Origin of the sequence: Virgibacillus sp. L01 (genome assembly GCF_052246775.1) — a bacterium.
In the GTDB taxonomy this organism is placed as follows: domain Bacteria; phylum Bacillota; class Bacilli; order Bacillales; family Amphibacillaceae; genus Lentibacillus.
In genome coordinates, this window is the sequence record NZ_JBQQCP010000009.1 from 1 (window position 1) to 55,686 (window position 55,686).

Here is a 55,686-nt window from a genome sequence, read left to right on the forward strand (position 1 = left end):
TTAATCCAATTAATACAAAACCTTCCAATCAAAATATAACGGAAGCTTATTTGGCATGTTTATTTTAAGTATAGCATGAAAAACTTAGGTTTTTTAGTGAAAAATGTTGACAACTATTAGCTGGTTTAATTGAACAAGCACCCTACCTTTTTGGCAGGGTGCAATATCATTCACTTAATATATTCTCGTTGCATAAGAAGGTAAATTTCTAACATCTTTAAGGTATTTAGTCATGTTTTTATTATCATCAATTGGATATGTGAATTTAAAATGTACAGCGACATCTTGAGATAAGATTCTAAACAAGTCACAAGTAATAAATATTGATTCCCACATATTTGTATAATCAGAATTAGAATACGTTTCTTTGTACATCTTCCAATATGATTCTGGAAGGTATTCCTTAAAATACTTCCCCAAATTTCCAAGGGAAACTTGAAAGTCTTGTTGTATCCCAATCCACCAAGTAACCATTTTATCCAAGGAATCTCTCGTCGTATATTCAAACATAAGTTTTGCATATGGGAGTTCATCACGCCAAATGGCTTTTGCAACGTTTTGCAAACACCACCAGAAATTGTTTGCATAACTATCGTATTCACCTTTGGATGGCTTTTTCACATGGTAATCAATATCGGTAGGGCAAGGTATTGCTCGCAAAAGATTATCTTTGTCCATTAAGGGAAGAGCAAGCTTATCTTTTCCATACTGCTCATACATGACTTCCTTTGTTTGAATACGAAGGTCTATACGATTTCCATCTGTAAAAAGCAATAAAAACCCATAAGACTTGGTGAAATCGAAATCAATTTCCCTACCAAAATCATTTTTGTCAGGTTCTTGCATCATTATTAAACTTCCAAACTCGTTAATCCATGTCTTATCTTCTATAAAAGACGCTGTTTCTGTCACAACATAAACAATATCATAATCCTGAAAAATATCTTTGGGTACATTAGGGTTTGTTCTTGAACCATTCATATAAACTGCTCGAATACGCTCATCTGCCTTTGCGAAATTTATTATTAGGTCCATCATTTCTTGTTCATTCCTCATTTATTTCCCTCCTAAAATAGTTAGTTTTTGAATGAAAAATTACAACGGAGGGGCTCGAGGATGATATAAACCTAATCTAATAATAAAAGTTTATAATTTATTTAAGGTTTTTTTCATCTAATCTCCCTTCCCTGTTTAGATTTATCCTGTACTTAAATTAGTTCAATATTTGTTCGCGAATTCCTTTTTTATAGAAACTGCATATAAAAAAATTTAACTAAAACGGCATTTTTCTTCTTCAATATTACTGCTGCTATAGTTGAACAAGGTGTGTTGGTAATAATCATATAACCTTACCAATAATTTTCTCTACCCATATTGGATTTTCTTCAATATCTAATTTATCACAAAGAGAACTATGAACTTTTCTAAACTCATGAACTATACTTTTCATGACATTTGTAATTTCGTTTTTATTTCTTCCGCATTCCCAGCTTTCAAGGAGAGTTTTCTGCCAGTTCTCCAACTTGCTTCTGTTTCCTTCATATTTAGCCCAGTCACCAAAAGCATTTGGTTGAACTCCTGCATTCATATACCATGCTGTTGCCATCGATAACCGTAAGTTATCGATACAATTCAAAGCATAATAATACTCATTTCTCATAACTCTTCTATATGCTTCATGTAAATGCGCAAAAGACTTCGTTCTCCACAACTCAAATTCAACAAACGATGGTTCATAGGTTAGAGTCATTGACCTTTTTAGAATTCCAGCTATAATTTCATCCTTATCTTTAATAATTTTTATATTTTGCAGCCAAACTGAGGGACGAATATCATCAGGCTTATAATAAAATGTATCTACTTTAATGAAACACTCATAATAAACAACAGTATAAATCGAAAAAGGGTTCATGTCCTCAAAATAGAGAACATTTCCCCATCTTTGAGGACGCTTTTTTTTGTTTGAAATGTATTCCTCAATTTTTTCAGGTTTTACAACTACTCTAAGGTCAATATCTGAATACAAATCCGTATTCTCATTTCCAATGGAACCACCATAAAAAAGTGCTAAAACATTATCATCGTTTAGAAAATCATTTTCGATTGATTTCATAAGTTTTTTTTGATAATTAGGTAATTCTAAGTCTCTTTCTTCATGATTAATTACAAGTCCCACACATTATAAACCACTCCCTATTTGTTCATATACAGATACTATTTCTATAAAAACAGTCGTTTATCCTTCTTCAACTATCCTGCTGCGTTACTTTAAGTACATTAATTCACGTACTTATTCCAACATAAAATTCCAATGATTCTTCAAATAAGAATAGGATCGCCATAATCGACGATCCCTTGTTACACTATTGCACCATTTAGTTGAATAAGAAATGAGAAGTAAAAATAATATTATTGTCAGTCCGATGTAAGGCTCCCCTTTAAGTAATCTACCTATTTTTCACATAGCTATTTTTAGTTTCAATAAGATACTGAAATAAGTATAGGAAAAATGCCTTGTAGAAGAAATAGAAGAAAAATTGAATTCTAGTTAACCAAACTGTTCTAAACAGCTTAACATTCTTACATAGTGTTGTAAGCGGACCTGCAAAAATAGCATTCACTAGAACATTAAGAAGTACAAATCTCGCCACATTTCCATATCCCCATTTTAATATCCACATTGAACTCACCATAAAAGGACCTATATGAAAAGGAAATTCATTAAAGAAATAGGAACGAGGCTTATTATAAAATGACCACCATCTTCGTTTTTTCCCAATTTGTACATCTATAGCCCCCATTAAAAGTACGAGAAGAGAAGCTGGAAAATACCTTTTAAAATTTTGTACTCCTAACAATGGTAATGAAACCCACGGAAGTAAAACCATTATTATGTTTATTATACGTTGAGTATTTTTTAACATGACCGCTCACCTTTTTTTATTATAAGTAGCATTTTCATGTTATATATTGTGCACGCAATTTTTTAAACTATACTCCTTCAACAAACATAGTGAAAACGATTAGACAAGGTAACACCTCAATCTGTAATTTGTTTATTACCTTATTTTTTTTAAACAATGACGCTTCTTTTACTATTCTGCAAGTTAGTGCAATATTAAACAATCGCACCCGTTAGTGGAATAAACACCTATTTATAGCCTTTAATTCCGTTTTCAAAAGCGGTATTATCTTTATTCTCAATCCCGTGAAGTGCTTCTTGTAATGCGAATGTACTTTTGTAAAACTTCACACGTTCAGAAATTGCATTTCCGTCAGGATACATGTTAATACACAAATTAAAAAAATTCTCACCATAACTGGACAATATTCCAGCAAAGTCATATGCTGGGTCTCCTAAACTCGAACCACCAAAATCTATTACCCCTGAAATCCTACTTGTTTCCGTATTCCATAAGATATTTGATGCTCCAAAATCCCCGTGTATAAGTGTAGTTTTCAAATCTAACGCTCTTCCGTTTAGAAACGTTTTAAAGGATTGAGTTATTTCCTTTTGACTTTCTTTTCTGATATAAGGAAACAATTTATTTTGTATTTTATCAAATAGTTCAGACATTTCTTCTCGTGGATTGTTATCTTCTAGTTTCAAAACACCCTTTGCTTTTTCTTCTGAAATAGAGTGAATTTCTATAAGAAAATCGACGAGTTGTAATGCCAGCCTTTTTATCAATTCATCACTCTTAATCTTTTCTAAACTATCTAACCATAAAGGAACCCTTCTATTAGACTGTAACCAGTAAAGACTTTTCCTGGCACTAATTCTTCAAAAGAGCGATATATTGGTTCTGGAATTGGAATTGAAACAATATTTTTGATTTGTTCCAAAATTTCCGTCTCTCTTTTTAATTGTAATATTCCTTTTTGGTATTTCGGAAATCTAAATACTAAAGAGTTGTTTATTATTAACACATCGTTATTTTGTCCAATTTCATTAGGGTAAAAGTCTTCTATGAAAAGGTTTGGATAAACCTGTTTAATTCTTTCAATATGCTTGTTACTCATTAGTGAAACTCCCTTTTCAGTCTATTTCTATTTTTTTCTAACTCAAAATTCTTATTAAACAATACTGCGGCTTTAGTGGAACAAGAAGTGCACTTCCTTATTCAAGATAAGCACCCGTTCGTTTTGTTTAAGTGTAATTCTTTACAAGATTTATGAAGTTAGGTAAATTCGACTCTTATTATTTGGGAACTTGATTTATATTAGTTGAAGGAATGAAAGGTACCTCTAAACATTTAAGATAAGTATTTCTAATTTTTAACTTAAAAATAAAACACATTAAGCATACCATGGAATAAACTTGCTGGGATTACACTATTGGATTTTTCTCGAAGCCAATTAATAACAAAGGAAAGAAGAAACAATTGTCCACAATATAATATTGTGTTAATAATTATATCGTCCGAATACTTATATAAAATAGCTACTGGAATGTGCCAAGTTGACCAAATAAGAGCTGTAACAATGTAAGCCTTAAGTCTGCTTAAAGGAATCAATTCGTTCCATAAAAAACCACGCCATGAGACTTCTTCTAATAATGATGATAGTGTTGAGATAGTTAAACCTATCAGTAGCATTTTAGAAAACTGTTCGATTGTCCAGTTAAAGTTAAATGATATAAATATAGGGATAATTATTGCAATGATATACCACTTGAATTGTCCGATTGATAAACCGAGTGTTGGAATTATTTTTTTCTTGTAAATTACTTTTTGTATTATAACAACAGTAAGGAAAGGTATTGCCATGGCATACCCTAAGTATTTATTTGGATTAATTGTAAAAGTAATTATAATATGCAAAGTCAAAGTTAAACTAAATGTTATCCCAATAAATAGTATTACTTTTCTAATATCGAATTTCATTTAGCACCACCTTTCTTATACATCTACAATATCTTTTTCACCTAAACTGCGGAGTTTAAGTGTGATTCTTCACAAAGTCTGTATATATTTTAACATAAATATTCATAATATTTTGCAAGGTAAAGGAAATGCTGATTTACATACGAATTTGGAGGTCAAAATGTGAACTTACACTAGCTATGTTACCAATAAAAAACGACCATCAAATTAGCGTACAAATTGATGGTCGTGAAACGGAATCCCCTATAACCTTGCCACACTTAAGGTTATCAATCTTCCTTACTAGGTTTAAAGAACTTTACGAGGGACATAGCTTCCTTGGCAGTAATTTCTTGCGTTACTACTTCATAGGTATATTCATTTGAAGTTCCAACAAAATGAGCACTTTGAGGCCGGTCAAGTTCATACACTGTCCAGTCAATATCGTTCGTTGTAAATTTTTCGGTTCTCTTTCCTTTATTAGTATCAAATGCTCCTGAGGAACGAGTAACAGAATCATTATGGTAGGCACGTACATACAATAATCTGGTTCCTGAACCTTCCACATTTTCACCCTTCTTATAACTATAGGTCAGATAAGCTTGGTTAAAAGACTTATACCTTTCATAACTTGCAGAGTATAATTCAAAATCCGGACCCGTAAATTCATAGAGAAAATTAATATCCTCCCGGAGAGTTTGGAGCACTTGATCTACATCTTCCTTATAATAGTCAGCATGCTCGATTACCTCAATTTCTTTTTCTCTCGAATCTTCATAATGAGGATCTGGGATTTCCTTCTTAGTCAGACCAGTTAAGTTTGGAATGAATTCTTTAGAATTAACTGAAACGTTTATTTCTAATTTTTCCGGATGTAAATAAGATGTAAGATTTCCATTTGAATCATACTCCTCATATTTAACTAAAATACCAGTATCTTTATCAACCCAAAACCGGAATGTTTCAACGTTCTTCATTCTTGCAACTTTTTCTTTAACTTCACCAGACAAAACAATGGTATTATGCCCAAGCATTGGTGCATTTTGTTTTTCAATATCCCATTGTTCATGATCTCCTAAATATTGTACTGCCTTATGAAATGGAAAAAGTGATATTCCTGCTGTCCCGGTTGGCGGTGCTTCCCAATCATAAAGATTTAAAAGTTTGTCATAAACTTTATTAGAGTCAATTGATAATGCCTCTTCTACTGACACTTTTTTTTGAAGTTCTTTAGGATCGAATTCACTTTCTCGGTAACTTTTTCTCATAAGGTCAATATTCCATACTTGATTATCATTGTGAACTGCCTTTTCATTTTGTACAAGCTCACCATCCAGTGAATGATTCTTAAATGAAACATAGCCACCCACTTTATTTTCCATACTTAACTTATACTTAACATTTACAGTCGACCCTGTTCCATCGTTGTATATATTTTGTACTTCAAACTCACCCGCTGCAGTCTTAAAGTGCATAGGTGTATTTAACATTTTGGATAATACTTCTCCCTTGTTCATATCATCAAAATACTCTTCTTTATTCGGAGGAGTATACATGCTCCCTTCCTTGGTATCCAAATTCTTATTCGAATTAAAAGGAGATTGTATTGTGTTTTCGGGAATAGATTGATCGTCACTAAAACCGCCTAGTTTACTGAAGCTAAACAATCCTAAACCCAAAAGAAGTACACAACTTACAGATACACTCAAGATATATTTTAGTCTGAATTGTAAGTTAGATTTCTTCCTATTTGAAGTCCTAACGGATTTCCTTACTGCTTCCTTACTTTTCTCACCAAATTCTATATCTTTTAGAATTGTTCTATTCATCTTTTCATTTAAATTATTGAACATGTCTTCCATTAGCTGTACTCCCTTCTAGCCTTCGCTTTAATAAAAGGCGGGCCCTATGCAGTCTAGATTTAATCGTAGACAGCTTCAGATTTAGCAAATTGGAGATTTCATTATATGTAAATTCTTCATAATAATATAATATGATTACTTCCCTGTATTTAATTGGTAAGGAAACTATTTGCTCTGAAATTATTCTATTATTTTCGAAATCTAATAGCCTGGACTCTGGTGTTTCTGTAGTTTTAGTTCTAGTAGATAAGAAATCAGAAAATATCAGATTTCGAAAAGACCAGTTTCTCAGCTTATCTTTACAAAGATTGACAGTAATACTATAAATCCAGGTCTTATAAGAAGATTCATGTCTGAACTCATCCAACTTTTGATAACACTTAATGAAAGCTTCTTGGGCAATATCTTCAGCTAATTGTTTCTCCTTGATATAAGTAAATGCTAGTCGAGTTATACTTTGACCATATTCATTCATTAAAAACTCCAGTAATTCATCTTTGCTTTGTTCATACTGATTCCCCATAGGTACTTCCCTTCCTCAGATAATATCCTTTAACTATTTAGACGACACTATGGAAGTTTGGTTGTAAAAATATTGTAAACACATATCCCAATTGAAAAAGTGCATTACTCTATAAGTTAAATGCACTTTTAAGAATTATTTATTCACTTATTCTCCTTGCGACTGGTTTATCTTCAGCCTTAACAACACTACTATTTAAGATTATAAAAGCTTTGACATGTAGTATTCGTCAACAAAATTACCATCGATAAATAAAGAGTGTTTTTTTGTCCCTTCCGTTGTAAAGCCCATTTTTCGATACAGTGACAAACCTGATTCGTTTTTTGTTACTACTGTAAGTTCCAAGCGATGAACATTGTTACGGTGTGCCCATCGATCCAACTCTTCAAATAGCTTTGAACCTACTCCCTGTCCCCTGTATTCCTTTAGTATTCCAATAACAATATAAGCGGAATGTTTATTCCTTCTCGCCTTGCCGCCAAAAGCCATTAAAAAGCCAACTATTTCGTGGCCTGTTTCCGCAACAAGTATAGTAGAGTTTCCCTCTTTTTCAATACTTTCTATCATCTTTCGCTGTTGTACTGGCTGACTATTTCTCTCACCAGCCTCCCACAGCATATATTCTGAATTTCCCTCAACTTGCTCCATAAGATGTGAAAGCTTTTCTGCATCTGAAGGTTTAATTTCTCTGACTATCACTGCGTATCTCTCCCGTAATGTTTAATATACTTCGACTGTTTTTAGTCTTTACTAATATTCATCTTACCATCACGGTAATGAGCATATTTATCCTCTTCAGATAAATCTACAAAAAGACCGTTCTCCGTAACTTGAATAAGTTCTTTCACCTTTTTTTCATCACCTTTAATCTCAATTGTTAAAACGCTTTCCACCAGTGGAGGGCCTCCATCGTCGGTTCGGACATCCTGAATCTCAAAATCATTTAGTTGATATCCTTTTTCTTCTAAATAACTGATTTTTTCCGAGAATCTCTCCTTGGCTTCTGATTCACTTAACGTTGTCTCCTGATCGTAATGCTCATCAAAAATAAGTAACTGATTAAAAGCCTTATCGTATTCTTCATTAACTAAAGCAGTGTAATAGTTTTCCACACTATTTTTAGCATCGCTGGAAGCACAGCCAGCCACAATAATACTTAAACCCAGCAATATGAGTATAAATATATTTTTCATTTTTTCCCTCCTAGAATTAAAGGCTATTTAGTCCTGAAAGTAAATGGCCAAATTTATTAAAATTATTTTAACATAAACCACATTAAGTATTTTATTTTTTAGAGTAGTTTGAATGGCATTCTTCATGCTAAGAAATTTGATCAAATTACATTAATCTCTTTTGTAAGAAATATTGATCAAAACCTCTTGGATGATCTTCAATGACACCAAAAATTTCATACCCGTTTTTCTGATAAAACGCAGGAGCCTGAAAGCTAAATGTATCGAGGTATATCAATCTGCAATCATTCTCTTTCGCATACATCTCTAATTTATTCAGCAAAATACTTCCATATCCCTCTTTCCTATAACCTTCATCAACCCACAGGAAATTAATTATTATATGATTCCAAAACATATTTCCGGTAATGCCACCCTTTAAATTTCCATTATCATCTTTCAGTGTAAAACCAATGTTCTCATTAGGCGTTTTAAGATGGTCTGGCAGCTGCTCCATGTTGTGTTCTATTACTTTCTTTTTTATTAATTCGCTAGTTTCTTTTGTCCATTGATTAATTATTTCCATAGTAGATCCCCCATAGCTCCCGGCAATTTGTCATATTTTACAATGCTACTACAAAATGACATTTTATAGTAGTTTCTGAAACCCGGTCGGACATATTAAATCTTGATAACATACCAGACTGATGCCACTTTTTCACCTTAAGAATCGATAGTAGTTATGAATAATGAAGTTATTCATAACCAACCCAATTACCCGGCTCAATTCCCTTAAACATAACTCTGTGAAAATATCGCTTCTCTATGAAAAACGAATATATAGTTAAGGCTTTGGGCATAATGCCGACTATAATGAAAAAAATATGGAGGTGTTATATATGAAGAAACTAGTATTATTTTTGCTTATTTCAGCTATGGTACTGACTGCTTGTGGCAATGAAGATGAAAACTCACAGGAAAACACTAACCAACCCAATGAAGATGTTGAAAGCCAAGAAGCAATGAGTACGATGAATGACATGGTTAAAAGAATGGAAGAGCTTGACTATACTTCAATTGACTTTGACGTCATATATGATGATAAAGAATTTGAAGGTGAAATTGAGAAAGATGATAATTTAGTGGAGTCCGAGTTTTATGATCCATTTAACAGTGTGAATGAACGCGGGCCTGCTGCTTTTGATGCCATGTTTCCAATTGTAAAAGACTTGAAACTGGGTCAGGACATGACAGATGAAGAGGCTGTTGCAATATCTATTGAAGCGTTTAGCATACCTGACAATTTCTTAAAAGCCGAATTACAAGTAACCTTTAAAGATGGAACAGAGAAAACTTTTGAAGTAAAAATGAATGAAATGTAGATATGTTAAAAAATATCAAACTTAAGGCATGGAAACATTCGTTTTCATGCTTTTTAATTTTCTGCCAATCTTACCTATATTTCCCACTACACTATTTTCTTTCCAAAAGACTATTTCCCAAGTTTACGGGCAAATTACAAAATAATTAGACCATAACTATCGTGAAAGAAAGGTGTTTTACATGCGCAATAAGAATGTATGGTTAGTAACAATTGGAATCTTACTGTTAATAGGTGTTAGTATTTTTTCATTTCAATTCGAAAATTCTGACAGTGACACGGCGGATCCTGAACATGATTTACAGAAAGACAAACAAAACGAACCAAACGTCGAAAAGCAAAAAAATCCTACTGGTAAAGAACACTTCTCCGTACAACATACGGAATATCCAGGGGAAGTTACGCCCGATTTTTCTCCTGAAGAACTGATAAAGCCACCTTCTGGTAATTGGTTAACAAACGGGGGAAATATATATAATGGCCGGTACTCCCCATTAAAAACAATTGATACTTCCAATGTCAGTGACTTAAAAGCAGAATGGATTACGAGCATGGGGACTGGCCTCAAATTCAAATACTCTGGGGAAGCCACTCCACTTGTGTATGATGGCGTGATGTTTAATGTGACTGGTGAAAATCATGTTGCAGCAATCGATGCAACAACTGGAGAGTTCATATGGGAGTATAAGCCCAAACTCCCGGAAGGCTTGGATACGCTTTGTTGCGGATGGGTAAGTCGAGGCGTTGCACTAGGAGATGGAAAGGTGTTTGTTGGTTTGTTAGACGCAAGATTAGTTGCCTTGGACCAGAAAACCGGTGAAGTATTATGGGAAACAGTAGTTGATGAATGGGAAAAGGGATATACCATCACAAGTGCTCCACTCTTTTATGATGGAAAGGTTTATACAGGTATTGCAGGTGGTGAATACGGAATAAGGGGTTACGTAGCGGCATATGATGCAGACATAGGCAGACAAGTATGGAGGACCTACACCCTTCCAGAGCCAGGGGCAAAGGGATCGGAAACATGGCCGGAAGATAGTGAAAACTGGTTAACAGGCGGAGCACCAGTCTGGCAAACACCAGCAGTTGATCCGGAATTAGGACTCATTTATTTTGCAACTGGGAATACTGCACCCGATTTGGATGGGAGTAATCGTAAAGGTGATAACCTCTATACAGACTCTGTAATGGCATTAAATGCAGATACAGGCGAATATGAATGGCATTTCCAGGAAGTACATCACGATATTTGGGATTACGACCCAGCTAATCCGGTTGTCTTATATGATGTAAAAATGAATGGTGAAACGAAAAAGGGGATAGCTCAAGCTGGAAAGACTGGATGGGTATATCTATTGGATAGAACAAACGGAGAGCCGCTCGTTGGCATCGAGGAAAAAGCTGTACCACAAAATAAAAAACAAAAAACTTCGCCTACTCAGCCATTCCCAATTGGGGATTCCTTTGTACCGCAAAAAATTACGAAGGAAGATATAGAACGGGACTTACCAAAGGAATTTGATGGAAAGTTCGGGAATATTTTTACACCATTTTGGGATGAACCAGTAACCGTGAAGCCTTCACCTCAAGGAGGAGCAAATTGGCCACCTTCTGCATACAATCCAAACACAGAACTGTTTTATGTGCTGGGTAATGACAATTATTTTTCATATGCACATTATGCAGAAGATGAGGAGAATAAATTTGAAGTGGGTAAAGAATGGCTGGGAAGTATATGGCAGCCTGTAGAAAAGTCACCTAGTCGTGGCACGGTAACTGCAATCGATATTAAAACCAATAAAATTGTATGGCAGAATGACTGGGATACGATTGCATATAGCGGAATTTTAACAACTGCCGGGAACCTCATCTTCACTGGACATAATGATGGAAGAGTTATCGCTTATGATGCAACTACTGGGGAAAAAGTGTGGGAATTCAAAACGGATGCAGGTGCAAATGCCCCGCCAATCACATATAAAGTTGATGGGAAGCAATATATCTCCATATTCTCAGCCGGAAATTCACTTGCCGGAACACAGCATGGAGATAAGATTTATACCTTCTCTTTAAATGGAAAATATGGATCCTTGGAAGATATTCCTGAGGATGCCATTACGGTATCACCAGCAAAAGAAGAAATGGACTTCAATCAAGGTAAAGAAGAAGACAAAAATGAAGTTTCCGTAGATGAAGGATTAAAAGTGTATGAAAACAATTGCTTATCCTGCCATGGTGCAGAAGGTGCAGGCGGCCATAATGGACCGAATTTACAAGACATCAATATGGATACAGAACAAATCATAAATCAGATTAAAAACGGTGGCGGTAACATGCCTGGATTTGAAGGTGCGTTAACTGAGGAAGAAATTAAAGCTGTAACAGAATATATCAAGAGCCTTTCTGAAGAAGAAGGTTAAAAACAACCAAAAAGGTAGTCGTCCATTTACCAGAACGACTACCTTTTTATGTTTATGTTAATCTGTGGATGCTTTTTCTGTTATCGGAACTTGAATTAACCGATCATCCTTTTTACTTGGCTCACCACGCTCATCATGATTGTTGGTAATCGTAAACAATGCTTCATCCTCAATCATAATATCTCTTAACCTTCCTGCATCACTAAAAAATTCATCAACTTCACCGCTTGCTATATCATAAGTGAAAATTTTGGAACCCGCTAATGAGGCTACAAATAATTGTCCCTCATTAAAAGCCATTCCAGAAGGTGCCCAAGTGTCATCACCAGAATGATGAACAGGCTCAATCATTTCAGTGGCTTCTTCGTCACCCTCGATTACAGGCCAACCATAGTTTTGCCCTGCCTTAATAAGGTTGATTTCATCATGGCCGGAATCACCATGCTCCGAACTATAAAGGTTTCCTTCATTGTCCCAAGCTAACCCCTGTGGATTTCGATGACCAAACGAGTAAATATAGGAATTGTCAAAAGGGTTGTCTTCTGGCACATCACCATTTAATTCCATTCGTATAATCTTACCCGCCAAATTATCAAGCTCTTGAGCCTTTTCGGCCTGACCGGTATCACCTGTTGTAGCATATAGCATATCATCCGGACCGATTTTAATTCTGCCTCCGGTATTTATTTCGCCACCTGGTATGCCCTCAAGGAGAATATCCTTTTCCGTCCAGATGTTATTTTTCAGTGACATCGAGATAATTCTATTAAGGGTTTCGCCATCTTCCTGATAAGTATGGTAAGCAAATGCCGTTTTAGATGTATCAAAATCTGGCGCTAAAGTAAAACCAAGAAATCCGCCTTGTCCCTCATGAAGAATATCTTTTGACACCTCAACATCCTGAATTTCTACTAACCCGAGACTTCCATCGATTTGAACAACGGCTCCATCCCTTTGACTTAAGAAAAAATTATTGCCATTCTTGCTGATTGTCCACGGAATAAACAGGTTATTCGCATTGATACTTCCATTATCCGATGTTACGACTTCAACTGTCCCTTCTGATACTTCAACTGCCTCTTGTTGGAAAGGGTTTTGATTCTCCTGATTCTGTGATTCATTGTTTTCCTGAACTGTATTTAGTGCAAATACAAGTCCTCCCAGAAAGATTATTCCTAGTAAACTAAGATATATCGTTTTTTTCAAAAAAAACACCTCAACTTCATTTGAATTTCGTCACTAGCATCACCCATTTTCAGACTATTTATACATAATAGAATTTTTTAGAAAACTAGAGCTATCGAAATAAATTCTTTCTAAGCCTTTTTTTGAGCGGACACAGGGGACGCTATTTCGATAAAAAAGTTACTTATTCAGAATTATCCGGACACAGAAGCCCTTATTTCATATTTTTCATGGTAAAAAAAGGGGATTTTTAACAAAAGAAGTCCACTGGTGTCTCCAATGCCTGTATGATGACGGCCTGCACTCTTGGCAACCATGTCGGTTTCTTAACCACAAAAAAATAACCGTTCCATTTAGTTAATGGAACGATTAGACTTTATTATCAAGCTGCTTTTTATCAAGTTTGCCAATCGATGTATATGGCATTTGTCTAACGAATGTTATCTCTTTTGGCACCTGGTATCTCGCAACCTTAGAACTTAACCATTCAAGAAGTTCCTTTTCTGTTACACTAGCATTTTCCGCCGGCTTTACAAATGCTGTTAATCGTTGGCCAAATTTTTCGTCACTTATTCCAATAACAGCCACATCTTCAACTGCGGAATGCTTGATTAGTATCTGTTCAACTTCTATTGGATAAACATTTTCTCCCCCTGATATGACCATGTCGTCCTTTCTGCCACACAAAAAATAGTACCCATTACCATCTCTGTATCCTAAATCACCTGTTTCAATCCAGGAGCTGTTCCGATTACTCATCGACCAGTCATTCCTTACACAAAATTGTCCAACTTTACCAGTTTCAACTTCATTCATACGTTCATCTAGGACCTTTAGTCGCATGCCATTTATTTTTTTGCCAATGGTAGATGCTGAATAGTTTAAATCCTGTGGTGTTGCGATGAAATTCAAACCTGATTCCGACGTCCCGTATAGGTTGTATAAGACATTCCCCACCTGATTAGATGTCTCATCTACAAGCTTTGTACTGAGCTTTGCACCACCTGATGCAATACAGGTGAGGCTCTCTAAATCTTCTGCATTCGTTTTTAGCATTCGCTGCAGCATTAACGGAACAACAGTGACTACTTCAACTTGATGTTCACGAATCAGTTTGCAGGCTTTTTTAGCATTAAATCCACTGCTTATAACTGCTTTCTTCCCTAAAGGAATGAATAAAAGCAAAACTGCCAACCCATAACCATGGTAGATAGGTGTCCCAATATAAGCAGTATTATGGTCTAAAAGTTTTAACCTATTGATAAAAGCTACAAATGGATTTAAATAATTAAATAAAGATGGCTTATGTGCTGCATCCTTGGAAACTCCAGTAGTGCCACTTGTTTGCAACACGATTTTACTCGTGGATGTTCTGGGTAGCTCTTGTTTTTCATGACCATTTGAATGAAGGAGATTATTAATGGCAGGAATGTGATCATGATAGCTTAAAATCTTTTGATTTGAAAAATGGGATTGTTCGACAAGGGGACTTAATTCAACATCATAAATTAGAACATCAAAATCATGGCGGTCAATTAGTTCATTATATTGGTTCATACTTATTTCAGCATTTAGTAAGTATACATCTGCTCCTAACCTGGAAACAGCAAAAAGAGACTTCACCATCGATGCATGGTTTTTACACAATAAAGCTACCTTCTGTCCACTTTCAAGATCTACATTTTCCTTCAAAGCCAAAGCAAGCCTTGTTGATTGTGCCAGAAGTTGTTTATAACTTATCGCCTGATTGTCATCAACTATCGCAATTTTGTCAGCATACTTCTTTTCAGCAAAATGGAGAAGCGTCATCAAATTTATTCCGCAATTGAATGTGGCAACAATCAACCTGTACAACCCCAGAGGTGATAGTAATTTAATTTTATGTAATACATAAACAAGTTTAATTATCCTCAAGTTACTCCCCTCTTTTTCTTTTACCTGATAAACCTGGCAGACTTCTGAGAAAGATCGATGCTAACCGCCCAAAAGTTAACCACCAGGGCTGATATTTTTTCCTTTTAGTATACATGAGCTTGCTGATAATCCTGGCGATTTGTTCGGGTGACATAGCAGGAACATTACGATAAGAAGCTGTTGGGCGAATCATTGGGGTTCTTACTAATGGGAGATATAAAGTTGATGTTGATATCCCTGTTTTTTTCAACTCAGGAGCTGCCGATCGAAGCCACACATCAAAAGCTGACTTGGATGCTTGATACGCAGCAAAGTATGGTACAGGTGCTAGCAATGCGTTTACTGTTGATATATTAATGACTTGTCCATGATTTTTTTCAAGAAGAGGAGTGAGTGATAGCAACAGCCTCACCGGCGCAAAATAATTGATCGCCATTGTCCGGGTGAAATCATGATAACGATCCAGCGAATCATGTATCGAACGTCTGATAGATAGTCCAGCATTACTGACAAGTATATCCAACCCATCTGGCAGTTGGTGTAAAAATGTTAGTAGACTATCCATCTCTTCCTCATTTCGAAGGTCTGCATGATAAATACTTACGCTAGCAGCTTTGTTTTCGATTTCACGTTTCATAGCCAAAAGCTTTTCCTCTCTCCTAGCCACTAAAATCAAATGACTCTGTTGATCTGCCAGGTAATAGGCTAACGCTTCGCCAATACCAGAGCTCGCACCAGTAATCAGGACAGTCCTTCCTTTAAGTTCGTTTCTGAGTTTCTCTTTGTTTAAATATGTAGGTAAAAATAAACATGCTTCCAGCAAAGTGGATTTTTGCATAATTACACCTGTTTCATTTGTTATTTTAGGGGAGTACCTTATCAGTATTTATACGAAATCCAGAAAATCACCTATCATTCTACCTAAGCCTCTCAGCAGCCAGAAAATTATTCTGAATGGCAATATAAACAATTCAGGGATCCAAAATAGCACATCAACAACAATATCCCGAAACGAATAATCTTCTTTACTCTTCTTGTGCTTTCGAGTTTTCCCTTTCTTTCTATTCCACCAATCCTTCATATAATTCTCCTTTGTAAATGTACTTTTCTGAAAGATACGAATCCTTTATGCACATTTTATAACGTTTACATCCTAATTACGGTCATGAGCAAAAAAAGTTTCTTATTTTTACGATGCTACTGAATTAATCATATACAATCTGCATAAACTAATTCAAATTAATTCGAGGAGTGTTTATATGAAAAGCAAGTTAGATGTTATAATCTACTTACATATAGCAAGTACCATTTTATCATCAATTTTCAGTATAATAATGCTTGTCCTTACGATAAAGCACGACTTCAAGGTTACTGGTGGCAGTTTATTTAAAAAAATCAACAATTAATTCGCTGTATTTTTATTGGGATTGGTTAATTAAGAAAAAGGGAGCCTTCATACGAACTCAATCCTAAACTCCACTCCCTTTATTCACCTGATAGTATTGAATAAATTTGAGTATCCCGAAACGCTCCCTTTATAAATTCATTTTTTCGCAGGGTTCCTTCATATCTCATACCCAATTTCTTCATCACTTTTTGGGAACCAATATTATCAGTATCACATCTACCTTCAATACGAATAGCCAATAATTCATTAAAACCATATTGGATAATTTTTTCCAATGCTTCTGTAACAGTACCTGTTCCCCAGTAATCCTCCGAGAGAAAATAACCAATTTCCAGATTTTTATGTTCATTACTCCAATCTATAATAGCTGCTACTCCAATTACTTTCCCTGATTCTTTCCAAATAATTGCCCATTCACCTGACACTCCATCGGCATATCCATTTATAACTTCTTCTAGAAATTGAGAGGTGATTTCTTTCGTCTTGTTGGTTTCCCATGTCATTGGGCCGGCCACATTGGGGTTCGAACAAAATTCAAAAACATCATCCACATCATCGTGGGACAACTTTCGCAAATGCAATCTTTCAGTTTCAAAGTCAGGCATTTTCATTAAACAATTTTCAAAACTCATGTTTCGCATCCCCTTAAATAGATACAATCTATTAGCCGCTTTTTTTAAAGATGCCCAGAAATCAACTGAACATGGCACCTACCGAACACGAAGAGAGCTCCCACAGTTCAAACTCCCAGTTTCCTTTAGCCAAAATATGGACGGATCCTCGTTCCGTTATTTCATATAAATTCCTCGTTTTGGGCTTGTTGACGGATCCTCGTTCCGCTATTTGCCTTTATGAGCCCTATGTTCCATTGAATTTGTACAATTAACGGAACGAGGATCCACTTCATCCCTATTTGAGCCGCTTTTCCTCCATTTAGCGGAACTAGGATTCATGTCGATGGAGCTCAACTACTTCACGTTTACTTTTTCACAATCCCTGCGTACATTTTAACACAAAATATTCAGAATTCCCCATTCAATAAAAAAATGACTACCAACACTAATTTGATAGTCATTTCACAAATACGTTTGCCGTTTTTCACGTTAGGATTTCCTGAAGTTCCCTAACACTTCAGCTGTTTCACTGATACTAACAAACGCTTTTGGGTCAATTTTTTTAATAAGGGACTTTACTAATGCCAGTTCATAACGGGTAATAACTGTATAGAGTACTTTATTTTCATTGTTTGAATAGGCACCATACCCATTCATAATGGTAATACCTCGAATCAAATTTGCAATAAGCTCATCTTTTAGCTCGTCCCCCCGACTTGTTACCACCATCAGATTTAACTTTATATGGCGGGTATGGATGCGGTCGATAACAATTCCGGTAATGTAAATGGAGGCCATTGTATATAATGCCAGATCCCAAGAAAAGAAGAACCCGGAGATAAATACAACGATACTATTTAAACCGAAAATCAGCCCACCCAAAGGAATATCGTGTTTTTGGGTGACAACTAGTCCAATGATGTCAGCCCCTCCTGTTGATCCATAAAATCTTACAATGAACCCAATACCTACACCTACAATGACACCACCAAAGACTGCAGAGAGTAATGCGTCATCCGTTACCTTTACGACAGGGATATACTGCATCGAAACTGAGGTGATAAAAACAGAAAATACACTGTTCAGAATAAAATGCTTTCCTAATCTCATCCAGCCGATAACGAATACCGGAATGTTCAAAATGATAAGCCAAATACCAGAGTTTATTGGAGAGAGCAGCCCAAAGATCATTGCAAGACCTGTAACTCCGCCTGATAGTACTTCATGAGGAAGAAGGAACATATTAAAAGAGAATCCTAATACAATTGAAAATACAAATAGAACGGTAAATTTATATAGTTGATACATTAGCCTGACACTCCAATCCGAATGATACAAATTCTTAATGAATTCTAGTGGTATAAAAAATAAAAGTCAATATCTTTTGCAAAATAAAGCTATTTAATATAGTATAATTTAATTATAAACTTCTCGAGAAATGATGGTGAATAATTCATGAATTATAGTTCGTTAAGAGATGAATACTATCCTCTTTTAATAGAGGTAATACCAGCAATACTCAAGGAACACCATGATGAAATGAAATCGATTGATGAATTTAATTTGTATTTTCATAACTTTCCAAACTATCTGAATGAATTAACTGATACATTCACCAGACATTGTGAGGCATTCTTTCTACCAGATGATGAGTATCAAGGCTTCATTAAGATGTCTGATGCTGAAGCATACGAGTTAGGAATAGCATTTGCAGAAACTAATTATTTTACTGTCGATTTAATTTTAAAACTGACACATAGCACTAGAATGTGTTGTATTCGTCACATGCTTAACGCACTAAATGAATTCAAAATAAACCAAGGCTCATCGATGATTATTGAAAGGTTCTTTGAATTAACAAACACTAGACAGAATTCCTTCTATGAAGGCTATATACATAAACAAAATGATATCCTTAAAAAGCAAAGTATTACGGACCCGCTGACAGGCCTTTATAACCGCAGATATTTTTACAAATGTATCGTAGAAGAGTTGACAAAAGCTTATCGAACCTGCCACCCGATTACATTAATGCTGATCGACTTAAACAACCTTAAAGAAATGAATGATGAATATGGACATAATGAAGGTGATAGGTTATTAGAGCACTTTGCTCAAAGCGTTACGAAGGTCAGATCTAACTTTGATAGTGTCTTTCGTTTTGGCGGGGATGAATTCGTTATAATCCTCCCTGATTGTAATGAGGAAAATGCTGAGGAAATTGGAGCGAGATTAAATGATGAACTAAGTAAATTCAATTCCAAGGTGTCACTTTCATATGGAACCATAAACCTACCATTAGTTGAGCAACCTGAGAACCTGAACATTGAGCATTACTTGAAAATTGCCGATGAAAGAATGTACAGGTATAAATCACAATATAAAAATACCGTAGTAAATTAATGAAGCAGAGCTGTTGAAGCTCTGCTTTATTAGTTAGAATCCGCCCAACATATACCTGTAACGGTCAAATGGAATGGAACTTTCATTGTGCTGCATAATAACCGATTGTTGAGGCTTTCGAACTGCGTGATATCGTGACTGAACCGAGTATTTTGCCAAATCTTTGAAAGAAGGCCTTATGATTAAATCTGTTAAATAGGCCGATTGTTTAGCCCTTGGTTTTCTTCGACTGTTCAATTTCCGAATCATTTTTCTTTCTGTAAGGATTCCTGGCCCATGCCCAAAGTAAAGCCCATTTCCGAGAACAACTGTATTTTCTCCTCTTGAATAGGAGGCTCTTGGATCAAATTCGGGATTGATAAAATAGACTACATCGCCAGGTATGAATTTTTCGGAATAGTGATTGGTTAACCCAAGGTCTGTATCAGCATGCCAGCTATATATATACATGTCTGGAAATAGTTTATTAAATGATAATTCGCCGATTACATTTAAGACTGCATGATAGTAAATGATGAGCATTGCCCCTGCACATTCAAATGCATATAGAGAACTATTCCTGTAGATGTCTCTAATTGCTTCGGACGGTTCAACTCCTTGCCTAAGCTGAAATCCCCCTACAGGTGTCAAATGCCAGTACTGAGGATTGCAGCGGGAGTCTTCAAATACTGCGAATCGAGCCTTGCTTTGATTCATTGCCCTTGCACCAAGCATGATATTCTTTCGTAATTTCAGTTCAAATGCCAGTTCATCTGCGGATTCATACGAATAAACTTCCGAGGATTCATTCATTATATGAATAATCATTTTTTCATCATTACCTATATGCCATACATCGCTTTGCAAAAAAGGATTCCCTGCTATTTGAATCATACGACACACCCCCAACATTTTACTTATAGCCTATTCAAACGTTAGGAAATATTGATAAATAAATGTGGGGCTTAATTTTTGAACATTTATTTCAGGAAATCAGCTATATCCCTATCACTTTTAGCCAAAGACCTTTATAATGGATAATCGGAACTTAAAGAAGGAAAAGGTGTTTTACATGAGCTTGTTAACAGTTAAAGATTTGACTCACGGTTTCGGAGACCGTGCTATATTTGAAGATGTTTCATTTCGTTTGTTAAAAGGAGAGCATATTGGACTCATTGGTGCCAATGGTGAAGGTAAGTCTTCCTTTATGAATATAATTACAGGTAAATTAGAGCCTGACGCAGGGACAATCACCTGGTCAAAGCATGCTCGACTAGGCTATTTAGACCAGAACGCAGATTTAAGTAAAGGGATGACAATGCGTGATGTACTTCGGACGGCTTTTCAATATCTATTTGATATGGAAGCAGAGATGAACGAGCTTTTTGCCAAAATGGGCGAAGTTGGACCTGATGAACTAGAAGAATTGCTTGAGGAAACCGGCCGACTTCAGGATTCTCTAACCAGCAACGATTTCTACATCATTGATGCCAAAGTTGAAGAAGTCGCCAATGGTCTTGGGTTAGACGAAATTGGTTTAGAACGCGGTGTTGATGAATTGAGTGGCGGCCAGCGGACAAAGGTCTTGCTTGCAAAACTGCTCTTAGAGAAACCAGATATTTTGTTGCTTGATGAGCCGACAAACTTTCTCGATGTTGAGCATATCGAATGGCTAAGAAAATATTTACTGGAATATGATCATGCTTTTATTCTGATTTCACATGACATACCATTCTTAAATAGCGTTGTTAACTTGATCTATCACATGGAAAACCAGCAGCTTACACGTTATCCAGGAGATTATAATGAATTTCTTCGCGTATATGAAATGAAAAAACAGCAGCTCGAATCTGCTTATAATAAGCAGCAAAAGGAAATTTCCAGTTTAAAAACCTTCGTAGCGAAAAACAAGGCGAATGCGGCAACAAGTAAATTGGCAACATCACGGCAAAAGAAACTCGATAAGATGGATGTTATTGAGTTGGATTCTGAAAAACCAAAACCGAAGTTCCATTTTAAAGAAGCACGGACTGCTGGAAGATACTTGTTCGAAACGAATGAACTTGTTATTGGTTATGATGAACCCCTCTCAAGACCACTTGACTTAGCAATGGAACGTGGTCAGAAGTTAGCATTATCAGGAGCAAATGGAATCGGGAAAACAACCCTTTTACGAAGTATTTTAGGTGAAATCACACCTGTTTCCGGATCCGTACAATTGGGTGACCATCTTCATATTGGCTATTTTGAACAAGAACTAAAAGAAACAACTGATAAAACATGTATCGATGAAATGTGGGATGAATTTCCTCATTTCACACAGCATGAGGTGCGCAGTTCTCTAGCAAGATGTGGACTTACCAAAAAGCATATTGAAAGTAAAGTCCGCGTTTTAAGCGGAGGCGAAAAGGCAAAAGTTCGTCTATGTAAGTTAATCAATAAAGAAACCAACCTGCTAATACTTGACGAACCCACAAATCACTTGGATGTTGACGCAAAAGCAGAGCTAAAACGCGCATTGAAAGATTATAAAGGCAGTGTGCTACTGATCTCACACGAACCAGAATTTTACCAGGACATCGTTACTGACGTTTGGAACTGTGAAGACTGGACAACTAAAGTGTTTTAGAATAGAGCTTGGGGTATCGCCAAGCCATGGCTGCACTTATGCAGTAAAGAAGTATTTTAGCTTTTCTTAACTGTATAAAAGAGGGACTACCCGCAAATTAGGGGTAGTCCCTCTTTTTATGCGAAGTTCAATGTTCCTATTATACATAAGAACACAAGTTCCACAAAATTGGAAGATTAATTTTTTAAATTAACGTTCCCTATATGGATAAAGCACATTTGTTGAATTCCTATATCCTGCCTTTGTTTGTCCCTAAAGTGTTATTTTCATAACATTTACCTAATCTGAAAAATTGTTCCTATAAAATTCCCTTAATTCAGCTCTATTATCCGGCCATTCAGGTGGCTGATCGTTAACCATCTTACTCAATGCATCAAGACAGCGATGCCATCCTGCAGCTGTTGCAGCTACCCAAGACCGGTCATCAAACTTATGCTCGAATGTCATTCGGCATCCATCGGGAGTATTTTGCAATTCCATTCGCAGCAAATCATCAACCTCACGAAAAGCAAAAACCACAGGCGGCTCGAATGCAGTGATCACTCCTTCATATTTCGTTCCTTCGCCATCATCAAAGTCAATCCTGCCCCCTTCTTTGAGTTCCATCTCTCCTGTTGCAAACGGATACCACTTGGTAAAGTAATCTGGATCTGTTATACGGCGGAAAACACTCTTAGGTTCATGTGCAAAAACCCGTTCAAATTGCAAAACACAACGACCATCTCTTTCATATAACTTTCCATATTCATTCATTTTTTTCTCCTCAAATATTATTCTTTATTTGCATAAGCAAAAATTTTATTTTAAACAATCTTACCCTTACCTGCAGTTAGTTATTTTTTAACAATCGGAACATAAATATCAAAATGTGGATCATTCGGGTCACGATCAACTGGATAATATTCATGTTTAATTGGCATATAAGGATTATAGTAATCAACATCAGCTTCTCTATATGCGGTATAGTCACTATTAAATAACCATTTATGTAAACTTGTATAAGTCTTAGATATATCTTCTCCCTTGTTATGTTCCGTCTTCACGTAGGTACATTCGGGAACCTTAATTTCAATCATTCCATCAGGTAATTCCTGCTCCTCACTCACTTCATAAGCCGCGTAATGCGCAAAGCCATTTTCAATTACATGATAAGACAGGCCTAACTGAACATTTGGATTAACCTTAGCATCCAACTCACCTGCCTGATCTTCCATTTGTTGAATAACTTTTTTTAAACCAGGTACAATTTCAGAGAATGTACCCTCCCATTTTAACCCTACTGCCCGACATGCCGGTATTCTTACAATTTCATAATTCATTTTATCGCTTCGCTTCGATTCAAATTAAATTATAAATTTATATATTAATTTTCACTGCCATCAACATATTCCTATCAGGATCTTTATAAACAATGAATTGCTCATGATGCAAATTCCATCTGCACCTTCCGTTTACCGCACATCTCCCTAATGTAACTTCTAAAAACTATACGTAAAACCTGCTAAGAAATAGGATCACATAAATCCACATTATCTTCATTTTCAGTCCACTTTGAATAAATTTCTAATGTCCACTTATCAGGCACTCTTTTATATCCATTCTCTTCAATCCATTGGTGCAAATGAGTATATACTTGGAAAATTTCTGAAGCATGACCCTTAAAACGTAAAACTGCATATTTCTGTTCAGGAACAACTAGACTAACCATGCCGTCAGGAATATCCTCAAAATCATGTACCTCATAACAAACCCAGTATCCGTCGTCTTCTTTTGAAGTCTCAGCAGCTTTAAATGCACCAATAAGCTTAACAGGGTCAACTAGTTGTTTTATCTCATCTTTACGTCGATCTAATGACATAGATGCTTTAGGAATCTCTTGACCATAACCTGCCATATCCTCGCAAACCACACGAAAGCCAACTAATTTCTTTTCACTCATTTCTCTCTCACCATTAAATGTGATGGGGTTAACTTTTTCCACCGATTTATTCTCCTTTCCATCCATAAATTGTTGATTTTAAAACATTCTTTATCTATTTCTATATAAGTATATTTATCCCTGCTTACTTTTAATAATGCGTTATGACAATTTCCTTTCACCCCTCTCTTATTGTGCTATTCTTTTTATCTATTAAAGAAAGTTAAAACTGTAATAAAAACGATGCAATTAAAAATACTGATACTAAGATAATTTTACTTAAATTCGATTCTCTTCTGGTAACCCCCGCCTTACCTTCTAAAAATCGCATATAGATTAATACGAAGATCAAGCCAAATAAAACCAGCCCTTGTCTTAATGAGTCATGAAATTCCGATAAGTACCGCAGCATAGCCAATCCTAAAAGGAAAACTCCCAAGTTTCCTATAACCATTTGAAAATACAGTCGCTTTTTTTCCAGATCCATTGTATTTGCCACCTTTAATTGCTTTTAATAAGTGCAACAGTTACTTTATTTTTCAATTTCCTTTATTGTCTTCGCAGGATTTCCACCTGTTACAACATTATCTGGTACATCTTTTGTAACAACTGCACCTGAAGCGACAACAACATTATCACCTATTTTAACTCCAGGGTTTATAATAGCTCCTCCGCCAATCCAGACATTGTGACCGATTGTTACTGGTATTCCATATTCTGCACCCGATATTCTCTCATAGGCATTTAACGGATGGGTCGCTGTATAAATATGTACACCCGGTGCAATAAAGCAGTTATCACCTATTCGAATTTCACAGACATCCAAAAACACACAGTTAAAGTTAGCATAAAAATTTTCGCCAACATGAATGCTGTAGCCATAATCACAACGAAACGTTTGCTCTACGAATAAGCTGTTCCCAGTTGAACCAAATAGTTCTTTTATTAATTCAGTTCGTTTGTTGTCCTCCGTTTCAATTGATTCATTATATAATCTTGTTAACCTTCTGGCATTCAATTTTTCTTTTACTAATTCAGAATCATCAGGGTTATAAAGTTCGCCACTCAACATCTTCTCTTTTTCAGTTTTATTCATAATAGAGCTCCTTCTATCAAAATTACGTCGTCTTTTTCCAATAAGTCTTTGTTCCGTTATTAGTTAAAATTGTCTTTCTTGGCACTTGAGTTACTACAAGAACGACACTAAGTATATCCACTGAAGATGCCATAGCATTTAACAATATCAGAATTTTTATTGTAGGTGTTAAGATTCCAATTAGACTTAAAACAATTGGCAAAATAATTGAAATTAAAACGAATGGGGCAATAGTGACTACTATATATCTTGATTTTAATATTTCTTCTTCGGTTAGTACATAACCACCAAACAGTGTAAATCCAATAAACGTTTTCTGAGATTTAATAAAGTTCGGTATGAATATCAAATGAAGCAGTTCGTGTAAGATTATAAGTGAAATAATCCAGATAATTACACCTACGTTAATTGTTATTGATATGGAATCCGAAGACAACCCAAATTCGCTCAAGGAAATAGATGAAAAGACATTTAATATACTAATGCTAATGATGGCATTTAATAGCATGAAAGGAATAGATAATAATATAGCAGTCCAAACATTCTCTGGTTCTTTCATTGGAGTCCAGTCGTTAGTGATTAGGTTTAAATGTAAATGTTCATCATTCGTTGGTATTTTATTTTTTATTTTCACAAAGTCTCCCCTCTAATAACCTTCAATTTCCATCAGCCAACAATCCTGGTACACGCCTTCATGAAGCTCATGCTTAGGGAGAACTTTAACCTTTTTAAAGCCACATTTCTCATAACATTTTATAGCCCGAACATTTCTAGCTTGGGGGTCCATAACTACTCGCTCCGCCTTTTTATCCTGGACCAAATAAGTGACCATAGATGAAACAAGTAACATTCCAATTCCTGTATTCCAATAAACTACTTCGCCTATGAACTGGTCTATCCCATAAATATTCTCCTCTTGGCTCTGATATCCATAGGCCTTTTTCGTTTTACTATTCAGTTGATAAAATTGAATATATCCAATTCCAGTTCCTTCAAACTCAACAATACATTTAGTTACATCATCTTCTAAGGTATAAAACTCTTTCATAACTTTGTCTAAATCAAAAGGGGTGTCCCGTCCTTCATAAAACTCAAGAACTTGTGGATCTGAAAGCCACTTTGCTAATTTATGTTTATCCTTTTCTTCTATTTCGCGAACTCTTAAGCTATCATCCTGAAATAACATATAAACCCCTACTCGCTATTGGCAAACCCCTAATGGATTGCCATCTAAATCATAAAAAGTAAAATATTTAGTGTTTCCTTCTCCGCCAATGGCATTAACGTTGACATTCTTTTCACACAACAATTGATATGTTTCTTCAATATCGCCATTAGAAATGAAATTATAATATTTGCCTACACCAAAATTATTATCCGGAAATTTCATTGGCTGATGATCTAATGTTTTCACAAGACATATTACTGTCTGAGACGCTGCTGCAATATTCATAACAGCGGCCTCTTCTTCAATGTAGTTAAGTGTAAGACCTAGTTTTTCTTCATACCATTTCGCTGATACTTTCGGGTCTTTAACTGGAATAAATACTCCTTCCATGCCCCCCAATAGTGGTTTAGTCATATAAATTAGCTCCTTTATATTTAATTTTTTTTAATAAGTTTACTTTTCTTTTTCGGACAGTAACTTATCAAGTTTTTCTTCTACTCTATCTAATCGTTTATTTCTTTTGTTAAACAGAATAAATAATGAGATTATACCTAGAACAATAGCAACAACAAACAAAAATGAAAGTAATTGAAAGATAATATCCCCCGTATTTAACCCGCCAACTGTTGATAATAATATGCTAATAAATCCCTCCTATCCCCCATTTATAAGTATCCGTTAACTTTATACAAACGAAACGGATAAACAGCACGCTGGTCATAACTGATAAAAACCAAATGTGTTTATGACAGCAAAAATAAATTATGGAGAAGGATCATTCTTTCCTAATGAAAAGCCATCAAACAGACGTCCGCCATAAGGTAATAGCACGAAATCAGCCAACTGGATTATTTGCTTTTTATTACCATTCTTATAAAAATCATCAAATGCTCTAACGAAGCGTTCTGCAAACTCAACATCATAATTTCTTAAGGAACGTACAATCCATTTGGACGCACCAACCCACCTATGATTTGTCCTAAGCATAAATTCACTTAGCAATTCTGCAAGCGTATTGGCTATAAATATTCCTTCTGCTCTACTATCGCAACCGATGAAATCATCAAGTGCATCAGTAATAAAGTATCGTTTTGCCATTATTGTTTCTATTGACCACAGTTCTGGACCTTTAGCTAATATATCTTCTGCCTCGTTGATAATGACCTCGATTACACCATTATCTTTTAAAACGATACCTTCTGATACCATTCTAGGCATTGAAGGTCTGGCTCTTTCATAGTCACTTTTAAAAAACGCTTTATAAGAGATTAGATTATGAGCAAATATTTCTATTTTCCAGCCTAGATCAATTAGCGACTCTCTATATGATGAACTGAAGTTATTATCAAATATAACAATGTCAAGGTCTGATGTTTCTGTTGCTTCACCACGAACCACACTGCCAGCCAATAAAGCGGCATCACAATGTGGAAATTGGGTATTTATAAACTTTTGTGCCGCTTTGATTGGAGCTAGTTCTTTATTATGTTCTCTCATTGTCCACACCTCTTACATATACTCTATTTTCGAAAGTAACGATTTCCTAATAACGGGCTAATTTAATGAACGCCAATTATAACGTCGTAATAGAATCCAAACTTATTTTTCTTCATACAAACACCAGGAACCGATTTTTCGGAACCGTCGCTCACTTCAGGGTTATGTATAACGTAACAATCACCATATGTTTTATCTTGAGAGTCAGGTTCATTTTGTATATCAGCAGTAATAGCACTAAGTGGAAAACCATTAAAAAAGATAGTACGACGAATGACTAATTGATTGGAAAAAGACATTGAAAAATATAGGACAATAAATAAGACTATTAAGGAAGATATGATAACCAACTTTGAATTTTTACTCAATAGACGAACCTCCCTCTACACATCATAATTAATTTAATGTTTATTCTTTGGCTGAAAGAAAAATATGTTCAAGATTAGTAATAAGCAGAACATAATCAGAACAAATGCTGGGAATAAAACTAGTCCAGAGCCATCTGCACCAAAAATATAACTTAGGCGATTACCTACAAACACAGCAAAAGCAAATTCTACCAATAAAACCATGAAGACAACGACGGTATGTATTACAAAATATCTGGAGTGTAGCAAACTAAGCAAAAAAATAAGTATTCCTGTAATTATTAAGGACAATTCTACAGTACCAATTTTATGTTCCTCCCTTTACTGCTACCTTGTGTTCAAACTATTTTTCTTGCTTAAAAATATAGTAATTATCTCCTTCTGTTTCTGAGAGGATTTCATTTTCAAAATATAATCCTTCATCATCATCAATACCGTAACCACTTGGAGCATTTACTCTTGCTAACGCTGCCTTTAGATTTTCTTCTTCTTTCCATTTAGAGAAATGGACACTTATGACACAATCTCTAATAAGTCCCAATCCGGTGAGGAAGAGATGTTCATTCCTGGAGTTATCAATAGGTGATATGACACAATTCAAAGGACTGATTAAAGCGCCTGCTGAGAACCCTGCAACTGGAGCTCCATTTTCATACAGTTTTGTAATACGCTGACCTATTGGTGTATCAACTATACAGTTTCGGTAAAGCTCCGTTTCTCCACCCGAAATAATGACTCCTGTGCAAGAACTTAACTCCTGCAGAGTAGCATGATCGGTATTTGGTGAGAGCGGTAAAAAGAAGAATCTCTTTATATCATTCTCTTCAAGAATACTAGTGTATAGTTTCATATACTCTTCCCAGCCGTCCCTCTCGATGAATAGGATAGCAACCTTACCTTTATTGTTAAGCGAGAGATTAGCAAACTTTTTGCCAAATTTATTACTGAACGGTGGACTTCCACCAAATAAAAACAGATGTCTATTGTTCAAAATTTCACTCCTTAAAGCAGAATTAAAAGTCACCTTGATTTCACAGTATCAGCAAGTACAAGCCATCAGTACATTACCGTCAGGATCAGCAAAGTTAAACCAGGCAAAGTCTTCTCCAATCCTTTCTATTTCCCTTACAATTTCAACGTTTTTATTTTTCATAAAATTGTATGCTTCATCTATGTTTTCAACAAGAAGATTGCAGATTGGATTTGGGCTTGGTTTATGTGTGAAATTTTCATCAAACTTATGGTCATCCAATGTTAATCCCGTTGCACCATCGATTGGGATGTTATAAACAGGGGATTCTACACTATTCCGATCGTAATTAAATCCAATAATATTACTGTACCACTCCACTGATTTTTGTAGGTCTTCAACATGAATGAATACTGTTCCAATTTGATTCTTTACAGGTTTAGAAAAGTTCCCCATCAATATTCTCCTTAACAACCCCGGCTTCTATATAACTTCTTACCAGCTTCCAATTATTGTCTTCATCTCTCTTGAATGTTTCGAAAAATAAATTTACGGTTTCCAGACTTTTTCCTTCAATTACTAATGTTGCCGACATTATCACCATCGTTTCATCATCACGTAAAGGCAGAATTGAAATTTCATTTAACTCCCATTGGGCATCGTTCTCCTTCACGAAATCAAAGCCCTGTTCCCACCCATTTATTGCTTCTTCATAACCAAAGTCTACTACTTCACCACCTGATATTTCTCTAGCTTTATAGTCATTTGAAATTATGTATGTAAGCTCTTCTAAAGATGACCTTTTCAAAATATCTAAAAAGCTATCAAAAAACTCGCGAAATTGATTGTCCATTAATAAGCCTCCTAAAATCCTATAATTGAAACGATTTTTTTATCATTTGAGCTACCTCTTCAGCACTCAAATTTGTGTTATTTATTTTTATATAATTCTCCTTCTCGACTTCTCCTTCGTGTGAATTTAATCGAAGCGTGTCCAAAGTGCTCAATAAATTTTGTTCTGATTGTTCGACGTTTCTCTTCGTAGGTTTTTGTTCAAGCCTGTGTGGTGTTTTATTTCGCTTAAGCCTTTCTTCTACATCTGCTTCTAATTCAACGAAATAATTTTCGCCACCTTCAGAACTAAAGATATTAGCCATTTTATCAACAGCATCCCAATCTTCCTTTTCATTAAAAGCCCATACAAATGTAAAAATCATGCCGTACTTATCACTTTCCGAAAATGACTTGAATATTTCTTCTCGGAATAAATTTGATAGTCTCCACATTTCAGGTGTAAATCCGTAAAATGGTTCAAGTAGATCAATCGTCATATGATTATGAAATAGCTTTAAATCCGTAATTTTTGCCAGTTCTTGTCCAACAGTCATTTTACCAACTGCTTGCGCCCCAAAGATTAGAACAAATTTCATAAGGTTACTCACTCTCTTTCTATTTTATTGCCCAGTAAATTTCTTTACCTTCTGTTCTGATTTGTTCAAATCCTGTCTTTTCCAGAACGCGGATGGAGGGAATGTTGCTTTCTGAGCAACTGGCTGTAATTTTGTTAACTTTCTGTTGTTGTAACCCCCAGTTAACCATAGCAATTGTCATCTCTGTCGCATATCCTTTACCTTGATAACTAGGAACAATGCTATATCCTAAGTCCATCTCTCCTTCTTCATTTGGCCCACCTTTAAATCCCATGTCGCCCATAATCGTATTATCTTTCTTATGAATGATAATACCTTCCCATTCATTTTCTTCAGGGCATCGTGTAAACCGATCTATTTTATATGCAAGCAATTGTTTATAATCCTCCATAGGATATTCATCAGCCGCTTTATAGTCTGTTATTTCTTCCAATTGATGTTGACCAATTAAAGTGGCCCTCATCATCTCAACTGTAAATGTTACTAGGGTTAGTCTGTCAGTATTTATGTGCGGCAATTGTTCACATTCCTTTTCTATTGTTATTCTTTAATTTTCCTCTTATTTTCAGGCTGCTTTAACCAGTAACGGACACCTTTTCCAGCATGTGGTTCATTATTATACCTTGGTATCACGTGAAAATGACTATGAAATATAAACTGACCTGATACTTCGCCGACATTCCATCCGAGGGTGTATCCATCAGGAGAATATTCTGATTCAAGATATTTCGTTGCAGCTTGTAAAAGTTCATATGTATCGTTCCACTCTGCTTTTGTTAATTCTAATGCATTTGCATGGTGCTTTTTTGGGACAATGAGACCGCATCCTTCCAGTACATTTTGTTCCTTATTGTGCTGTAGAAAATAGCATGTATCATTTTCAAATACTATACTCTGTTCAGCATCATCTATTGGATTGCAAAACGGACAATTTCCATCGTAATCCATAGCTACCTCCCTAATTATAAATAGTTGAATAACTATCAGTCTTGAACAAAACCCAATTCGTTACCATCTAAGTCAGTAATGGTGAATTTTCGGGTACCATAAGGTGTTGAAAACAATTCTTCAATGACATTAACGTTATCTTTTAGTTCTATCCATAGTGCTTCAACATCGTCTGTATAAAAATTGAGTCTGCCAAGAGATGGGTAGTCTTCATGTTCCATTATAGCGAAGGTTGCTCCATTTTCCGATTCAAAATGTGCGTAATTAGGTTTTTCAGGTGGCCATGTTGCAGCCACTTCGAACCCAAATGTAGACTTATACCAATCAATTGCTTTGTCTAAATCTTTAACATTGACTCTGACATGTGCCAGTTTTGTTTTCATATTTATCACTCCCCTATTCATACCACGCTTTTTTTGGTCTATCTTCTGGATATCCAACCTTTTTACGGTAATCCTTTCTTTCATTTGTAAAATCAAACCATTTCTTAGTACTGTTTGGATTATTCGCAAAGTACACAACACAACGCATTTGATCTTCGACACAAGGGTCCGTCCATACTCCTAACCGTTTTTCCAATTCATCAAATAGCTCAGCAACACTTTTATCTTTTAATTCTTTTAAGGCATAAAAATCTAAGCGGCGTACTAATTTCTTAGCTAATTCATGACCAATAGAAGGCACTTCCTGAAATTCAGCTAACGCCTTAACAGTTTGTGCTCTCTCATCTGAGATACCTAAATTCTGCGATAATTCTTGTTTACTAATCGTATGTACTTCACTTATCTTTATTTTTGCCCTTCTAAGTTGGGCTTTTTCAGATTGCGAAAGTTCCAATTTTGGGTTAGAGCTCAATTACTTTTCTCCTTTCTAAAAGATTCATCAAATTAGATTTCGACAAAATAATGGAATAACCTTCCTTCTTGATTAAAATTTCCTGGAAGTTATTTAATAAACTTGGCATTCATTGAGCATTTATGGCGGTAGAAAAATTTTTACTTCTTATCTGCTAAAAAAAGACTTCTGCCGATAGTTAACGGGTTTAGTAGCAGGAGAGAAAACAATAAATAACACACTAAAAAGGAGTACAAATCGCATAGCGTTTCGTACTCCTTTTTAGTGATATGGTAACGTTTATCTGTTTTTAACAATGTTAAAATATAGATAGAAAAACAGAATGAGCTTATTCAACTTACGGAGCAGTTTAGTGTATAGGATTCTTCTTGCACGAACAATTTTGGAGGGGATATTTATTAAAGTTTTTTCTTATTTAATAACCGTCTTAGGTGGTATTTCTACTCTATTCGGCTTATTTTCTGTAATTTTTTTACCCTTATAAGTTCAGTCAAACAACCGATTATTTAACATTTATATTTTTTTAAACTGAAAATAGATGGTTTTGGCAAATTGGGGTTATTGTATTAGTTGTAGGAATGATTTTAAAAACAAAAGAAAAAAACGTAATAAGTGAATGTTTTAAAGTAACTGGTGCAAATATTGAATAAGCAGACTGACGTTAAGGTCGGTCTATTCTTTTGTTTTTTTGTTCAGAAATTTTTGAATGCTAATTGGAATATTATGTTAAAATATATACATAGAAATTTAACTAACGAGAGCAGAATTGTTTAATAAGAGGTTGGAGGATTTATGTGACTAATAAAATGAAAAAAATCATTATAAGTTTAGTTGGGTTATTTGTATTTTTTATTCTGATAATGACCTGGTTTTATCCCTATTCTATTTTCAGTATTCATAAAAGTTATTCTTTCACACCTGACCCAGTTGTTGTCGAAGGATATGTTAAAGATTTAAATGAATTTAAAAGTTCATATGAAAAAGATTTAGAGGAATTGAGAACGAATAGCACAATAGATTTAACAACTGACCAGACACAACATTTGCTTCCGTTGTTTGAACAAGATTGGTTACTCAGTAAGGAACCTGTGAAGTTGAGTATGGGTGATTTAGGTAACATTTTATTCCAAGTGAAAAACGCTAGAAAAACTTTACTGGAACTTGTTGCTAAAGAGGATTATAAAAAAGAACAAAGGCGATATTTAGTCGATAGTATAGAAAGTTTACTATCATTAGAAGGAAAAATTGTTGATATAAAAACAGGTAAAGCAGAATCAAGAAAAACACTAAAAATTCAATTTGGTAATCTTCACGTGAGTTTTTTAAACAACTTTATGATGTTTGAAATTTTTTATGAAAGGTCACGAAACGAGTAGTTGTCTTATCAAAGTAACGGGTAAAAGAGTTTAATAAGGTATTAATGAGTTTTTATCTATTCTTATAGAGCTAGCGAAGCAGTTTGGTTGAATAGGAGGATGTTTAAATGTGGTTAAATATTATTGGTTCAATTATCATCCTTGTCATTGTTGTCTTAACTATTAGAGGAATTATAAGAGACAAAAATAGTAGTAAATTAAAACACACTATCCAAAATAATAAAGAAAAAAGGAATTCTGAAATTAAAAAAGAAACTGAAGAGGTAAAAAGAAAACAACGTCCACCCGAGATGTGAAGTAAAGTAAGTTAACGGGTACTTTAACGCAATAAGACACAAGAACTCTTATTCAACTATATGGCAGGATAGTTTAGTAGGCTTTTGATATGAAAATCAATTAGGGGTTGGGAATTTGAGAAAACCAATTTATTTTATATTACTGATATTCGGGATTATCTTGTTTTCAGTTTCATACGTAGCATCAGGAATCGTTGGAAGTTATATCATTAAAGAGGAGAATATGGAAGAACATCTTATATTCACAGATACACCAGCAAGCAATTCTGATGTATCCGATATTGACAAGTTTCTATATTCTTTTGAAGTATCAATTTATCCTTATGTGGCAATTTTTTCATTAGTATTTATTATTATAATTACTTTGGTGTTTTTAAAAAGGAAAAGATGAACTAAAGGGGATATAGTTGAAGAAGACGTTATTGAGGGAAATTCTTTTTAGGGGGGAATTATTTTTTGAAGAGAAAATCTATGCTATTTATGTTTTTAGGCTTGTTATTTTTTGTTGTCGGATGCACTTCAGATGAAACCGTTGAAAACAAATCCGTCCTGCCTGAAGATATCCCTAATTTCGTTCAGGTAAGTGATTTTGAGACGATTGATTGGGAAAGAAAAGCAGTGGTATTTGATGAAAGAGGTATTATTGGAAACGAAAACAAGGCGGGTGTTATTGGTCTTGATAGGCCAAGCTTAAACGGTCAGAAATGGATGTGGCATTTATGGGGAGTAAAAAATGTTGATTTAACTGTCGTCGGATATCATAAAGAAACAGAGACTGTTCATCAAATTCTAAAAAGCGGTTGGACAAAAAGTGTTGCGGGACCGAATAACGGAGCAGATTCCCATATGCCTTCAAATGTAAAAGTGCCGAAGAAAGGAGAATGGGCAATGTTGCTTTATACTGACGGGAAATTATTTGATATTTTGATTTATGAAATAAACGAATAAAAAGAGTTTACTATTAACTGCTTGTTTCGCTAACGGGGGCTTTACGTCAATAAGGAAGGCATGTCTTGGTTCAACTATTGCGGCAGGATTATTTATCAAGAGGAGGTCTAATATACCTATTTGCCAAAATTGCGGTACAAAATGGACTTGGAAACAAACGATTAAAACATTATTTAGATTAAAATGCCCATACTGCGAAAAAAAGCAATATGAGTCTGCGTCATCCAGAATGAAAAACGGGACATTAACTCTCTTACCGTTAGTAGTGATATTACCAATTAACGCTCTATTCGATCTTCCAGTAGGTACAGCACTTATTAACGGGATTGTTATTGTGTTAATAATATTTGGTATTTATCCTTTCCTTTTAAAATTGTCCAGCGAAGAAGAACCTTATTGGTAACATAAAAGTAATGAATATGAAGCTAACGGTTACGTTAGTTGAATAAGAAAATTAAATATTACGTTATAAAACACTCAGATTATTTTCTGAGTGTTTTAGTTTGCTATTTATGCTGTTAAATACGGTTCGAATTGTATGCTAATTTATATGTTATTTCTATTGTTATTAGCATTTTCCTCTCCCAAAACTGAACCCATTAGCCGATAGTAGTGTTTCAGCAGAAGGTAAATAATCGTATACGTTTCGCAACACTAAAAATGACCATCAAGTGTGCATTGATGATCATTTTTATAATTGTAGTTTGATTTGTAATCAGTTTGTGTGGGGTAAAAGGATATGAGCTACTTTCGAAGGGAGTAACTAGGGTATCAGGGTACTGTATGGTAAGATTTAAAATTGAACTCTAACTCTTTCTAAATCAATTATAGCATATAAAAAAAGGTAATTATAGACTGTTTATTCTCATTTGCTACTGCTAAAATACAATAGAACTTATAATGTTAGGAGAGATGTGGAATGAGTTCTTTGGTTCTTAGTTTTCAGGAAATAGAAAAAACACATTTATTACTCGTTGGCGGAAAAGGGTTAAAATTAGGGGAATTGTCAAAAATTCCAGGCATACAAGTGCCGGAAGGATTTTGTGTTACAACAGTGGGATATCAGAAAGCCCTTGAACATAACGAAACGTTTCAATCATTGTTGGGTCAACTAACAATGCTAAATGTAGGGGACCGAGATCAAATTTGTGAAATCAGCATGAAGATTCGGAAAACCATCATGGATGTAGATATTCCTTCCGATGTTACAGACGCCGTTGCTCACTATCTCTCTCAGTTCGGCGATGAACATGCTTATGCAGTACGTTCCAGTGCAACTGCTGAAGATTTACCACATGCCTCTTTTGCCGGTCAACAAGACACTTATCTAAATATCACCGGAAGAAAATCCATCTTGCAGCATATCCGCAAATGTTGGGCTTCCCTATTTACGGATCGTGCCATGATTTACCGTATGCAAAACGGATTTGACCATCGCCAAGTGTATTTATCCGTTATCATTCAAAGGATGGCTTTCCCACAGGCATCAGGAATTTTATTTACCGCAGATCCGATCACTTCTAATCGAAAGCTACTGTCAATTGATGCCAGCTTTGGACTAGGAGAAGCGCTAGTCTCTGGTCTGGTCTCTGCCGATTGTTATAAGGTACAAGATGATAAAATCGTCGATAAGATGATAGTAGCCAAAAAGTTAGCTATCTATGGGCGAAAAGAAGGCGGAACAAAAACACAGCAAATTGAGCCTGATCAACAAAAGACTCAAACACTCACTAACCAGCAAATTCTACAACTAGCACGCATCGGAAGACAAATTGAAGCTTACTTTGGTAGTCCACAGGATATCGAATGGTGTTTAGTTGATGATACATTTTATATCGTCCAAAGTCGTCCAATCACGACTTTATTCCCCATCCCTGAGTCAGGCGAGACCCAAGAAAATCACGTTTATATATCTGTTGGTCATCAACAAATGATGACTGACCCCATGAAACCACTGGGATTGTCTTTTTTCCTGTTAACGACTCCTGCACCTATGCATAAAGCTGGTGGAAGGTTGTTTGTTGATGTTACACATATGCTGGCTTCACCTGACAACGGAGGAAATTTATTGGCTACCCTGGGACAATCCGATCCGCTCTTAAAAGACGCACTAATGAACGTAATAAAGCGAGGAGATTTTATAAAATCGGCATCAGATGATAAAAAAGAACAGAGTCCCATTAAAAGCAATAAAAGTAAGTCGTCAGCAGATATCCAAGCACAAATAGAAAACGATCCGACAATCGGCTCTGATTTGATTAAGCGTAGTCAAACATCAATAGAAGCGTTAAAACAAAACATCTATACGAAATCAGGACCGGTTTTATTTGATTTTATTCAAGAAGATATCCAAGAACTTAAAAAGATTTTATTTGACCCACAGAGTTCACGTGTGATTAATACTGCTATGGATGCTTCATTATGGATCAATGAAAATATGAACAAGTGGTTAGGTGAAAAAAACGCAGCCGACACGCTTTCACAGTCTGTGCCAAACAACATTACTTCAGAAATGGGGATGGCGTTATTGGACGTTGCCGATGTGATTCGTCCTTATCCTGAAGTAATAAATTATTTACAGCATGCAAAAGAGGATAGCTTTTTGGATAAACTGGTTAAATTTGATGGTGGACAGGAAACCCGGAGTGCAATAATAGCTTATCTTAACAAATACGGCATGAGATGTGTCGGAGAAATAGATATTACGAAAACCCGTTGGAGCGAAAAACCAATTGCACTTGTTCCCTTGATTCTCAGTAACATAAAAAACTTTGAGCCTAATGCCAGCAATCGTAAATTTGAGCAAGGACGACAGGAAGCTTTGCAAAAAGAACAAGATTTATTGGGGCGATTGAAGAAATTACCGAGTGGTGAACAAAAAGCCAAAGAAACAAAACAAATGATTGACCTTATCCGTAATTACAGTGGGTTTAGGGAATATCCAAAGTACGGCATGATCACCCGCTACTTCGTTTATAAGCAGGCCATACTAAAAGAAGTCGAACAACTCGTTCAAGCCAACATTATTCATGATAAAGAAGATATATACTATCTCACTTTTGAAGAACTTCGCGAAGTTGTACGCACCAATAAACTAGATTACCCTATCATCAGTGAACGAAAAGAAGCGTATAAATCATATGAAAAACTAACTCCCCCACGTGTTATCACGTCTGATGGTGAAATAATTGCAGGTAATTACAAACGAGAAAATCGCCCACCCGGGGCAATTGCAGGTCTGCCGGTTTCTTCCGGAGTTGTAGAAGGAAGAGCACGCGTCATCTTAAAAATGGAAGATGCAAATCTGGAAGATGGAGATATCTTAATCACAACCTTTACTGATCCAAGCTGGACACCACTGTTTGTATCCATAAAAGGCCTCGTCACTGAAGTAGGTGGACTGATGACCCATGGAGCAGTTATCGCACGTGAATATGGCTTGCCAGCAATTGTTGGAGCGGAAAATGCTACTAAACTGATAAAAGATGGGCAACGGATTCGCGTACATGGAACAGAAGGGTATATCGAAATATTGTAATTGCTAAAATACCTTCTATTTATTAAGATGCAATATTTTTAGTGTTATAAGAATCAAAGATACAACAACTGAGGAATTCCAAGCGGTATGAGGATTCAGCAGGCTAAGCAATGTGAATCCTCCTTCCGTTAAATAGAGTAAAAGCTGTTATATGAAGGATGAATCGGATCCTCGTTCCGCTAAAGGTACAAATTCAATGGAATATGTGGCTTAAAATGAGAAATAGCGCAACGGGGATCCGCGTCCTAAACCCTTTAAGCTTTCTCTCCCAAAAATGGGCCCCTACTCACTCAGCAGAAGTTTCTGTGTTTACAAGGTATTAGTGCTTTGTAATGCTTCTTCAATTCCACTCATTATATCAAATGCTCCATCAGACTTATTAGAGCAAACAACAACCTTAATTGATGAGTCAGGATAATAGGCAGAATGAAAGCTCACACCAGGGTCATAGCCCATCACATGAAATTTAGGGACATTGTTTTCTGCTCGTTTTTTAATCCATGTTCCATAACCATAATAGCCATTTTCATTGACTTGTGTATGAGTTGATAAAAGCTTCTTCGTGTTCGATTCATTTAGTAGTTTATTATTCATAAGCGCTTCCCATAGATTAGTCATATCTTCTACAGTTACATATGCTCCACCATCAGAACCACCCTTTACAGGCAGGGAATAGATATTTGTTTTCCAGGTCCCATCAGGGTTATCGATATAGCCTAAGGCAGTGTTTGATGGCAGAGAATCAAAGGAAAAATATCCTGAGTTCTTCATGTTAGCTTTTCTGAAAATGTATTTCTGAACATATTCAGAGAATTCCAGTTTACTGGCCTGTTCCACTATTAATCCTAACAATATATAACCCGCATTATTATAATGAAATTTTTCTCCTGCTGGAAATTTCATTGACTCATTTTGAAATAATGGCAAAAAATCGCTTAATTTACGTATGTGATACATAGGATTTTTAACCCATAACTCCTCAAAATCCTCCATTACTTCCTCATCAAAATAATCCGGTATTCCCGAAGTATGGGTCAGCAAATGGTGGACTGTAACGTTATCATCGAAATACTTAAAATCTATTGCAAGACAATCGCTTAACTTAGAATCAAATGAAAGTTTACCTTCTTCAACTAGTTGGCAAATCGCAATTGCAGTAAAAAGCTTACATCCAGATGCTATACCAAAGCGAGTCATGGAATTATTCGCTAATTGATCAGAACGATTAGCAAACCCATAGCTTTCATCAACTAAAACCTTATCTTTGTTCTTAACATATACCGCTCCGGAAAAATCAACCTTACTTTGAATATCTGAAATTACTTTTGTTAAATTTATGTTCATTGCTATTCCTCCAAAATTACCTATAGTTAGAAAATAATTGTTATTACTAGTTAAAAGAATAGGAATCGCTTGAACATAATAAATAATATCAAACTGTATTCCTATTTATACGAATATTATCATTGCTGAACCCTCCAATTTTTTTATTGAATTAAAGCATGGCATAATTATCAATTCCCACATTTACCCTAAAACCTGATGTATATTACCCTTCAATCACACCTAAATATGGTATTTTTTCATCCTCAACCACTGCAATTAAAATTGGTCCATTTTCCTTTGCGGGGTTATATATTTTTGTTCCTACCGGCAGCTTTGATGCTGTGCCACTTTCAAATTCTTCTGGAGTTGTCGATTGCTTTATAATTTCAAAGTATTTATCACCTAAACTTAAGTCCAGTTCATTAACCCAGCTAACGTTTTCGGCGTTTTTGTATACAACATCAATTGTTGAAAAGATATCAGCATCTTTGTTAGCGGCTAATAACTGTTTAGCATCAGGATTCCCTATGTCATTTCCGTCTGTACTTTCATCCGAATTACTATTACATCCGACCATTAAAATTGGGATGCTTAGTAGTAATAAAGCTAGCAACAATCTCTTCATAAAATCCCTCTCTCAATAGAATCTCTCACAATCTATCAATTCAAATCCTTTTCATAAACAACATTACCACTCTGATCTAACCCTCTTAGCGAAAGCCTTCTATATTCATGCTCTTGCCCATTCCAATGAAATAAGAACATGCGATGATCCTCTAATTCATATGAAAACGTTCGAATTTGATCTTTACTAATTTTTTCTTTTCGGTCATACCCTTCAACAACGTCTAACTCAACCTCGGTTATTTCCGGATTTGTTACTATCCCATAAAATTTCATTAACATATAATCTTCTTTAATCGATGAGCCTGACCATGAATGCGTTATGTCCTGTTCCTGTTTAATCTCTCTGCCGCCGACTCCACTTCCAGGACGCCAAAAGATTCCAGTACGCCTCACGACCATGTTCGCTGAAAACCAATCTTTATATTTCCCGAGATAAATATGAACACTTCCAAGGTCGATATCCTCTACAATTTTGGATGGACCATAATAATAGGTTCGCTCAGACTGTTCATGTGCCTTTATGGGAGATAGATGATAGTAATTTAGATATGGAGATTCACTAACTATAACAAAAATTAAAAGAGCAGCGAGAATCCATTCGATGATTGCTGTTTTATTTATGCTCTTCATATTAAAGTTCCTCCTGGTTCAACGAAAACTCCGTTTGGATTGATTTATCGAACCATTGAAAATCAATTATAACCGTTTCAACATCATCTTTTAACGGTTTATAAGTATGTATTATAAATTCTCCCCATGATTGACTGGATGATGAACCACTTCTACCGTTATAAGTATTTCCGTTTTCGTCCTTTAAGTCAAGAGCTTCACTCGGAAAAGTCCATCCTATTTCCTCCGTATGTACTTCATATATTAATGTTGTTTCATCATCTGAAAGTACAAGATGTTTAAATCTAATCTTATCCTGACCTATTGTTACTTCTTTGTCCAGGTCAATCATTTTTGCTTCTCCACTATCTACCTGCTTTTGAATATCTTTTGGGATGTCACGATCAAACGTCGATACTGTTAGTATGATAATATCAGGAATAAGAATAATTAGTGCAATAACGATAATCAGACGCCGAATCCATTTCATCATTTGACCTCCTTTACTACCATAACTGTCCATAATACTAGCATAATCCTATACTAGCTTTTATCACTGAAAAAAATAATTTCCGACCGTACCTCCTGATCAATTTCAAGGATTCCAAATGAGTAATATGGGAGTGCCCGTTTATCCGTTGGTGACCCAGGATTAAATAATAACGTCTTCTTAAAGTACTTCAGCATTGGGATATGCGAGTGGCCATAGATGATGACATCCATAGCCTCGCCTTCAAAGGCTTCAATAGCCCGCTTTTCTGTTGTCTTTTTATCCCCGTGCCCGTGGATTATTCCAATTTTATGTCCGGCAACATCAACTATTTCCTTGAGAGCGAAGTTTTCTTTTATATCGTCACCATCGACGTTTCCATAAACACCTTTCACTTCCGCATACCTAGAGAGCATGCTGTAAACTTCCATCGACTTCCAATCACCAGCATGAATAATCAATTCAGCACTTTCTAATTCTTTAACAAGCCGGGCTGGAAGCTGTTTACCTTTTCCGGGCATATGCGTATCCGCTACTACAATTATTTTCATTTATGGATCTCCATTTCTAAAGCTTAAAGATTATATACAACAAATTGTATATAAAACTGCACCATTACATATAAAGCTATTGCATACTTAAGATTGAACTTTATTCCATTTTTATAGCCGCTTAATCCATTCGTGCCACTCAATATAATAACTGGCATAATTAACGGTGAAAGAAGTATCGAAATAGCACTTCCGGAAGTTATCGACAATACAACTAATTCCGGCGGATAAGGAAGTGAGATACTCTCCAATATCCCTGCAACTAAAACCATGACGGTCAATGGCCCAAGCGCCATGAAACCAAGAATTATAACGATAAACGGAAGAAAATATAACATATTAAAGAATGGTATAATTTCCTGCAAGCTATAGATCATTTCAATAAAGTTTGCCCCAAGACCGGTTTGATTTATCCCCAATATCATTACGCCAGCAGCCAGCATTATACTGAATTGATACCCTTGGCTAATAAGTCCCTCTCTATAATATTCAGCTGTTTGCCTGAACAGTTTTGCCGAGCTTTTTTTAATCGTAAAATAAATACTGGTCCACACGATAATAACAAGTGGAATAAGTACCATCAGCGGGATTGAAATAAGCTCATATAATATAAAAATTGAGCCGAATAATGTGATGAACAGAAAAGCGAATTCTAATGTATGACGGATTTGCTGTTTCCTATTAGAAGAATGGCTAACTACCTTATCGATTTCTGTTTTTATTTCAGATGTTAAATCTACACCATAACGTTTCTCATCGAAATATGAAAAAATCACAGCCACCGCAATGGCGCAAACCGTCACCACGAACCCTTGCAAAATAGTTACCCATAACGAAGCATTCAACGCCTCGACAGCAAACGTAAAACTTGGGATGCTGATAATCCATAACGTTGACAGTGCAAAAGCACGCAATAGTGCTGTCCCTTTAAAGTTTTCCCATGCTTCGCCCTGCTGATTTTTCAGAATATCATCAACAAATCGATACATAAGCGGGATTGCCCCAAATAACAAAAAGTATGAAATAATATGAGTAAAGAAGATCATTCCAAAGTAAAATTTACGACTAGTATCAAGCATTCTGTGTGCCAAACCAATGATTTCTTCAATGTAAGGTTCTTCCCGTAATACCCAGCCAATCATTGGCACAACGATTAACAGTCCAATAATACTGCTCATTTGAAGCAGACCATCCTGTAAATTTTCAAAAAGCGAATCACCGGCAAGCGTAATGGTGATTAAGCCTGTCAGAAAAAGAACGAGTGGTAATTTAAATTGTTTTACTGTTAAATTTATCCCTGCAAACAACAGTATCAGGAGTCCGCTTAGTGCCTGCAAGTCAGCCAATAATTCATTATTCACAAAAAACGTGACAAAGTGTAATAATCCATACAAAAAAATTGATAACCTTAGTATTCTCGACAAATACATGTTAATTAACTCCTTAAATTACTCCTGATATTAATAATGACAGACAACAAAATGTTTGTATAGATTAGCTGTTTAATAATAGCTTTTTTTAAAGATTGTTGTTGTTTAAAAAACCTGGCACTCATCAAGCTTGTGGCTATTGTCATTGTTACACTTCTACAGGGGATGAAAGTCATTTTAACTTCATAACTGCTTGAAAAGATATACTGCGAAACAACTTTACTGGGTTCTCATGACTCCGATTAAGACGCTTTTCATGCTACTTTGAGCATTTTATCCTGAGAACCGGCGTAATAAAAAAAGTAATTACCCTCATTTAATGATAAGTAATTACCTCTTTGTTTAGCACTTTATTTGATTGCCTTGCTAACTTTTAACTTCTTCCCTTTAATGGTTGTATCCTCCATGGCTTGCAGAACAACTGAACCTTTGCCATTTAGAATATCAACATATGATAAGCTATCCTTAATCGTTATAATTCCGATGTCGTCTGCTGATACGCCAGGAATCTTTGCGATTGTCCCAACAAAGTCCACCGCCCGGATCTTCTTCTTTTTTCCACCATTAAAGTGAAGCTTCATAATATCTTTATTAATTCGTTCCGTTTTATTATTTTTAACAATCCGGCGGCCGCTAAGTTTTTCCTCAAAAGCCTCTCGATTGTTTGCTACTTCCTGACGGCTTGGTGCTTCGATTACAGGTAGTTCAAATCCAATGTATTTTTCAATCGCATTCAGATATTTTCCTTCAACTGGTGTCATAAAGGTAGTCGCTTTACCTTTATTACCGACACGTCCCGTTCTTCCTGTTCGATGGACGTAGCTCTCTTTTTCCATTGGGACATCATAGTTGATCACAAGTGTTACATTGTCAATATCGATTCCCCTAGCAGCTACATCAGTCGCTACAAGATAACGGAAATTCCCCGTTTTGAAACCTTCCATAACTGCAAATCGATCATCTTGTTCTAACCCGCCATGAAGCCTTTCACACGGATAATTAGATTGATCTAATTCAGTGAAAACAGTATCAACATGTTCTTTCGTCCTGCAAAAAATGATGCAGCTATCTGGGTTCTCAACAACCGTTACATCTTTCAATAGTGAGAGCTTTTCTTCATTTTTTACTTCGATTAGTCCATGTTGAATAGTACTTGTTGTTATACCGGCATCTTTAATATCGATATGAAATGGGTTTTTCATATATTTATGGCAAAGATTCTCAACGTCTTTAGGCAATGTTGCCGAAAATACCATCGTTACTCTATTTACAGGAAGTTCTTTGATGATTGCTTCTACTTCGCTAATGAAACCCATATTAAGCATTTCATCTGCTTCATCGATTATGAGGTATTTTATTTGATCTAAAGCAAGTGTCCCTCTTTCAATATGATCCATTACTCGACCAGGTGTACCGACAACTACGTGCGTTTTTTGTTTTAATTCCTCTTTTTGTTTGGCAAAAGGTTCTTTTCCATAAACAGCTGCAGCCTTTATCCGTTTAAATCTTCCTATGTTCGTTACATCTTCACGAACCTGTACAGCAAGCTCCCTGGTTGGTGTAAGAATGATGGCTTGTGGATTTTTCTCTTCCCATTCCATCATTTCGCAAATAGGGATACCAAAGGATGCCGTTTTACCAGTGCCTGTTTGTGATTTCACGACTAGATCTTCATTTTCCAATGCTCTTGGTATTACTTCACGCTGGACTTCTGTAGGATTTTCATATTTAAGAACACCAAGTGCTCGTGTGATTGTGTCACTTAAATTATAATCCTCAAAATTTCTTTTACTCATGTACTAACCCTCGTTTTTTCGTATTATCTGACTTATATATAGGATTCTCTCAGGAGAGTTATCATATTCAAAATCTGACTAGGTTCATTATACACGCTAATTGCTATTATTTCTTTAATTTGTTATAATAAGTTGGCTTTAATAATATTTAGGGGGAACTTTTTTGTCAATTGAAGTAGGCAGCAAGGTACAAGGTAAAGTAACAGGCATCACCAATTTCGGAGCATTTGTAGAAATTCCTGGAGGCACAACAGGCCTCGTTCATATTAGTGAGGTAGCGGACAGCTATGTAAAAGATGTTCATGACCATCTCACTGTAGGTGACCAAATTGAAGTGAAAGTGATTAGTGAGAAGGAAGGAAAAACTGCCTTGTCCATCAAAAAAGCAATCGATAAACCTGAAGGACAAACCTCATCCTATTCTAAACGCTCATCACGCCAGGGAAGCAACAGAAATTCCGGTTCAAAAGGAAATTTCAAATCAAAAGATAATTTTGAGGATAAAATGGCTCGTTTCTTGAAGAGCAGTGAAGAAAATTTATATACACTAAAACGCAGTACCGAGTCCAAACGTGGTGGCAGAGGCGGAAGACGCGGGTAATCTGCTATATATTTATAGATAAGGTAAGTCTGTTTTAACAGGCTTGCCTTTTTTGTTGTACTAAATGACCTTAGCTAGTCTAGATGTTCTTGCAACACGTTAGATGTTTCGGCTAACATGTTTTCTTCAATCTCCACATAATAAATTTCATCAATCATTTTTGCGTTTATACCTTCTCTGATATCAATAGTCTCAACCGAAATGGATTCACTATCGAGTGTGTTGAATTGATCTTTGGTCATGTTCGTTTCGCTTTGTTTCACAAGTTTCTTCATATTGGAAATTGATAAATTGTTCTTTATTTCTTCCACGAAATTATTCCTCTTGGTGTCATTTTTAGTGAGACTTAATGATTTAGCAAGCCTTTCTGCTGGAATAGTCGCATAATAGTCAATAGGAATATCAAATAACTGGGAAACTGTTTCCATCACTGTTTTTGGTCCTGCGCCATAAGCCCCCGCATGTATCAATTTATCCTTTATTGTTTCGCCTTGCCCATCTGGTATCGAGACATACGTATCACGAGGGACAGGTACAACCTTCATAGTCTTATCCTCGCTATTGTAAGCAAGCAGTATGTTTAAAGTAGTTCTATTTCTTTGTTCTTCTCCCATCAGTAAAACAGAAAAAGAGTTATTATCATGGGATGCTAGTTGATTATCATCATTAGAATAGATAACCGGTAATAGAATACCTATGGATAAAATAATAACTAGAAAAGTTGCCGTTACGGGGCCAATCGATTGTAGAAGGCCTTTGAAATTACTTTTCCTATTACGTTTCTTTTTGATTTTGGTTATAGTTAGCTCCCGATCATATTCTGTAAAGTTCAATTCTTCATCATCCAAGTAGGAAAACAGCTCTTTATCGAACTTCTTATTCTTCATAAATACCTGCCTCCTTCATCATAATTTTAAGCTTTTGCTTTCCTCTTCTTAGTCTTGTCTTTACAGTACTTATGTTAAGGCCTGTAATTTCCACTATTTCGTCCATTTTTAGGGACTTATAGTAATAAAGAAAAATGACTGTACGATAACTTTTGGGAAGAGAAAAAATAAGTTGTCTGATTTGCTGATTTTCAGATTCCTTGATGACTTTATCCTCAGTTGACGGCAATATTGATTTTGCAGCTTCCTGCACAAAGCTTTTTGCTTGAACCTTTCGATAATGCCAACTCCTTAAATAATCCTTCGATTCATTAATGGTAATACGGTATAACCATGTTTTTACCGATGATTCATTACGAAAATTATCTAGATTTTTATAACACTTGATGAAGCTGTTCTGTACAACATCCTTAGCTGTTTCCTTGTCCTTTACATAGTTGAACGCCAGTCTTACCAGGTCATTTCCATACTCAACCATCATTTCCTCTAGTATGATTTCTTTTCTGCTCTCTTCCATGATTCCCCGTTTCTCCAATCTGCCTCTTTATTTCAAACATTTGACGGATGCCAATTTAAAATAGTTTCAGGATGGTGTTTAATGTTATAACTTTCGTACATATTAAGGATAAAGGAAAAACTGATTGGAGGGTATAGACAATGGATAAGGAATACCGTGAATATAGAACTGGTCAAGGTGTACCAGAAAAGGGAGAATATATTTGTCAATCCGGGGAAAAAGCAAAACTAAATGAAGACGAGAATTTCCCGGCATGTCCTGTCAGTGGTAATGAAACAACCTGGAAGCATGATAATCAGTAACATCCGGGTAGCAAGCAGCTACTCGGATTTTTTATACTACTGTCGTATTGTGTAATGTTTTGACTTCGTTTGTAGAATCTATTGATTTTTTTTATAAAAGTAGCATAATAGATTTCGTTGTTTATCATTACTATCGACCTAATATAATTTAACTAAATGCGAGAGGAAGAGAATAATGTTTGGAGTAATTGAACCAACTCGAACTGATTTAACTAAGGAGATTTCGATGAAAAAGGAAGAGATGATTGAATTAGGCATGAAATATGGACTGGCAAATAAACGTACTGTAGAATGCAGTCAGCAACTTGATGACCTTTTAAATGAGCATTTCAATAACAAGCATTTTTACTATACCGCTTAAATCCGTAACTACTGGATTGGAGCTGTTTTATTCTTCCAATTATTATTTCAGTAATAATGTTCGAGTTGGTTTTTAGCACTATTGTTTTGGAGAACCTGGTGGATAATAATAGGGTGGTACTTTAAGCCACCCACGTTTCCGCATTAGTGTTTTTAAGGTTGTTCCAAAAGTCACCCATTCTGAATAAAAGCTAAGCCATATCATACCAATGTCACTTCGAACAGCATCTGCTTGTCCCTTAGCGCACGCTTGCATACAGGTAACTAACTTAAACGCAATACCATTGGTTATTTCATTGTCTGTCAGCTTTACTCCTAAAGGGATTTCGTTTGGCTCCGAGTTTGGCTTTGATGAGGTAACATCAGGTAACGGTATCCCTTCATCTCTCATAAACTTGCTTAATTTCTTAACTTGGGATTCACATAATTTAATGACATCCTTGAGCATTTCCTTTACTTCGTCATCCGTTGTTGTATTTAAGCCGGATTCCTCGTAACGAATGTACTCTTCCATCATTGTTAGATACTTCCAGCAATCACCTGCTTCAATTATATGCAATGGGGACTTTGGCTCATCTAGATTATCCATTGATGTTTTCAATGTATTCCATACTGCTTCAAATGGATTAGGCATAATCAAGAGCTCCTCTTAAATACTTTTCCCATCAATTGTAAATAAATGTAATGAAATTTCGTGAACTTTAATGATATAAGGCTTTGATTTGATCCAGGTCCTCCAGGAAGTCAATTATCTCCCCCTGATTCAATGGAACTAGCATTTGATCATACATAGTAAGAACCTGTCCGCCAGTTTCATGTTTATGTTTATTTAGATATTCAGATAGGTCGTTTAATTGATTTTCTTTAATCGTTGATTGCGTTGTAAAATGTTTAACTTTTTGCAGAACAAACGCATTCGTTATATTATCAAACTCACCAGAAATTATGTTTCCATTTAAGATCATGATTTCACTCCTGTTTAAAAGTATCCGCTATTATAACTTGCCCCAAAAAGCCCGTTTTCTTGTAATGAAAAAAATGTGGCATACCCAAATGGTATACCACATTTTTTTTCAGATTTAGTAACCTTTAGATACAACATCCAACTTCCCTGTATTAGGATTAATTACTAGTCCGTGGACAGGTACATCCTGTGGAATTAACGGGTGGTTTTGAATGGTTGATACACTTTGTCTCACACTGTCTTCTACGCTATCAAACCCTTTTAAAAATTGTTCCAGATCCACTCCTGCATTTTGCAATGTATCCAGTCTCTCCTCACTTATACCACGTTCCTTCATCTTGCTCATAATACTTTCCGTTTTTAAACTGGACATGCCGCAATCATAGTGACCAACAACGCACACTTCATCAGCTTGAAGTTCATAAACACCGACAAGAATACTTCTCATAATACTCCCAAAAGGATGGGAAACAAGCGCACCAGCATTTTTAACAATCTTTACATCGCCATTACCTACATTCATCGACTTCGGAAGTAATTCAACCAAACGAGTATCCATACACGAGAGAATAACGAGTTTTTTGTTTGGAAACTTTCCTTTTTGATACTTTTCATATTCTTTGTTTTCTACAAACTTTTCATTATGTGTCAAAATTTCATCTAATATTGTCACTAAAATTCCTCCCTATTCGTAAATTTATCATCTTTATTTTACTATATAACAATTATTTTGTCGTATTTTGTAAGGTTATGACTTCATTTGTTGAAACTATTGATTTCCAATAGGAAAATTGACATAATAAATTTTGTCTCTCTATGACTAATTTACTACATAGTTCTAATATAATTGAAAGGAAGTAAATAGAATGATTCCGTTAGAGGAAGCAGTCCGATATAATTTAATCGAAGCAATATCAATGAAAAAGAATGAAATGGTTAATTTAGGAATGAAATATGGCTTAGCACATTATAAAACAATAAAATGCAGTCAGCAGTTAGATAAGCTTTTAAACATCCATCGATATGGTAGAAAATACTTCGTTAATTATTGAGGTCATTTACCTTTTGTTGTTAGAATCACACCACATATAACTGCCACAGCTCCAATAATTTTCATGATTGTAATGGTCTCACCTAGCCAAAAATAGGCACCAATCATGGTAACTATCGGCAAAAAATTTAAAAATACGGATGCCTGTGAAGCACCAAGGATTCTAACGGCACGATTATAGCATATTAATGCGATGAAAGATGGAAATATCCCAAGATATGCTAAACTATTTAAATTCATCGGTGTCATCAAGGAAGAAGGTACCCCTGTCACAATCCACTCTCCAACAATAAAAGGTAACAAAACTATAATTGATATACTGCTCATTACCAGAAGTACAGCATTTTGCGGAAACAGATGCATGTATTCTTTTACAGTAATTGAATAGATCGCCCAGCATCCTATTGCTCCAATCATGATACCGTCCCCAGCATTCCAGCTCATAGTAACCAATTGAAATACGTTTCCATCCATTACTACCCATACAGCGGCGACAAGTGATAAAAAAACACCAGCCTTTTGTATATGCAGCAGCTTTTCTTTTAAAAGTACAGCACTTAACAAGACCGTCACAACTGGTATAACCATTTCAAGCACTGATACATTTGTTTGAAGCAGAACTGGCGATAAATGGCACACCTATCTCAGCACAGGCCCGTGCAGAACCAAGATCTCCTTCTTCATGAATAATCGACTGTACACCAATCGGAGCGTGTAACAGCGGAAAATTATATGTATGCCCAAGCAGATTTACGCTTAAATCCCGATCTTCCACGTTTCGGAGCATCCGAGGTACAATGTTACAGTGGTCAAAAGCACGAAGATTTGACTTCATTGTTTTTCCCCACCTGCTCCACCCGCTACATAGTAGTAGGCGCCATCCTCCAGAACATCACGTGCTTGCTTTTCCCAATCCTCATAAACCACCGGAAAACGCTCTAGATCAGGGCTTGTCATTGTTTGATACACATTGAACTGAACTTTATTACCGAAATTAGACACTAAAACTCTCCTTCTGCATACGTTTATCTGTTTTTATTATATTGTAAATTATCAGTTTTTTCAAACACTTTTTTAGAAAGTATGCGTTGTCGCTCGAGTTTGGAGCGCTGTCGCTCGAGTTTGAGGCGTTGTCGCTCGAGTTTGGGGCGCTGTCGCTCGAGTTGGAGGCGTTGTCGCTCGAGTTGGAGGCGTTGTCGCTCGAGTTGGAGGCGTTGTCGCTCGAGTTTGGAGCGCTGTCGCTCGAGTTGGAGGCGTTGTCGCTCGAGTTTGGGTGCTGTCGCTCGAGTTGGAGGCGTTGTCGCTCGAGTTTGGAGCGCTGTCGCTCGAGTTTGGAGCGCTGTCGCTCGAGTTTGGAGCGCTGTCGCTCGAGTTTGGAGCGTTGTCGCTCGAGTTTGGAGCGCTGTCGCTCGAGTTTGGAGCGCTGTCGCTCGAGTTTGGAGCGCTGTCGCTCGAGTTTGGTGCATTGTCGCCTGGATCCGCTATGCCGGCAATCCGGGCAGGTTTTGAAATAACTGATAACTAAAACATCCATTGGGTAAGCTTCATTTAAGCGATCCATTTCAGTCAAGGACTGGCACCTGGGTGATTAGCGTTAAAAGTAAAAACCGCTTCGACTTATGTTCAAGTCGAAGCGGTTTTTTGAGTTACATAGATGAGAGTTGATATCGTTCCGGTGCTGGTTGATATCCCCTGTTTCCGGTTGATAAACCAAGTTTCAGGTCGATATCCCTCTATTCCAGTTGATAAGCATCATATCTGGTTGATATACCACATTTCAGGTTGATAAACTAAATTCAAGGTCGATATCCCCAATATCCAGTCGATAACCTACTATACGCTATACTATTTTACCAGGATTCAATACGCCATCAGGATCAAGAGCTTGTTTGATTTTTTGCATGACAACGAGTGATTCGCCATGTTCTCGTGCCTGGTATTTTTGTTTGCCTGTGCCGACACCATGCTCACCGGTACATGTCCCGCCTCTTGCAAGTGCATAATCAACAATACGTTCATTTACGACATTAGCTTTTTCAATTTCTGCCGGATCATCGACATCGATCATTAATAGAATATGATAATTTCCATCCCCAACATGACCGACGATACCACCAGAAAGACCGGATTCATCAACGGCTTCTCTGGCATCTTTAACTGCTCCGGCTAGTTCAGAAATTGGCACACAGACGTCAGTTACCATCTGCTTTCTACCCGGATGACCATGAATATATGCGTACGCAGCGTTATGACGGGCTTCCCATAGCCTATTTCTGGCAGCTGTATCTGATTCAAACTCTATTTTTTGACAGTTAATATCCTCAACGATTTCCTTCATAAATTCAACATCTTGCTGTAAACCTGCCTCATTACCGTGAAACTCCAGGAATAATGTAGGTACTTCACTGTAATTGGTGTCACTAAAATGATTCATCTGTTTAATCGACTGCTCATCAACTAGTTCCACCCTTGCTACAGGAATTCCTGCTTGTAATATAGCAATCACCCCGTTAACAGCATCGTCAACACTTCCAAATTCAGCTCTGGCAGCCATAATATGCTCAGGAATACCGATAACTTTTAATGTTAATTCGGTAAAACATCCTAGTGTCCCTTCCGAACCAACAAATAAACCATTCAAATGATATCCTGACGAAGATTTTGCAGCCATGTTTCCTGTATGGATCACTGTTCCGTCAGCAAGGACAACTTCCATATCGCGAACCTGATCCCGCATGATACCATATCTAACTGCAGTTGTACCGCTGGCATTTGTTGCTGCCATCCCTCCTAATGTAGCATCTGCACCTGGATCAACTGAGAAAAACAGTCCGTACTTTTTCAGCTCTTTATCAAGTTGGGACCGTGTAACACCAGGCTGTACCTTTACCAGAAAGTCATCCTGTCGTACTTCAAGGACTTTGTTCATTAATGAAAAATCAACGCTTATTCCACCATGATATGGGATTGCATTGCCTTCCAGGCTTGAACCCAGTCCAAATGGAGTGACAGGTTTATTATACTTGTTTGCTAGTTTCATAATATTACTCATTTCATCGGCACTTTCCGGAAAAACGACAAGCTCAGGTGAATGTGGTTTGTGATAAGATTCATCTGAACTATGTTGATCCAAGATGGTATCATTCATGGTAACCCGGTCAGCCGCCAGCACCTGCTGTAGTTCTTCATAAAGCTTCATAATAAATCTCCCCGCATCCTATTTGTATTATTTTTCTTGAGAAATCTGAATTAGGTTTCCACATGTATCATCAAAAATTGCAAAAGTTACAGGTCCTACTTCTGTTGGTTCTTCTGTGAATTCTACACCGCGTTTTTTCAACCGTTCGTATTCTTGCTGAATGTCATCTACCGTGAAAGATGTCGTTGGTACTCCCTCATCATAAATCGCTTTTTGATATGTTTTTGCAGCTGGATTATTATTTGGTTCTAAAAGCAATTCAACCGAGTCAGGTTCTTCTGGTGAAACTACAGTAATCCATTTATAATCCCCGGCCGGCATATCTGTTTTTTTTACAAAACCCAAAACATCCGTATAAAACCTTAATGCTTTCTCCTGATCCTCTACAAAAACACTCGTAATTTTTATTTTCATCGTCACCCTCCAGTAAACTATTATTTCAATTGTACCATTTATTTTTCAAAATTTTAATTCACTTATACCAATCTGGAATACATTGTCTGAAATGATCATGATCTTGTATCACATCAAGTGAATAGGCTAGCATTCTTTCAAAGTTTTCGCTTCCCAATTTCTTCCCCCAAACTAGCGCTGAAACAATATGCATAGCACTGTACAAAGCATATAACTGCCAGAATGATTCATTAATTCCAGTGTTTTTATGATATCCGTCAATAATACCTCTGGTAAATGGAATGCTTATTCGTTTGGAAAAGAAACCTAGCTTATGTAAGTCATGAATTGGATCTCCCCAATCCATCCGTTGAAAATCAATAATTCCGGAAAAAGTTTTACCCTGTATTAAGAGATTTGCAGGATGGTAATCATCATGCTGAAATGTATTCGGTCTGTCCTTCATTAAATGTTCATTCTTTTTTATATATATTGCAAGTATTTCCTTGATATTTTCATCCAGATTAATTTCTTTTAGCTGTTCCAGATATCTATTATTCTTTTTCCTTTTAACAGAATACCAGGACGGATAATTTACAGGCGCTGAAAACTGATGCAGTTTATATAATTCTTCACCTGCGTGAAATCCTACAGCATATTGCTCCTGTTCCGTTAAGTATTTCAAGGCTCCCTCCGCATCTTCACCTGGCAGGTATTCAAGGACCATGTAGGCGATCCCATCATTTATAAGAGATTTAAATTCGAAGCCTTTTGGTACATAATTAGAAAACTCCGCCAGTTTATTTAATATATCAAATTCTTTCTTTCTATCTTCTTGATCCTGAATTGGAAAAATCCTGATAAGATGTTTGTTATCAACTACATACTTTTTGTCATGCGAGAATCCTTTATTCAGTTCCACAATAGCTTTTGCATTTTTCAAATATGAGATTTTTTCTTCTGAAATTCCCAATTGACCACCACCCTTATAGAATAACAATACGATTTAAAAAGGTACAATTCAACTAGAATTGCACCTTGGTAAATAACTGACTATTCCCGACTACTTTTCTTTCTTCTTTTAATAATAAAAAATATTGCCAGCCCAACAGCACCAAGGATGATAAGTACTGGTAAATTTCCGATAAAGAATACGAACAAACTTGAGAAGGCTGATATAAGTACGTTGATACTTTTCATAAATTGTTGTTTTGTTTTTTCCCAGGTATTTAAATCTTCCTTATTTATACTTGAAATGGTTACATTTTTTTCTTGAATATGGATCGTTACCGTTGCTAAGTCGGCTTTATTTTCCAGGTAATTCATTCGACCTGTTAATTCTTCAATCTCTCCTTGAACTTTTGCCAAATCATCCGAAATAGTCAACAGGTCTTCTGTCTTTTTTGCTTGTTCCATAAATGAAAGTAGCCGTTTCTCTACAACACGTTTTGATTTCAACCGTGACTCCAGGTCGATGTATTCCTCAGTCACGTCCTGCCCGGAAATTGAACTTTGTAAAACCTCACTGCTGCCATCTTCCACTAACTGAACAAATTCTCGAAACTGCTCTTGGGGGATCCTTGCTGTTAGTTGTCCATTAGTTGAACCGTCTTCAGAGCCACCATGCATGTTCGACTCCACTATATAACCACCGCGATCTGCAACCTGGGTCTGAATATCATTTACTGCTTTTTGATAATTCTTCACTTCGATACGAAGATTAGCTGTGTAAATTATTTTTCGATTTACATCGCTTGCTCTCCCGTTTTGGGATGTTGAATCTTCCTCTTGTGAGCCACTATCTTCACTTACAGCAT

The 55,686-nt window shown here is 36.0% G+C and carries 72 protein-coding genes (1 of these 72 only partly in view); 16 read left to right on the forward strand and 56 right to left on the reverse strand.

Going from position 1 to position 55,686, the window contains the following annotated elements; genetic code table 11:
* Positions 1 to 174: 174 nt before the first annotated feature.
* The 11 genes from ACTWQM_RS15525 to ACTWQM_RS15575 all read right to left on the reverse strand — a co-directional run bounded on the left by ACTWQM_RS15525 (position 175) and on the right by ACTWQM_RS15575 (position 9,008).
* On the reverse strand, positions 175 to 1,056 hold the full coding sequence (locus ACTWQM_RS15525) for an aminoglycoside 6-adenylyltransferase (protein WP_443259079.1): 882 nt from the start codon (positions 1,054 to 1,056) through the stop codon (positions 175 to 177).
* Positions 1,057 to 1,339: 283 nt separating this feature from the next.
* On the reverse strand, positions 1,340 to 2,176 hold the full coding sequence (locus ACTWQM_RS15530) for a hypothetical protein (protein WP_443259080.1): 837 nt from the start codon (positions 2,174 to 2,176) through the stop codon (positions 1,340 to 1,342).
* A 271-nt stretch (positions 2,177 to 2,447) separates the two neighbouring features.
* Positions 2,448 to 2,924, reverse strand: a complete 477-nt coding sequence (locus ACTWQM_RS15535) for a hypothetical protein (protein ID WP_443259081.1) — start codon at positions 2,922 to 2,924, stop codon at positions 2,448 to 2,450.
* A gap of 227 nt (positions 2,925 to 3,151) precedes the next feature.
* Complete coding sequence (locus ACTWQM_RS15540) at positions 3,152 to 3,691, reverse strand: aminoglycoside phosphotransferase family protein (RefSeq protein ID WP_443259082.1); 540 nt, start codon at positions 3,689 to 3,691, stop codon at positions 3,152 to 3,154.
* A 29-nt stretch (positions 3,692 to 3,720) separates the two neighbouring features.
* Positions 3,721 to 4,023: a hypothetical protein gene (locus tag ACTWQM_RS15545; RefSeq protein WP_443259083.1), complete on the reverse strand. Its 303-nt coding sequence runs from the start codon at positions 4,021 to 4,023 to the stop codon at positions 3,721 to 3,723.
* A gap of 260 nt (positions 4,024 to 4,283) precedes the next feature.
* Positions 4,284 to 4,886, reverse strand: a complete 603-nt coding sequence (locus ACTWQM_RS15550; RefSeq protein ID WP_443259084.1) for a CPBP family intramembrane glutamic endopeptidase — start codon at positions 4,884 to 4,886, stop codon at positions 4,284 to 4,286.
* Between the two features lie 269 nt (positions 4,887 to 5,155).
* Entirely contained in the window at positions 5,156 to 6,727 is a 1,572-nt protein-coding gene (locus ACTWQM_RS15555) for a hypothetical protein (protein ID WP_443259085.1), read from the reverse strand.
* Positions 6,708 to 7,250: a sigma-70 family RNA polymerase sigma factor gene (locus ACTWQM_RS15560; RefSeq protein WP_443259086.1), complete on the reverse strand. Its 543-nt coding sequence runs from the start codon at positions 7,248 to 7,250 to the stop codon at positions 6,708 to 6,710. Before ACTWQM_RS15560 ends, ACTWQM_RS15555 begins: the two co-directional genes overlap by 20 nt.
* 201 nt (positions 7,251 to 7,451) lie before the next feature.
* Positions 7,452 to 7,949 carry a GNAT family N-acetyltransferase gene (locus ACTWQM_RS15565; protein WP_443259087.1) on the reverse strand — a complete coding sequence of 166 codons (498 nt, stop codon included), beginning with the start codon at positions 7,947 to 7,949 and terminating at the stop codon, positions 7,452 to 7,454.
* Positions 7,950 to 7,990: 41 nt separating this feature from the next.
* Positions 7,991 to 8,443, reverse strand: coding sequence for a hypothetical protein (locus ACTWQM_RS15570; protein ID WP_443259088.1), 453 nt, complete (start codon positions 8,441 to 8,443; stop codon positions 7,991 to 7,993).
* A 145-nt stretch (positions 8,444 to 8,588) separates the two neighbouring features.
* A complete protein-coding gene (locus ACTWQM_RS15575; RefSeq protein ID WP_443259089.1) occupies positions 8,589 to 9,008 on the reverse strand; it encodes a GNAT family N-acetyltransferase in 420 nt (139 codons plus the stop codon).
* 313 nt (positions 9,009 to 9,321) lie between these two features.
* Here ACTWQM_RS15575 and ACTWQM_RS15580 point away from each other — a divergent pair, with 313 nt between their 5' ends.
* Both ACTWQM_RS15580 and ACTWQM_RS15585 read left to right on the forward strand, forming a co-directional pair.
* Positions 9,322 to 9,804, forward strand: coding sequence for a YusW family protein (locus ACTWQM_RS15580; protein WP_443259090.1), 483 nt, complete (start codon positions 9,322 to 9,324; stop codon positions 9,802 to 9,804).
* A gap of 181 nt (positions 9,805 to 9,985) precedes the next feature.
* On the forward strand, positions 9,986 to 12,226 hold the full coding sequence (locus ACTWQM_RS15585) for an outer membrane protein assembly factor BamB family protein (protein WP_443259091.1): 2,241 nt from the start codon (positions 9,986 to 9,988) through the stop codon (positions 12,224 to 12,226).
* 57 nt (positions 12,227 to 12,283) lie between these two features.
* On the opposite strand, the gene ACTWQM_RS15590 is transcribed toward ACTWQM_RS15585, so the two are convergent.
* From ACTWQM_RS15590 to ACTWQM_RS15605, 4 genes are all read right to left on the reverse strand, one after another.
* Entirely contained in the window at positions 12,284 to 13,432 is a 1,149-nt protein-coding gene (locus ACTWQM_RS15590; protein ID WP_443259092.1) for a PQQ-dependent sugar dehydrogenase, read from the reverse strand.
* Between the two features lie 348 nt (positions 13,433 to 13,780).
* Positions 13,781 to 15,325, reverse strand: coding sequence for an AMP-binding protein (locus tag ACTWQM_RS15595; RefSeq protein ID WP_443259093.1), 1,545 nt, complete (start codon positions 15,323 to 15,325; stop codon positions 13,781 to 13,783).
* A gap of 1 nt (position 15,326) precedes the next feature.
* A complete protein-coding gene (locus ACTWQM_RS15600) occupies positions 15,327 to 16,163 on the reverse strand; it encodes an SDR family NAD(P)-dependent oxidoreductase (RefSeq protein ID WP_443259094.1) in 837 nt (278 codons plus the stop codon).
* A 48-nt stretch (positions 16,164 to 16,211) separates the two neighbouring features.
* Entirely contained in the window at positions 16,212 to 16,406 is a 195-nt protein-coding gene (locus ACTWQM_RS15605) for a hypothetical protein (RefSeq protein ID WP_443259095.1), read from the reverse strand.
* A 178-nt stretch (positions 16,407 to 16,584) separates the two neighbouring features.
* Here ACTWQM_RS15605 and ACTWQM_RS15610 point away from each other — a divergent pair, with 178 nt between their 5' ends.
* Entirely contained in the window at positions 16,585 to 16,731 is a 147-nt protein-coding gene (locus ACTWQM_RS15610; RefSeq protein ID WP_443259096.1) for a hypothetical protein, read from the forward strand.
* Between the two features lie 79 nt (positions 16,732 to 16,810).
* Here the strand turns inward: ACTWQM_RS15610 and ACTWQM_RS15615 are convergent, their stop codons facing one another.
* Both ACTWQM_RS15615 and ACTWQM_RS15620 read right to left on the reverse strand, forming a co-directional pair.
* On the reverse strand, positions 16,811 to 17,365 hold the full coding sequence (locus tag ACTWQM_RS15615; protein WP_443259097.1) for a GNAT family N-acetyltransferase: 555 nt from the start codon (positions 17,363 to 17,365) through the stop codon (positions 16,811 to 16,813).
* A gap of 471 nt (positions 17,366 to 17,836) precedes the next feature.
* A complete protein-coding gene (locus ACTWQM_RS15620) occupies positions 17,837 to 18,655 on the reverse strand; it encodes a YitT family protein (protein WP_443259098.1) in 819 nt (272 codons plus the stop codon).
* Positions 18,656 to 18,802: 147 nt separating this feature from the next.
* On the opposite strand from ACTWQM_RS15620, the gene ACTWQM_RS15625 reads away from it, so the two are divergent.
* A complete protein-coding gene (locus tag ACTWQM_RS15625) occupies positions 18,803 to 19,750 on the forward strand; it encodes a GGDEF domain-containing protein (RefSeq protein ID WP_443259100.1) in 948 nt (315 codons plus the stop codon).
* A gap of 33 nt (positions 19,751 to 19,783) precedes the next feature.
* Here ACTWQM_RS15625 and ACTWQM_RS15630 read toward each other — a convergent pair whose 3' ends face one another.
* Positions 19,784 to 20,623, reverse strand: a complete 840-nt coding sequence (locus ACTWQM_RS15630) for a protein-glutamine gamma-glutamyltransferase (RefSeq protein ID WP_443259101.1) — start codon at positions 20,621 to 20,623, stop codon at positions 19,784 to 19,786.
* Between the two features lie 178 nt (positions 20,624 to 20,801).
* Here ACTWQM_RS15630 and ACTWQM_RS15635 point away from each other — a divergent pair, with 178 nt between their 5' ends.
* Complete coding sequence (locus ACTWQM_RS15635) at positions 20,802 to 22,358, forward strand: ABC-F family ATP-binding cassette domain-containing protein (RefSeq protein ID WP_443259102.1); 1,557 nt, start codon at positions 20,802 to 20,804, stop codon at positions 22,356 to 22,358.
* Positions 22,359 to 22,637: 279 nt separating this feature from the next.
* Here the strand turns inward: ACTWQM_RS15635 and ACTWQM_RS15640 are convergent, their stop codons facing one another.
* The 19 genes from ACTWQM_RS15640 to ACTWQM_RS15730 all read right to left on the reverse strand — a co-directional run bounded on the left by ACTWQM_RS15640 (position 22,638) and on the right by ACTWQM_RS15730 (position 32,608).
* The gene (locus ACTWQM_RS15640; RefSeq protein WP_443259103.1) at positions 22,638 to 23,111 is read right to left on the reverse strand and encodes an SRPBCC family protein; all 474 of its coding nucleotides are present in this window, start codon (positions 23,109 to 23,111) and stop codon (positions 22,638 to 22,640) included.
* A gap of 80 nt (positions 23,112 to 23,191) precedes the next feature.
* On the reverse strand, positions 23,192 to 23,677 hold the full coding sequence (locus ACTWQM_RS15645) for a GyrI-like domain-containing protein (protein WP_443259104.1): 486 nt from the start codon (positions 23,675 to 23,677) through the stop codon (positions 23,192 to 23,194).
* A 182-nt stretch (positions 23,678 to 23,859) separates the two neighbouring features.
* A complete protein-coding gene (locus ACTWQM_RS15650; protein ID WP_443259105.1) occupies positions 23,860 to 24,363 on the reverse strand; it encodes a GyrI-like domain-containing protein in 504 nt (167 codons plus the stop codon).
* Positions 24,364 to 24,499: 136 nt separating this feature from the next.
* Entirely contained in the window at positions 24,500 to 24,763 is a 264-nt protein-coding gene (locus tag ACTWQM_RS15655; protein WP_443259106.1) for a hypothetical protein, read from the reverse strand.
* Between the two features lie 45 nt (positions 24,764 to 24,808).
* Complete coding sequence (locus ACTWQM_RS15660) at positions 24,809 to 25,372, reverse strand: sugar O-acetyltransferase (protein WP_443259107.1); 564 nt, start codon at positions 25,370 to 25,372, stop codon at positions 24,809 to 24,811.
* Between the two features lie 22 nt (positions 25,373 to 25,394).
* Positions 25,395 to 25,931 (reverse strand): DUF3267 domain-containing protein, encoded by a 537-nt coding sequence (locus ACTWQM_RS15665; RefSeq protein WP_443259108.1) that lies wholly within the window; start codon positions 25,929 to 25,931, stop codon positions 25,395 to 25,397.
* 87 nt (positions 25,932 to 26,018) lie between these two features.
* On the reverse strand, positions 26,019 to 26,558 hold the full coding sequence (locus ACTWQM_RS15670; protein ID WP_443259109.1) for a GNAT family N-acetyltransferase: 540 nt from the start codon (positions 26,556 to 26,558) through the stop codon (positions 26,019 to 26,021).
* A 15-nt stretch (positions 26,559 to 26,573) separates the two neighbouring features.
* On the reverse strand, positions 26,574 to 26,954 hold the full coding sequence (locus ACTWQM_RS15675; protein WP_443259110.1) for a VOC family protein: 381 nt from the start codon (positions 26,952 to 26,954) through the stop codon (positions 26,574 to 26,576).
* Between the two features lie 348 nt (positions 26,955 to 27,302).
* Positions 27,303 to 28,037 (reverse strand): nucleotidyltransferase domain-containing protein, encoded by a 735-nt coding sequence (locus ACTWQM_RS15680; protein WP_443259111.1) that lies wholly within the window; start codon positions 28,035 to 28,037, stop codon positions 27,303 to 27,305.
* A gap of 62 nt (positions 28,038 to 28,099) precedes the next feature.
* On the reverse strand, positions 28,100 to 28,405 hold the full coding sequence (locus ACTWQM_RS15685; RefSeq protein WP_443259112.1) for a hypothetical protein: 306 nt from the start codon (positions 28,403 to 28,405) through the stop codon (positions 28,100 to 28,102).
* 33 nt (positions 28,406 to 28,438) lie between these two features.
* Positions 28,439 to 28,609 carry a hypothetical protein gene (locus ACTWQM_RS15690; protein WP_443259113.1) on the reverse strand — a complete coding sequence of 57 codons (171 nt, stop codon included), beginning with the start codon at positions 28,607 to 28,609 and terminating at the stop codon, positions 28,439 to 28,441.
* Positions 28,610 to 28,748: 139 nt separating this feature from the next.
* Positions 28,749 to 29,396: a Type 1 glutamine amidotransferase-like domain-containing protein gene (locus ACTWQM_RS15695; protein ID WP_443259114.1), complete on the reverse strand. Its 648-nt coding sequence runs from the start codon at positions 29,394 to 29,396 to the stop codon at positions 28,749 to 28,751.
* Positions 29,397 to 29,444: 48 nt separating this feature from the next.
* Positions 29,445 to 29,831 (reverse strand): VOC family protein, encoded by a 387-nt coding sequence (locus tag ACTWQM_RS15700; RefSeq protein WP_443259115.1) that lies wholly within the window; start codon positions 29,829 to 29,831, stop codon positions 29,445 to 29,447.
* A complete protein-coding gene (locus ACTWQM_RS15705) occupies positions 29,815 to 30,228 on the reverse strand; it encodes a flavoprotein (protein ID WP_443259116.1) in 414 nt (137 codons plus the stop codon). The genes ACTWQM_RS15700 and ACTWQM_RS15705 overlap by 17 nt, the downstream gene beginning before the upstream one ends.
* A 19-nt stretch (positions 30,229 to 30,247) precedes the next feature.
* Positions 30,248 to 30,805, reverse strand: a complete 558-nt coding sequence (locus ACTWQM_RS15710) for an AAA family ATPase (RefSeq protein ID WP_443259117.1) — start codon at positions 30,803 to 30,805, stop codon at positions 30,248 to 30,250.
* Positions 30,806 to 30,824: 19 nt separating this feature from the next.
* Positions 30,825 to 31,322 (reverse strand): GNAT family N-acetyltransferase, encoded by a 498-nt coding sequence (locus ACTWQM_RS15715; protein WP_443259118.1) that lies wholly within the window; start codon positions 31,320 to 31,322, stop codon positions 30,825 to 30,827.
* A 23-nt stretch (positions 31,323 to 31,345) separates the two neighbouring features.
* Positions 31,346 to 31,753, reverse strand: a complete 408-nt coding sequence (locus ACTWQM_RS15720; protein WP_443259119.1) for an HIT family protein — start codon at positions 31,751 to 31,753, stop codon at positions 31,346 to 31,348.
* A 35-nt stretch (positions 31,754 to 31,788) separates the two neighbouring features.
* Positions 31,789 to 32,136, reverse strand: coding sequence for a VOC family protein (locus ACTWQM_RS15725; RefSeq protein WP_443259120.1), 348 nt, complete (start codon positions 32,134 to 32,136; stop codon positions 31,789 to 31,791).
* A 13-nt stretch (positions 32,137 to 32,149) separates the two neighbouring features.
* Positions 32,150 to 32,608: a helix-hairpin-helix domain-containing protein gene (locus tag ACTWQM_RS15730; protein ID WP_443259121.1), complete on the reverse strand. Its 459-nt coding sequence runs from the start codon at positions 32,606 to 32,608 to the stop codon at positions 32,150 to 32,152.
* A 794-nt stretch (positions 32,609 to 33,402) separates the two neighbouring features.
* Between ACTWQM_RS15730 and ACTWQM_RS15735 the strand changes: the two genes are divergently transcribed.
* The 6 genes from ACTWQM_RS15735 to ppsA all read left to right on the forward strand — a co-directional run bounded on the left by ACTWQM_RS15735 (position 33,403) and on the right by ppsA (position 38,766).
* Positions 33,403 to 33,984, forward strand: a complete 582-nt coding sequence (locus tag ACTWQM_RS15735) for a hypothetical protein (RefSeq protein WP_443259122.1) — start codon at positions 33,403 to 33,405, stop codon at positions 33,982 to 33,984.
* 107 nt (positions 33,985 to 34,091) lie between these two features.
* Positions 34,092 to 34,280: a hypothetical protein gene (locus tag ACTWQM_RS15740; protein ID WP_443259123.1), complete on the forward strand. Its 189-nt coding sequence runs from the start codon at positions 34,092 to 34,094 to the stop codon at positions 34,278 to 34,280.
* 115 nt (positions 34,281 to 34,395) lie between these two features.
* Positions 34,396 to 34,671 carry a DUF4306 domain-containing protein gene (locus ACTWQM_RS15745; RefSeq protein WP_443259124.1) on the forward strand — a complete coding sequence of 92 codons (276 nt, stop codon included), beginning with the start codon at positions 34,396 to 34,398 and terminating at the stop codon, positions 34,669 to 34,671.
* A 65-nt stretch (positions 34,672 to 34,736) separates the two neighbouring features.
* On the forward strand, positions 34,737 to 35,228 hold the full coding sequence (locus ACTWQM_RS15750; RefSeq protein WP_443259125.1) for a hypothetical protein: 492 nt from the start codon (positions 34,737 to 34,739) through the stop codon (positions 35,226 to 35,228).
* Between the two features lie 160 nt (positions 35,229 to 35,388).
* Complete coding sequence (locus tag ACTWQM_RS15755) at positions 35,389 to 35,631, forward strand: TIGR04104 family putative zinc finger protein (RefSeq protein WP_443259253.1); 243 nt, start codon at positions 35,389 to 35,391, stop codon at positions 35,629 to 35,631.
* 516 nt (positions 35,632 to 36,147) lie between these two features.
* The gene (ppsA, locus tag ACTWQM_RS15760; RefSeq protein ID WP_443259126.1) at positions 36,148 to 38,766 is read left to right on the forward strand and encodes a phosphoenolpyruvate synthase; all 2,619 of its coding nucleotides are present in this window, start codon (positions 36,148 to 36,150) and stop codon (positions 38,764 to 38,766) included.
* 309 nt (positions 38,767 to 39,075) lie between these two features.
* Here ppsA and ACTWQM_RS15765 read toward each other — a convergent pair whose 3' ends face one another.
* The 7 genes from ACTWQM_RS15765 to ACTWQM_RS15795 form a co-directional block, all read right to left on the reverse strand.
* Positions 39,076 to 40,110, reverse strand: coding sequence for a serine hydrolase domain-containing protein (locus tag ACTWQM_RS15765; RefSeq protein WP_443259127.1), 1,035 nt, complete (start codon positions 40,108 to 40,110; stop codon positions 39,076 to 39,078).
* Positions 40,111 to 40,315: 205 nt separating this feature from the next.
* Positions 40,316 to 40,717, reverse strand: a complete 402-nt coding sequence (locus tag ACTWQM_RS15770) for a hypothetical protein (RefSeq protein ID WP_443259128.1) — start codon at positions 40,715 to 40,717, stop codon at positions 40,316 to 40,318.
* Between the two features lie 35 nt (positions 40,718 to 40,752).
* Positions 40,753 to 41,349 carry a DUF5044 domain-containing protein gene (locus ACTWQM_RS15775; RefSeq protein ID WP_443259129.1) on the reverse strand — a complete coding sequence of 199 codons (597 nt, stop codon included), beginning with the start codon at positions 41,347 to 41,349 and terminating at the stop codon, positions 40,753 to 40,755.
* 1 nt (position 41,350) lies between these two features.
* Complete coding sequence (locus ACTWQM_RS15780; protein ID WP_443259130.1) at positions 41,351 to 41,818, reverse strand: DUF5643 domain-containing protein; 468 nt, start codon at positions 41,816 to 41,818, stop codon at positions 41,351 to 41,353.
* Between the two features lie 53 nt (positions 41,819 to 41,871).
* Positions 41,872 to 42,369, reverse strand: a complete 498-nt coding sequence (locus ACTWQM_RS15785) for a metallophosphoesterase family protein (RefSeq protein ID WP_443259132.1) — start codon at positions 42,367 to 42,369, stop codon at positions 41,872 to 41,874.
* A 23-nt stretch (positions 42,370 to 42,392) separates the two neighbouring features.
* Positions 42,393 to 43,799 (reverse strand): hypothetical protein, encoded by a 1,407-nt coding sequence (locus ACTWQM_RS15790; RefSeq protein WP_443259133.1) that lies wholly within the window; start codon positions 43,797 to 43,799, stop codon positions 42,393 to 42,395.
* Positions 43,800 to 44,149: 350 nt separating this feature from the next.
* A complete protein-coding gene (locus ACTWQM_RS15795; protein WP_443259134.1) occupies positions 44,150 to 45,595 on the reverse strand; it encodes a DEAD/DEAH box helicase in 1,446 nt (481 codons plus the stop codon).
* Positions 45,596 to 45,758: 163 nt separating this feature from the next.
* On the opposite strand from ACTWQM_RS15795, the gene ACTWQM_RS15800 reads away from it, so the two are divergent.
* A complete protein-coding gene (locus ACTWQM_RS15800) occupies positions 45,759 to 46,196 on the forward strand; it encodes a S1 domain-containing RNA-binding protein (RefSeq protein WP_443259135.1) in 438 nt (145 codons plus the stop codon).
* 74 nt (positions 46,197 to 46,270) lie between these two features.
* Here ACTWQM_RS15800 and ACTWQM_RS15805 read toward each other — a convergent pair whose 3' ends face one another.
* Both ACTWQM_RS15805 and ACTWQM_RS15810 read right to left on the reverse strand, forming a co-directional pair.
* Complete coding sequence (locus ACTWQM_RS15805) at positions 46,271 to 47,083, reverse strand: LCP family protein (RefSeq protein WP_443259136.1); 813 nt, start codon at positions 47,081 to 47,083, stop codon at positions 46,271 to 46,273.
* Positions 47,073 to 47,600 carry a sigma-70 family RNA polymerase sigma factor gene (locus ACTWQM_RS15810; RefSeq protein WP_443259137.1) on the reverse strand — a complete coding sequence of 176 codons (528 nt, stop codon included), beginning with the start codon at positions 47,598 to 47,600 and terminating at the stop codon, positions 47,073 to 47,075. The genes ACTWQM_RS15805 and ACTWQM_RS15810 overlap by 11 nt, the downstream gene beginning before the upstream one ends.
* A 140-nt stretch (positions 47,601 to 47,740) precedes the next feature.
* On the opposite strand from ACTWQM_RS15810, the gene ACTWQM_RS15815 reads away from it, so the two are divergent.
* Both ACTWQM_RS15815 and ACTWQM_RS15820 read left to right on the forward strand, forming a co-directional pair.
* Positions 47,741 to 47,902, forward strand: a complete 162-nt coding sequence (locus ACTWQM_RS15815; protein ID WP_443259138.1) for a hypothetical protein — start codon at positions 47,741 to 47,743, stop codon at positions 47,900 to 47,902.
* 175 nt (positions 47,903 to 48,077) lie between these two features.
* Complete coding sequence (locus ACTWQM_RS15820; protein ID WP_443259139.1) at positions 48,078 to 48,263, forward strand: aspartyl-phosphate phosphatase Spo0E family protein; 186 nt, start codon at positions 48,078 to 48,080, stop codon at positions 48,261 to 48,263.
* Positions 48,264 to 48,341: 78 nt separating this feature from the next.
* On the opposite strand, the gene ACTWQM_RS15825 is transcribed toward ACTWQM_RS15820, so the two are convergent.
* The 3 genes from ACTWQM_RS15825 to ACTWQM_RS15835 all read right to left on the reverse strand — a co-directional run bounded on the left by ACTWQM_RS15825 (position 48,342) and on the right by ACTWQM_RS15835 (position 49,899).
* Positions 48,342 to 48,896 (reverse strand): DUF3231 family protein, encoded by a 555-nt coding sequence (locus ACTWQM_RS15825; RefSeq protein ID WP_443259140.1) that lies wholly within the window; start codon positions 48,894 to 48,896, stop codon positions 48,342 to 48,344.
* Between the two features lie 67 nt (positions 48,897 to 48,963).
* Positions 48,964 to 49,227, reverse strand: coding sequence for a hypothetical protein (locus tag ACTWQM_RS15830; RefSeq protein WP_443259142.1), 264 nt, complete (start codon positions 49,225 to 49,227; stop codon positions 48,964 to 48,966).
* A gap of 114 nt (positions 49,228 to 49,341) precedes the next feature.
* A complete protein-coding gene (locus tag ACTWQM_RS15835; protein WP_443259143.1) occupies positions 49,342 to 49,899 on the reverse strand; it encodes a beta-class carbonic anhydrase in 558 nt (185 codons plus the stop codon).
* 193 nt (positions 49,900 to 50,092) lie between these two features.
* Between ACTWQM_RS15835 and ACTWQM_RS15840 the strand changes: the two genes are divergently transcribed.
* Positions 50,093 to 50,278, forward strand: a complete 186-nt coding sequence (locus tag ACTWQM_RS15840) for a Spo0E family sporulation regulatory protein-aspartic acid phosphatase (RefSeq protein ID WP_443259144.1) — start codon at positions 50,093 to 50,095, stop codon at positions 50,276 to 50,278.
* A 2-nt stretch (positions 50,279 to 50,280) separates the two neighbouring features.
* Here ACTWQM_RS15840 and ACTWQM_RS15845 read toward each other — a convergent pair whose 3' ends face one another.
* From ACTWQM_RS15845 to ACTWQM_RS15855, 3 genes are read right to left on the reverse strand one after another with little or no spacing between them, the layout of a single operon-like run.
* On the reverse strand, positions 50,281 to 50,865 hold the full coding sequence (locus tag ACTWQM_RS15845; RefSeq protein ID WP_443259254.1) for a DMT family transporter: 585 nt from the start codon (positions 50,863 to 50,865) through the stop codon (positions 50,281 to 50,283).
* 1 nt (position 50,866) lies between these two features.
* Complete coding sequence (locus ACTWQM_RS15850) at positions 50,867 to 51,112, reverse strand: alpha-hydroxy-acid oxidizing protein (RefSeq protein WP_443259145.1); 246 nt, start codon at positions 51,110 to 51,112, stop codon at positions 50,867 to 50,869.
* Entirely contained in the window at positions 51,109 to 51,279 is a 171-nt protein-coding gene (locus ACTWQM_RS15855; RefSeq protein ID WP_443259146.1) for a hypothetical protein, read from the reverse strand. The genes ACTWQM_RS15850 and ACTWQM_RS15855 overlap by 4 nt, the downstream gene beginning before the upstream one ends.
* Positions 51,280 to 51,658: 379 nt before the next feature.
* Between ACTWQM_RS15855 and ACTWQM_RS15860 the strand changes: the two genes are divergently transcribed.
* Entirely contained in the window at positions 51,659 to 51,802 is a 144-nt protein-coding gene (locus ACTWQM_RS15860) for a hypothetical protein (protein ID WP_443259147.1), read from the forward strand.
* Positions 51,803 to 52,117: 315 nt separating this feature from the next.
* Here the strand turns inward: ACTWQM_RS15860 and ACTWQM_RS15865 are convergent, their stop codons facing one another.
* The 4 genes from ACTWQM_RS15865 to ACTWQM_RS15880 form a co-directional block, all read right to left on the reverse strand.
* On the reverse strand, positions 52,118 to 53,476 hold the full coding sequence (locus ACTWQM_RS15865) for an FAD-binding oxidoreductase (RefSeq protein WP_443259148.1): 1,359 nt from the start codon (positions 53,474 to 53,476) through the stop codon (positions 52,118 to 52,120).
* A 27-nt stretch (positions 53,477 to 53,503) separates the two neighbouring features.
* Entirely contained in the window at positions 53,504 to 53,890 is a 387-nt protein-coding gene (locus ACTWQM_RS15870; protein ID WP_443259150.1) for a VOC family protein, read from the reverse strand.
* A gap of 58 nt (positions 53,891 to 53,948) precedes the next feature.
* Positions 53,949 to 54,842: an aminoglycoside phosphotransferase family protein gene (locus tag ACTWQM_RS15875; protein ID WP_443259151.1), complete on the reverse strand. Its 894-nt coding sequence runs from the start codon at positions 54,840 to 54,842 to the stop codon at positions 53,949 to 53,951.
* Positions 54,843 to 54,922: 80 nt separating this feature from the next.
* Positions 54,923 to 55,686, reverse strand: the 3' portion of a protein-coding gene (locus ACTWQM_RS15880; protein ID WP_443259152.1) for a DUF4349 domain-containing protein. The gene runs 142 nt beyond the window's last position; 764 of the gene's 906 nt are visible here — the last part of the coding sequence; the start codon falls outside the window, past its right edge — the gene reads right to left on this strand; it ends in the stop codon at positions 54,923 to 54,925.

Excerpts from the sequence above, each read along its gene's own strand:
- ACTWQM_RS15555 (WP_443259085.1), bottom strand. The coding sequence starts at position 6,727 with ATGGAAGACATGTTCAATAATTTAAATGAAAAGATGAATAGAACAATT.
- ACTWQM_RS15650 (WP_443259105.1), bottom strand. The coding sequence starts at position 24,363 with ATGGATGGAAAGGAGAATAAATCGGTGGAAAAAGTTAACCCCATCACA.
- ACTWQM_RS15575 (WP_443259089.1), bottom strand. The coding sequence starts at position 9,008 with ATGGAAATAATTAATCAATGGACAAAAGAAACTAGCGAATTAATAAAA.
- ACTWQM_RS15870 (WP_443259150.1), bottom strand. The coding sequence starts at position 53,890 with ATGAAAATAAAAATTACGAGTGTTTTTGTAGAGGATCAGGAGAAAGCA.
- ACTWQM_RS15600 (WP_443259094.1), bottom strand. The coding sequence starts at position 16,163 with ATGCAAAAATCCACTTTGCTGGAAGCATGTTTATTTTTACCTACATAT.
- ACTWQM_RS15560 (WP_443259086.1), bottom strand. The coding sequence starts at position 7,250 with ATGGGGAATCAGTATGAACAAAGCAAAGATGAATTACTGGAGTTTTTA.
- ACTWQM_RS15640 (WP_443259103.1), bottom strand. The coding sequence starts at position 23,111 with ATGAATGAATATGGAAAGTTATATGAAAGAGATGGTCGTTGTGTTTTG.
- ACTWQM_RS15850 (WP_443259145.1), bottom strand. The coding sequence starts at position 51,112 with ATGAAGTCAAATCTTCGTGCTTTTGACCACTGTAACATTGTACCTCGG.
- ACTWQM_RS15635 (WP_443259102.1), top strand. The coding sequence starts at position 20,802 with ATGAGCTTGTTAACAGTTAAAGATTTGACTCACGGTTTCGGAGACCGT.
- ACTWQM_RS15675 (WP_443259110.1), bottom strand. The coding sequence starts at position 26,954 with ATGACTAAACCACTATTGGGGGGCATGGAAGGAGTATTTATTCCAGTT.
- ACTWQM_RS15770 (WP_443259128.1), bottom strand. The coding sequence starts at position 40,717 with ATGAAGAGATTGTTGCTAGCTTTATTACTACTAAGCATCCCAATTTTA.
- ACTWQM_RS15665 (WP_443259108.1), bottom strand. The coding sequence starts at position 25,931 with ATGAAAGAACCAGAGAATGTTTGGACTGCTATATTATTATCTATTCCT.
- ACTWQM_RS15840 (WP_443259144.1), top strand. The coding sequence starts at position 50,093 with ATGATTCCGTTAGAGGAAGCAGTCCGATATAATTTAATCGAAGCAATA.
- ACTWQM_RS15670 (WP_443259109.1), bottom strand. The coding sequence starts at position 26,558 with ATGTTATTTCAGGATGATAGCTTAAGAGTTCGCGAAATAGAAGAAAAG.
- ACTWQM_RS15845 (WP_443259254.1), bottom strand. The coding sequence starts at position 50,865 with ATGGTTATACCAGTTGTGACGGTCTTGTTAAGTGCTGTACTTTTAAAA.
- ACTWQM_RS15720 (WP_443259119.1), bottom strand. The coding sequence starts at position 31,753 with ATGGATTACGATGGAAATTGTCCGTTTTGCAATCCAATAGATGATGCT.
- ACTWQM_RS15645 (WP_443259104.1), bottom strand. The coding sequence starts at position 23,677 with ATGAATTATGAAATTGTAAGAATACCGGCATGTCGGGCAGTAGGGTTA.
- ACTWQM_RS15615 (WP_443259097.1), bottom strand. The coding sequence starts at position 17,365 with ATGAGTTTTGAAAATTGTTTAATGAAAATGCCTGACTTTGAAACTGAA.
- ACTWQM_RS15660 (WP_443259107.1), bottom strand. The coding sequence starts at position 25,372 with ATGAATAAAACTGAAAAAGAGAAGATGTTGAGTGGCGAACTTTATAAC.
- ACTWQM_RS15535 (WP_443259081.1), bottom strand. The coding sequence starts at position 2,924 with ATGTTAAAAAATACTCAACGTATAATAAACATAATAATGGTTTTACTT.
- ACTWQM_RS15580 (WP_443259090.1), top strand. The coding sequence starts at position 9,322 with ATGAAGAAACTAGTATTATTTTTGCTTATTTCAGCTATGGTACTGACT.
- ACTWQM_RS15805 (WP_443259136.1), bottom strand. The coding sequence starts at position 47,083 with ATGAAGAATAAGAAGTTCGATAAAGAGCTGTTTTCCTACTTGGATGAT.
- ACTWQM_RS15705 (WP_443259116.1), bottom strand. The coding sequence starts at position 30,228 with ATGGACAATCAATTTCGCGAGTTTTTTGATAGCTTTTTAGATATTTTG.
- ACTWQM_RS15700 (WP_443259115.1), bottom strand. The coding sequence starts at position 29,831 with ATGGGGAACTTTTCTAAACCTGTAAAGAATCAAATTGGAACAGTATTC.
- ACTWQM_RS15725 (WP_443259120.1), bottom strand. The coding sequence starts at position 32,136 with ATGAAAACAAAACTGGCACATGTCAGAGTCAATGTTAAAGATTTAGAC.
- ACTWQM_RS15740 (WP_443259123.1), top strand. The coding sequence starts at position 34,092 with ATGTGGTTAAATATTATTGGTTCAATTATCATCCTTGTCATTGTTGTC.
- ACTWQM_RS15655 (WP_443259106.1), bottom strand. The coding sequence starts at position 24,763 with ATGGATCTGGAAAAAAAGCGACTGTATTTTCAAATGGTTATAGGAAAC.
- ACTWQM_RS15525 (WP_443259079.1), bottom strand. The coding sequence starts at position 1,056 with ATGAGGAATGAACAAGAAATGATGGACCTAATAATAAATTTCGCAAAG.
- ACTWQM_RS15585 (WP_443259091.1), top strand. The coding sequence starts at position 9,986 with ATGCGCAATAAGAATGTATGGTTAGTAACAATTGGAATCTTACTGTTA.
- ACTWQM_RS15790 (WP_443259133.1), bottom strand. The coding sequence starts at position 43,799 with ATGTATTTGTCGAGAATACTAAGGTTATCAATTTTTTTGTATGGATTA.
- ACTWQM_RS15865 (WP_443259148.1), bottom strand. The coding sequence starts at position 53,476 with ATGAAGCTTTATGAAGAACTACAGCAGGTGCTGGCGGCTGACCGGGTT.
- ACTWQM_RS15765 (WP_443259127.1), bottom strand. The coding sequence starts at position 40,110 with ATGAACATAAATTTAACAAAAGTAATTTCAGATATTCAAAGTAAGGTT.
- ACTWQM_RS15625 (WP_443259100.1), top strand. The coding sequence starts at position 18,803 with ATGAATTATAGTTCGTTAAGAGATGAATACTATCCTCTTTTAATAGAG.
- ACTWQM_RS15820 (WP_443259139.1), top strand. The coding sequence starts at position 48,078 with ATGTTTGGAGTAATTGAACCAACTCGAACTGATTTAACTAAGGAGATT.
- ACTWQM_RS15810 (WP_443259137.1), bottom strand. The coding sequence starts at position 47,600 with ATGGAAGAGAGCAGAAAAGAAATCATACTAGAGGAAATGATGGTTGAG.
- ACTWQM_RS15825 (WP_443259140.1), bottom strand. The coding sequence starts at position 48,896 with ATGCCTAATCCATTTGAAGCAGTATGGAATACATTGAAAACATCAATG.
- ACTWQM_RS15830 (WP_443259142.1), bottom strand. The coding sequence starts at position 49,227 with ATGATCTTAAATGGAAACATAATTTCTGGTGAGTTTGATAATATAACG.
- ACTWQM_RS15545 (WP_443259083.1), bottom strand. The coding sequence starts at position 4,023 with ATGAGTAACAAGCATATTGAAAGAATTAAACAGGTTTATCCAAACCTT.
- ACTWQM_RS15710 (WP_443259117.1), bottom strand. The coding sequence starts at position 30,805 with ATGAAATTTGTTCTAATCTTTGGGGCGCAAGCAGTTGGTAAAATGACT.
- ACTWQM_RS15690 (WP_443259113.1), bottom strand. The coding sequence starts at position 28,609 with ATGGTTTTATTGGTAGAATTTGCTTTTGCTGTGTTTGTAGGTAATCGC.
- ACTWQM_RS15795 (WP_443259134.1), bottom strand. The coding sequence starts at position 45,595 with ATGAGTAAAAGAAATTTTGAGGATTATAATTTAAGTGACACAATCACA.
- ACTWQM_RS15550 (WP_443259084.1), bottom strand. The coding sequence starts at position 4,886 with ATGAAATTCGATATTAGAAAAGTAATACTATTTATTGGGATAACATTT.
- ACTWQM_RS15775 (WP_443259129.1), bottom strand. The coding sequence starts at position 41,349 with ATGAAGAGCATAAATAAAACAGCAATCATCGAATGGATTCTCGCTGCT.
- ACTWQM_RS15620 (WP_443259098.1), bottom strand. The coding sequence starts at position 18,655 with ATGTATCAACTATATAAATTTACCGTTCTATTTGTATTTTCAATTGTA.
- ACTWQM_RS15605 (WP_443259095.1), bottom strand. The coding sequence starts at position 16,406 with ATGAAGGATTGGTGGAATAGAAAGAAAGGGAAAACTCGAAAGCACAAG.
- ACTWQM_RS15630 (WP_443259101.1), bottom strand. The coding sequence starts at position 20,623 with ATGATTCAAATAGCAGGGAATCCTTTTTTGCAAAGCGATGTATGGCAT.
- ACTWQM_RS15815 (WP_443259138.1), top strand. The coding sequence starts at position 47,741 with ATGGATAAGGAATACCGTGAATATAGAACTGGTCAAGGTGTACCAGAA.
- ppsA (WP_443259126.1), top strand. The coding sequence starts at position 36,148 with ATGAGTTCTTTGGTTCTTAGTTTTCAGGAAATAGAAAAAACACATTTA.
- ACTWQM_RS15780 (WP_443259130.1), bottom strand. The coding sequence starts at position 41,818 with ATGAAATGGATTCGGCGTCTGATTATCGTTATTGCACTAATTATTCTT.
- ACTWQM_RS15680 (WP_443259111.1), bottom strand. The coding sequence starts at position 28,037 with ATGAGAGAACATAATAAAGAACTAGCTCCAATCAAAGCGGCACAAAAG.
- ACTWQM_RS15610 (WP_443259096.1), top strand. The coding sequence starts at position 16,585 with ATGAAAAGCAAGTTAGATGTTATAATCTACTTACATATAGCAAGTACC.
- ACTWQM_RS15570 (WP_443259088.1), bottom strand. The coding sequence starts at position 8,443 with ATGAAAAATATATTTATACTCATATTGCTGGGTTTAAGTATTATTGTG.
- ACTWQM_RS15785 (WP_443259132.1), bottom strand. The coding sequence starts at position 42,369 with ATGAAAATAATTGTAGTAGCGGATACGCATATGCCCGGAAAAGGTAAA.